Origin of the sequence: Streptomyces sp. H27-D2 (genome assembly GCF_035828615.1) — a bacterium.
Classification (GTDB): Bacteria; Actinomycetota; Actinomycetes; order Streptomycetales; family Streptomycetaceae; genus Streptomyces.
Genome location: NZ_JAYMZR010000028.1, coordinates 1 through 57671, shown reverse-complemented (window position 1 = coordinate 57671; position 57671 = coordinate 1). Strand labels below are relative to the sequence as shown.

At 71.5% G+C, this 57671-nt stretch carries 44 protein-coding genes, 1 tRNA gene, 1 pseudogene and 1 riboswitch (1 of these 47 running past the window's edge); of the genes and pseudogenes, 21 read left to right on the top strand and 25 right to left on the bottom strand.

Features of this window, described 5'->3' with window-relative positions:
• On the bottom strand, positions 1-423 hold the beginning of the coding sequence (locus QMK28_RS13750; protein ID WP_443050719.1) for an acyl-CoA synthetase. It extends 1122 nt beyond the left edge of the window; the window shows 423 of its 1545 coding nt (coding positions 1-423); it begins with the start codon at positions 421-423; the stop codon falls past the left edge of the window.
• Between the two features lie 157 nt (positions 424-580).
• On the opposite strand from QMK28_RS13750, the gene QMK28_RS13745 reads away from it, so the two are divergent.
• The gene (locus QMK28_RS13745) at positions 581-1006 is read left to right on the top strand and encodes a hypothetical protein (protein ID WP_326437563.1); all 426 of its coding nucleotides are present in this window, start codon (positions 581-583) and stop codon (positions 1004-1006) included.
• Between the two features lie 576 nt (positions 1007-1582).
• Here the strand turns inward: QMK28_RS13745 and QMK28_RS13740 are convergent.
• On the bottom strand, positions 1583-2986 hold the full coding sequence (locus tag QMK28_RS13740; RefSeq protein WP_326437561.1) for a cystathionine beta-synthase: 1404 nt from the start codon (positions 2984-2986) through the stop codon (positions 1583-1585).
• A 406-nt stretch (positions 2987-3392) separates the two neighbouring features.
• Here QMK28_RS13740 and QMK28_RS13735 point away from each other — a divergent pair, with 406 nt between their 5' ends.
• Positions 3393-4436 (top strand): SGNH/GDSL hydrolase family protein, encoded by a 1044-nt coding sequence (locus QMK28_RS13735; RefSeq protein WP_326437583.1) that lies wholly within the window; start codon positions 3393-3395, stop codon positions 4434-4436.
• Between the two features lie 60 nt (positions 4437-4496).
• Here QMK28_RS13735 and QMK28_RS13730 read toward each other — a convergent pair whose 3' ends face one another.
• The gene (locus tag QMK28_RS13730) at positions 4497-5561 is read right to left on the bottom strand and encodes a glucose-1-phosphate thymidylyltransferase (RefSeq protein ID WP_326437559.1); all 1065 of its coding nucleotides are present in this window, start codon (positions 5559-5561) and stop codon (positions 4497-4499) included.
• A gap of 308 nt (positions 5562-5869) precedes the next feature.
• On the opposite strand from QMK28_RS13730, the gene QMK28_RS13725 reads away from it, so the two are divergent.
• From QMK28_RS13725 to rfbH, 7 genes are all read left to right on the top strand, one after another.
• Positions 5870-7411 carry an MFS transporter gene (locus QMK28_RS13725; RefSeq protein WP_326437557.1) on the top strand — a complete coding sequence of 514 codons (1542 nt, stop codon included), beginning with the start codon at positions 5870-5872 and terminating at the stop codon, positions 7409-7411.
• Between the two features lie 286 nt (positions 7412-7697).
• Entirely contained in the window at positions 7698-8930 is a 1233-nt protein-coding gene (locus QMK28_RS13720; protein ID WP_326437555.1) for an acyltransferase family protein, read from the top strand.
• A 139-nt stretch (positions 8931-9069) separates the two neighbouring features.
• On the top strand, positions 9070-9609 hold the full coding sequence (locus QMK28_RS13715; RefSeq protein ID WP_326437553.1) for a nuclear transport factor 2 family protein: 540 nt from the start codon (positions 9070-9072) through the stop codon (positions 9607-9609).
• Between the two features lie 302 nt (positions 9610-9911).
• Positions 9912-10532, top strand: coding sequence for a dTDP-4-dehydrorhamnose 3,5-epimerase family protein (locus QMK28_RS13710; protein WP_326437551.1), 621 nt, complete (start codon positions 9912-9914; stop codon positions 10530-10532).
• 4 nt (positions 10533-10536) lie between these two features.
• Positions 10537-11517, top strand: coding sequence for a dTDP-glucose 4,6-dehydratase (rfbB, locus tag QMK28_RS13705; RefSeq protein WP_326437549.1), 981 nt, complete (start codon positions 10537-10539; stop codon positions 11515-11517).
• A complete protein-coding gene (locus tag QMK28_RS13700; RefSeq protein ID WP_326437547.1) occupies positions 11514-12449 on the top strand; it encodes an NAD-dependent epimerase/dehydratase family protein in 936 nt (311 codons plus the stop codon). The genes rfbB and QMK28_RS13700 overlap by 4 nt, the downstream gene beginning before the upstream one ends.
• Before the next feature lie 127 nt (positions 12450-12576).
• A complete protein-coding gene (rfbH, locus tag QMK28_RS13695; protein ID WP_326437545.1) occupies positions 12577-13881 on the top strand; it encodes a lipopolysaccharide biosynthesis protein RfbH in 1305 nt (434 codons plus the stop codon).
• A 193-nt stretch (positions 13882-14074) separates the two neighbouring features.
• Here the strand turns inward: rfbH and QMK28_RS13690 are convergent, their stop codons facing one another.
• Positions 14075-15352, bottom strand: coding sequence for an activator-dependent family glycosyltransferase (locus QMK28_RS13690; RefSeq protein WP_326437543.1), 1278 nt, complete (start codon positions 15350-15352; stop codon positions 14075-14077).
• A 270-nt stretch (positions 15353-15622) separates the two neighbouring features.
• Here QMK28_RS13690 and QMK28_RS13685 point away from each other — a divergent pair, with 270 nt between their 5' ends.
• The 5 genes from QMK28_RS13685 (at position 15623) to QMK28_RS13665 (ending at position 21187) form a co-directional block, all read left to right on the top strand.
• Entirely contained in the window at positions 15623-16657 is a 1035-nt protein-coding gene (locus tag QMK28_RS13685; RefSeq protein WP_326437541.1) for an NADP-dependent oxidoreductase, read from the top strand.
• 112 nt (positions 16658-16769) lie between these two features.
• Positions 16770-17852 carry a winged helix DNA-binding domain-containing protein gene (locus QMK28_RS13680; protein WP_326437539.1) on the top strand — a complete coding sequence of 361 codons (1083 nt, stop codon included), beginning with the start codon at positions 16770-16772 and terminating at the stop codon, positions 17850-17852.
• A gap of 148 nt (positions 17853-18000) precedes the next feature.
• Positions 18001-18474, top strand: a complete 474-nt coding sequence (locus QMK28_RS13675; protein ID WP_326437537.1) for a hypothetical protein — start codon at positions 18001-18003, stop codon at positions 18472-18474.
• Positions 18475-18805: 331 nt separating this feature from the next.
• Positions 18806-20032, top strand: a complete 1227-nt coding sequence (locus QMK28_RS13670) for an acetyl-CoA C-acetyltransferase (RefSeq protein WP_326437536.1) — start codon at positions 18806-18808, stop codon at positions 20030-20032.
• 225 nt (positions 20033-20257) lie between these two features.
• A complete protein-coding gene (locus QMK28_RS13665) occupies positions 20258-21187 on the top strand; it encodes a hypothetical protein (protein ID WP_326437534.1) in 930 nt (309 codons plus the stop codon).
• Positions 21188-21364: 177 nt separating this feature from the next.
• On the opposite strand, the gene QMK28_RS13660 is transcribed toward QMK28_RS13665, so the two are convergent.
• Positions 21365-21688 carry a hypothetical protein gene (locus QMK28_RS13660; RefSeq protein WP_326437532.1) on the bottom strand — a complete coding sequence of 108 codons (324 nt, stop codon included), beginning with the start codon at positions 21686-21688 and terminating at the stop codon, positions 21365-21367.
• Positions 21689-21777: 89 nt separating this feature from the next.
• Between QMK28_RS13660 and QMK28_RS13655 the strand changes: the two genes are divergently transcribed.
• Positions 21778-22005, top strand: coding sequence for a DUF4287 domain-containing protein (locus tag QMK28_RS13655; RefSeq protein WP_326437530.1), 228 nt, complete (start codon positions 21778-21780; stop codon positions 22003-22005).
• Positions 22006-22145: 140 nt separating this feature from the next.
• Here QMK28_RS13655 and QMK28_RS13650 read toward each other — a convergent pair whose 3' ends face one another.
• Positions 22146-23057 carry a Bax inhibitor-1/YccA family protein gene (locus tag QMK28_RS13650; RefSeq protein WP_326437528.1) on the bottom strand — a complete coding sequence of 304 codons (912 nt, stop codon included), beginning with the start codon at positions 23055-23057 and terminating at the stop codon, positions 22146-22148.
• A gap of 154 nt (positions 23058-23211) precedes the next feature.
• A tRNA-Leu gene (locus QMK28_RS13645) sits at positions 23212-23293 on the bottom strand.
• A 454-nt stretch (positions 23294-23747) separates the two neighbouring features.
• Here QMK28_RS13645 and QMK28_RS13640 point away from each other — a divergent pair.
• Positions 23748-24530 (top strand): ABC transporter ATP-binding protein, encoded by a 783-nt coding sequence (locus QMK28_RS13640; protein WP_326437526.1) that lies wholly within the window; start codon positions 23748-23750, stop codon positions 24528-24530.
• Between the two features lie 57 nt (positions 24531-24587).
• Entirely contained in the window at positions 24588-27131 is a 2544-nt protein-coding gene (locus QMK28_RS13635; RefSeq protein WP_326437524.1) for an ABC transporter permease, read from the top strand.
• Positions 27132-27264: 133 nt separating this feature from the next.
• Here QMK28_RS13635 and QMK28_RS13630 read toward each other — a convergent pair whose 3' ends face one another.
• The 12 genes from QMK28_RS13630 to QMK28_RS13575 all read right to left on the bottom strand — a co-directional run bounded on the left by QMK28_RS13630 (position 27265) and on the right by QMK28_RS13575 (position 41218).
• Positions 27265-28557 carry a cyclopropane-fatty-acyl-phospholipid synthase family protein gene (locus QMK28_RS13630; protein WP_326437522.1) on the bottom strand — a complete coding sequence of 431 codons (1293 nt, stop codon included), beginning with the start codon at positions 28555-28557 and terminating at the stop codon, positions 27265-27267.
• A 331-nt stretch (positions 28558-28888) separates the two neighbouring features.
• Positions 28889-30265: an NAD(P)/FAD-dependent oxidoreductase gene (locus QMK28_RS13625; RefSeq protein ID WP_326437520.1), complete on the bottom strand. Its 1377-nt coding sequence runs from the start codon at positions 30263-30265 to the stop codon at positions 28889-28891.
• Between the two features lie 503 nt (positions 30266-30768).
• Positions 30769-31710, bottom strand: coding sequence for a Ppx/GppA phosphatase family protein (locus QMK28_RS13620; RefSeq protein WP_326437518.1), 942 nt, complete (start codon positions 31708-31710; stop codon positions 30769-30771).
• Positions 31707-32291, bottom strand: a complete 585-nt coding sequence (locus QMK28_RS13615; protein ID WP_326437516.1) for a DUF501 domain-containing protein — start codon at positions 32289-32291, stop codon at positions 31707-31709. The genes QMK28_RS13620 and QMK28_RS13615 overlap by 4 nt, the downstream gene beginning before the upstream one ends.
• A gap of 123 nt (positions 32292-32414) precedes the next feature.
• Positions 32415-32873, bottom strand: a complete 459-nt coding sequence (locus QMK28_RS13610; RefSeq protein WP_326437514.1) for an FtsB family cell division protein — start codon at positions 32871-32873, stop codon at positions 32415-32417.
• A gap of 242 nt (positions 32874-33115) precedes the next feature.
• Complete coding sequence (eno, locus tag QMK28_RS13605; RefSeq protein WP_326437512.1) at positions 33116-34396, bottom strand: phosphopyruvate hydratase; 1281 nt, start codon at positions 34394-34396, stop codon at positions 33116-33118.
• A 245-nt stretch (positions 34397-34641) separates the two neighbouring features.
• Positions 34642-35334, bottom strand: a complete 693-nt coding sequence (locus QMK28_RS13600; RefSeq protein ID WP_326437510.1) for a transglycosylase family protein — start codon at positions 35332-35334, stop codon at positions 34642-34644.
• Between the two features lie 3 nt (positions 35335-35337).
• Positions 35338-35507: riboswitch (cyclic di-AMP (ydaO/yuaA leader) on the bottom strand.
• Positions 35508-35762: 255 nt separating this feature from the next.
• Positions 35763-36764, bottom strand: a complete 1002-nt coding sequence (locus QMK28_RS13595) for a LysM peptidoglycan-binding domain-containing protein (RefSeq protein ID WP_326437508.1) — start codon at positions 36762-36764, stop codon at positions 35763-35765.
• A gap of 114 nt (positions 36765-36878) precedes the next feature.
• Positions 36879-38159 (bottom strand): cytochrome P450 family protein, encoded by a 1281-nt coding sequence (locus QMK28_RS13590; protein WP_326437506.1) that lies wholly within the window; start codon positions 38157-38159, stop codon positions 36879-36881.
• 228 nt (positions 38160-38387) lie between these two features.
• Complete coding sequence (locus QMK28_RS13585; protein WP_326437504.1) at positions 38388-39452, bottom strand: nucleoside triphosphate pyrophosphohydrolase; 1065 nt, start codon at positions 39450-39452, stop codon at positions 38388-38390.
• Between the two features lie 182 nt (positions 39453-39634).
• Entirely contained in the window at positions 39635-40276 is a 642-nt protein-coding gene (locus QMK28_RS13580) for a SurA N-terminal domain-containing protein (protein ID WP_326437502.1), read from the bottom strand.
• Between the two features lie 165 nt (positions 40277-40441).
• Positions 40442-41218 carry an HNH endonuclease family protein gene (locus QMK28_RS13575; RefSeq protein ID WP_443050718.1) on the bottom strand — a complete coding sequence of 259 codons (777 nt, stop codon included), beginning with the start codon at positions 41216-41218 and terminating at the stop codon, positions 40442-40444.
• 422 nt (positions 41219-41640) lie between these two features.
• On the opposite strand from QMK28_RS13575, the gene QMK28_RS13570 reads away from it, so the two are divergent.
• Complete coding sequence (locus tag QMK28_RS13570; protein ID WP_326437498.1) at positions 41641-43161, top strand: DUF2079 domain-containing protein; 1521 nt, start codon at positions 41641-41643, stop codon at positions 43159-43161.
• 102 nt (positions 43162-43263) lie between these two features.
• Here QMK28_RS13570 and mfd read toward each other — a convergent pair whose 3' ends face one another.
• Both mfd and QMK28_RS13560 read right to left on the bottom strand, forming a co-directional pair.
• On the bottom strand, positions 43264-46851 hold the full coding sequence (mfd, locus tag QMK28_RS13565; RefSeq protein WP_326437496.1) for a transcription-repair coupling factor: 3588 nt from the start codon (positions 46849-46851) through the stop codon (positions 43264-43266).
• Positions 46852-47078: 227 nt separating this feature from the next.
• Positions 47079-47456: a hypothetical protein gene (locus tag QMK28_RS13560; protein ID WP_326437494.1), complete on the bottom strand. Its 378-nt coding sequence runs from the start codon at positions 47454-47456 to the stop codon at positions 47079-47081.
• A gap of 184 nt (positions 47457-47640) precedes the next feature.
• Here QMK28_RS13560 and QMK28_RS13555 point away from each other — a divergent pair, with 184 nt between their 5' ends.
• The gene (locus QMK28_RS13555) at positions 47641-48495 is read left to right on the top strand and encodes a helix-turn-helix domain-containing protein (RefSeq protein WP_326437492.1); all 855 of its coding nucleotides are present in this window, start codon (positions 47641-47643) and stop codon (positions 48493-48495) included.
• A 12-nt stretch (positions 48496-48507) separates the two neighbouring features.
• Complete coding sequence (locus tag QMK28_RS13550) at positions 48508-48711, top strand: DUF397 domain-containing protein (protein ID WP_326437490.1); 204 nt, start codon at positions 48508-48510, stop codon at positions 48709-48711.
• Between the two features lie 194 nt (positions 48712-48905).
• On the opposite strand, the gene QMK28_RS13545 is transcribed toward QMK28_RS13550, so the two are convergent.
• Entirely contained in the window at positions 48906-51518 is a 2613-nt protein-coding gene (locus QMK28_RS13545) for an ABC transporter permease (RefSeq protein ID WP_326437489.1), read from the bottom strand.
• Entirely contained in the window at positions 51518-52423 is a 906-nt protein-coding gene (locus QMK28_RS13540) for an ABC transporter ATP-binding protein (RefSeq protein WP_326437487.1), read from the bottom strand. Before QMK28_RS13540 ends, QMK28_RS13545 begins: the two co-directional genes overlap by 1 nt.
• A gap of 350 nt (positions 52424-52773) precedes the next feature.
• Between QMK28_RS13540 and QMK28_RS13535 the strand changes: the two genes are divergently transcribed.
• Positions 52774-54333 (top strand): MDR family MFS transporter, encoded by a 1560-nt coding sequence (locus tag QMK28_RS13535; RefSeq protein ID WP_443050717.1) that lies wholly within the window; start codon positions 52774-52776, stop codon positions 54331-54333.
• Positions 54334-54443: 110 nt separating this feature from the next.
• Here the strand turns inward: QMK28_RS13535 and QMK28_RS13530 are convergent, their stop codons facing one another.
• Positions 54444-55643 (bottom strand): cellulose-binding protein, encoded by a 1200-nt coding sequence (locus tag QMK28_RS13530; protein WP_326437485.1) that lies wholly within the window; start codon positions 55641-55643, stop codon positions 54444-54446.
• A gap of 426 nt (positions 55644-56069) precedes the next feature.
• Positions 56070-57647: pseudogene (locus QMK28_RS13525) on the bottom strand (SUKH-4 family immunity protein); the annotation flags it as partial.
• Positions 57648-57671: the final 24 nt, after the last annotated feature.

The window sequence follows — 57671 nt, the reverse complement described above, 5'->3', positions numbered from 1 at the left end:
GGGAATGCCGGGACTGGCGGGGACGACCTGGATCGCCGCGCCGCCGGATTGCCCTCCCGTAGCGGCACCGGCGGCATTCCCGGTCCCGGCTGACGTCCCCGCAGACGTACCCGCCGCCTCGCCCGCCGCCACCCCGCTCATCAGCAGCAGCTCCGCCCCCGAGTCGCGCAGGATGTGGTCCCGCTCGGCGGGCCCCGAGTCGGGTGGCATCGGCACCACCGGGACGCCCGCGAGCAGCCCTGCCACCACGGCCACGACCGTCTCCAGCGAGGCGTCCGCCCGTACGGCCACCGCCTTGGCCCCGCCGATACGGGCCGCGACGGCGCCCGCCGCGCCCAGCAGCCGTTCGCGTGAGCACTGCCGTCCCGCGACGGTCAGCGCGTCGGCGCGGTCGCCTGCCGACTCCGCGAGCGACGCCAGCAGCGGCGCGGCCGGGGACGGGATCGCGGAAGGGGAGGTCGGGGACTGGTCCACACGCGGGGCCACGGGCTGCTCCTTGTCCGCCGGGGGGACAGCCCCGGTCCGAATCCGGGGGCTAACCCTACCGACGCGATCGGCGCGCGACCGTAGCGTTGACGCCATGGAAGCCCGCGACCCTGAGCTGAAGAAGGAACTCGACGCGACCCTCAACGCTCGTAAAGAGCTGGGGTCGGAGTACGAGAGCGCGTTGGTCGACTCGTTCCTGGAAAAGGTCGAGAAGCAGCTTGACGGGACGGTCGAGCGCCGCGTGCGCCGACAGCTCGCCGAGCAACAGATGGCGGTCGCCCGCGGCGCCCGCCCCAAGCAGAGCGGCGACGGCGGCTTCGGCGGCCGGTTCGCGTTCGCCGTGGTCACGCTGGTGCTGGCCATCCCGCTGTCGGCGATCAGCGTGGTCAACGCCGGGCTGCCCGGTCTGCTGGTCACCTGGGCGGGGATCGTCGGCGTCAACGCGGCGGTCTACGCCTCGGAACTGCTGCCCTGGACGCACCGCCGCGAGCGCAAGTCCGAGGACCGTTGGGAGGATTGAGCACGGGCGGCGGCTGTGCACCCCGCGCAGGCACGGCTGTACGCCCGCCCAGGCGGCGACCGTGCGCCCCGCGCAGGCGGCGGACGTGCACCCCGCGACCTTCCCGCGGACCATCGATCCACCTGGCCGCACCGGCCACATCGCCGCAGCGGCCGTCCGTACAACCCAACCCACAAGTCAACGCGAGAGGGCTCCGAGACTTCCCGTAAGGAAGCCCGGAGCCCTCCGCCGTAGTGGCGCAAGCGCGCCGCCGCTGCCTCGCGGGGAAGTGTGCGCGGGGGCCGCCTCACCCCGGTGTCGACACCGGGGCCGGGACGAGGACGGTCCCCGCGAGGGACGCGGGCCGGGTCAGGGCCGGGCTGCCGCGTCCGAGCGGCCAATGGAGGTCCGGGAGCCGCTCCGGAGATCCGTGGGGCCACATGTGGGGTGTCGGCATCGCTGCCGACGAACTCCAATGTGCCCGACCCGTGTTAAGCCGGTGCTGCGGGCGCGTGACGCGCACGTACCGGTTGTGCGAAGCCCGCCCCGCCCCGCTCGCCCGCCTCCCGCACCCCGCCGCGGCCCCGAGGGGCCGGCCTACTTCGCGCTCTTCGCCAGGTACGCCAGCAGATCCTGCCGGCTCACCACGCCCGTCGGCTTGCCCTCCACCAGTACCACGGCCGCGTCGGCCGCTTCCAGTACGGACATCAGGTCGGCGACCTGCTCGCCGGAGCCGACCTGCGGCAGCGGCGCGCTCATGTGCTTCTCCAGCGGGTCCGTCAGTGCCGCCCGCTGGGTGAACAGCGCTTCCAGCAGCTCGCGTTCGACGACCGAGCCGATGACCTCGGCGGCCATCACGTCGGGGTGGCCGGCGCCCGGCTTGACGATCGGCATCTGCGAGACGCCGTACTCGCGCAGCACCTCGATGGCCTCGCCGACCGTCTCCTCGGGGTGCATGTGGACGAGCGAGGGCAGGCCGTCCTTCGTCGAGCCGAACTCCGCCTTGTTGGCGAGCACATCGGCGACGCGCGCCGCCGTGCCGTGCTCGTCGAGGAAGCCGTAGTCGTTCATCCACTCGTCGTTGAAGATCTTGCTGAGGTAGCCGCGCCCGCTGTCCGGCAGCAGCACGACCACCACGTCGTCGGGACCGAGGCCCTCGGCGACCTTCAGCGCCGCGACGACCGCCATCCCGCAGGAGCCGCCGACCAGCAGCCCCTCCTCCTTGGCGAGGCGGCGGGTCATCTGGAAGGAGTCCTTGTCGGAGACCGCGATGATCTCGTCCGTGACCCGCTGGTCGTAGGCGCTAGGCCAGAAGTCCTCGCCCACGCCCTCCACCAGGTACGGGCGGCCGGAGCCGCCGGAGTAGACGGAGCCCTCGGGGTCCGCGCCGATGATCCGCACCCGGCCCTCGGATGCCTCCTTGAGGTACCGGCCGGTCCCGGAGATCGTGCCGCCGGTGCCGACGCCGGTCACGAAGTGGGTGATCCGCCCGTCCGTCTGCTGCCACAGCTCGGGTCCGGTGGACTCATAGTGCGAGAGCGGGTTGTTCGGGTTGCTGTACTGGTCGGGCTTCCAGGCGCCCGGTGTCTCCTGGACCAGCCGGTCCGAGACGTTGTAGTACGAGTCGGGGTGCCCGGGGTCCACCGCGGTCGGGCAGACCACGACCTCGGCGCCGTACGCCCGCAGCACATTGATCTTGTCGGTGGAAACCTTGTCAGGACAGACGAAGATGCACTTGTAGCCCTTGGTCTGCGCGACGATCGCCAGCCCCACGCCCGTGTTGCCGGACGTCGGCTCGACGATCGTGCCGCCCGGCTGGAGCTCGCCCGACCGTTCGGCGGCTTCGATCATGCGTACGGCGATGCGGTCCTTCACCGAGCCGCCCGGATTGAAGTACTCGACCTTCGCGAGAACGGTGGCCTGTAGGCCCTCCGTCACGTTGTTGAGCTTGAGCAGCGGGGTGTTGCCGACAAGCTCGATCATCGAATCGTGATACTGCACCGTGGTCTCCACTTTCAGGGGCAGCCGTCGGATCGTGCCCGTCCCGTCAGCCTATTGCGCTGAGCCCGCCTTCCGTCGGCCGGTGGCTGTTCGATGACCGACAGTGGCTGATCGGCGACTGATCCGTACCGTTCTGTGCCGGTCCGCGCCGCGGCGCGGACGGGTGGCGAGCGACAATCGGGAAGGGATCGGGCGGAGATCCGGCGGAGACCGGGAAGGGATACCGCAGCCATACCGCAGCCGGACGACAGTTGGACGGCAGCCGGATTCCACCCACGATCGAGAGTTCGGGTGTCGAATGGACGCCCTTCCCTGGTTCGGGGGCGTTGCGCGGAGACCCGCACCGGGCAATGAGCTGGTGTACGAATCGTTGAGTGGGAGCGGGAATGGGAAGTGGTCCATGCCGATGACGATGTCCAGGGCGAGAGTCGCCCGACGGATCGCGGCCGCGGCCGCCTACGGAGGCGGCGGCGTCGGTCTGCTCGGCGGCGCGGCCGTGGGCCTGCTGATCGCCGAGGTCCGGCTCGCGAAGCGCACGGTCGGCGGTTCCTCCGACATGCCGCCCGTCGCCGACGGCTGCTACGGGGCCACGTTCACCCGCCATACGGGCCTGCGGCCGCTGCGCCTCGGCTTCCTCGGCGACTCGACGGCGGCGGGGCAGGGCGTGCACCGCGCGCGGCAGACGCCCGGCGCGCTGCTGGCCGCCGGGCTCTCAGCGGTCGCGGAGCGTCCGGTGGACCTGCACAACGTCGCGCTCCCCGGCGCTCAGTCGGACGACCTGGAGCGTCAGGTGACGCTGCTGCTGGCCGACCACAACCTGTTCCCCGACGTGTGCGTGATCATGATCGGAGCCAATGACGTCACCCACCGGATGCCGCCCGCGCGATCGGTGCGGCTGCTGGCCGACGCGGTCCGCAGGCTGCGCGCGGCCAACTGCCAGGTGGTCGTCGCCACCTGCCCCGACCTCGGCTCGATCGAGCCGGTGTACCAGCCGCTGCGCTGGGTGGCCCGCCGGCTGAGCCGCCAGCTGGCCGCCGCGCAGACGATCGGCGTGGTGGAGCAGGGCGGCCGGACGGTCTCGCTGGGCGCGCTGCTCGCGCCCGAGTTCGAGGCGAACCCGCGCGAGCTGTTCGGCCCGGACAACTACCACCCCTCGGCGGAGGGCTACGCGACGGCCGCGATGGCGATGCTGCCGACGCTGTGCGCCTCTCTCGGCCTGTGGCCGGAGGAGGAGCGGCCCGGCCGTGTAGGCGTGCTGCCGGTGGCCAAGGCTGCCGCACGGGCGGTGTCCGAGGGCGGTACGGAGGTGGCCGCGGCCGGCGCCTTCGGGCTGCGCGGCCCCTGGGCGCTGATCAAGCACCGCCGGCGCCGGCGGCTGCCCGCGCCGGTGGACCCGGCTGGCCACGGGGTCGGTGCGGCGTCCGCGCGTCCGCACCTGCACCTCTGGTGATGACGCCGGCGCGATGGGGCCCGCGGCATGCCGCGGGCCCCATCGCCGTTCGGGAGCCCGTCAGGCGGCGACCTCCACGCTGGAGTGGTCGCCGACCACCAGCCGGATGCGGCTGGCGAGGGCTCCCGAGGTGACCGTGGCGTCCCGTCCGATGACCGAGCCGTGGAGTCCGCCCACCCGTTCGACCGCCGCGCCGTCCAGCATGATCGAGTAGCCCAGCCCGGCCGCGCTGAGCACGCAGTCCCGGCCGATCGCGGTGTGCGGGCCGACGTAACTGTCCTTGATCACCGTCCCGGCGCCGATGATCACCGGGCCGACGATGCGCGACCGTACGACGCGCGCGCCCTCCTCGATCACCACCGGGCCGTCCAGCTCGCTCGCGCCGTCCACCTCGCCCAGCACGGACGGCGCGAGGTGGTCCAGGAGTTCGCGGTTGCAGTCGAGTACGTCCTCGACCCGGCCGGTGTCCTTCCAGAAGCCGGAGTAGATCCGCGCCTGCACGTCGTCGCCCCGGGACACCAGCCACTGGATGGCGTCGGTGATCTCCAGCTCGCCGCGGGCGCTCGGCCCGATCGCGGCGACCGCTTCGTGGATGGCCGGGGTGAAGAAGTACACGCCGATCACCGCGAGATCGCTCCGCGGCTCCTGCGGCTTCTCGACGAGCCGCACCACCCGGCCGTTCCCGTCGACCTCCGCGACCCCGAACGCCCGTGGGTCCGGCACCTTGTGCACCACGATCTGCGCCGTCGGGCGGCGGGTGCGGAACTCCTCCGCGATGTCCTGGACGCCCTCGGTGAGCATGTTGTCGCCGAGGTACATCACGAAGTCCTCGTCGCCCAGGAAGTCCCGGGCGATGCCGATGCAGTGGGCGAGCCCCCGGGGCTCGTCCTGCTGGATGTACGTGATCCGCACGCCCAGCGCGGAACCGTCGCCGAGCGCCGCCGAGATCTCCTGGCCACGGTCGCCGACCACCAGCCCGACCTCGGTGACGCGCATGGCGCGCAGGTCCTCCAGGACATGGACCAGGACGGGTTTGTTGGCGATCGGGATCAACTGCTTCGGCATGGAATGACTGAATGGACGCAGTCGGCTTCCCAGCCCTCCGGCCAGCACGAGCGCCTTCATCGGGATCCTCCTCGGAGCGTCGCCGGCACGTTCGTGCGGTGACCGCAGTGTTGACCGGATCCGGCCGGTGGACGGGTGTCCTCAATCGCCGGACAGGCTGAAAATTCAGGACAGCGCGGTCGCAGCATGTGGCGGCAAAGTCGCGGCTCGCTCGACCCCGGGTGGTCTGCCCCCGGAGCGACGCCGTCGCCCCGCGCCAAGCCGCCGGCAGGGCGCCCCGTTCCACGGGGAGTCGAGTCCGCCGCGAGCGCGGATCGGCACACTTCTGTCCCGCGCGTCCGTGCGTGCCGTTCCTTAGGAGAATCCGCATGAGTTCCGCTTCAGGCACGGCGGCCGGTCCGGTCTCCGACCGACGGCGCTGGCTGGCGCTGGCCGTGGTGATGACCGCCACCTTCCTCGACCTGGTCGACGTCACCATCGTCAACATCGCCATTCCGAGCATCCAGCAGGACATCGGCGCGTCGTTCAGCGCGATCCAGTGGGTCACCGCCGGCTACGCACTCGCGTTCGCCATCGGTCTGATCACCGGCGGCCGGCTCGGCGACATCTACGGCCGCAAGCGGCTGTTCCTGATCGGTATGGCCGGCTTCACGCTCACCTCCGCGCTGTGCGGCCTGGCCTCGGGCCCCGGCATGCTGGTCGCCGCCCGCGTGCTCCAGGGCGGCATGGCCGCGCTGATGGTGCCACAGGTGCTGTCGATCATCCATGTCACCTTCCCCGCCAAGGAGCGCGGCAAGGTCTTCGGGATGTTCGGCGCGATGATCGGCCTGGGCTCGGTGATGGGGCCGATGATCGGCGCTCTGCTGACCGAGTGGAATCTGTTCGGGCTGGAGTGGCGTCCCATCTTCCTCGTCAACCTGCCGGTGGGGATCGCCGGGCTGATCCTGGGCTACCGCTTCATCTCCGAGTCCAAGGCGCCGAAGGTGCTGCGCCTGGACCTCATCGGGGTGGGCCTGGCCAGCGTCGGGCTGCTGATGCTGCTCTACCCGCTCACCCAGGGCCGCGAGGCCGGCTGGCCCGCCTGGGGCTTCGTGTCCATGGCCGCGAGCCTGCCGCTGTTCGTCGTGTTCGTGCGGTTCGAGCGGGCCAAGACCCGCAGGGACGGCTCTCCGCTCGTCGAACTGTCCCTGTTCAGGATCAAGAGTTTCGCGGCGGGCATCGGCGTGCAGCTGACCTACGGCGTCGTCTCCGGCATCTTCTTCCTCGTCTGGACGCTGTACATGCAGCTGGGCCTCGGCTGGTCGGCGCTGCACGCGGGCCTGACCGGGCTGCCCTTCTCGGTGGCCGCCGCCGTGTCGGCGGGCATGTCCGTACAGGTGCTGGTGCCGCTGTACGGGCGGAAGGTGCTCCAGGCCGGGGCGCTGGTGAAGCTCGCCGGTGTGCTGCTCTACATCTGGGAGGCCGAGCAGTACGGGGCGGACATCCGGAGCTGGCAGATGGCGCTGCCGCTGGCCGTGATGGGCGTCGGCATGGGCCTGATCGTCGCGCCGATCACCGACTCCGTGCTGTCCGAGGTGCCGCGCGAACACGCCGGTTCCGCTTCCGGCCTGATCAACACGACCAATCAACTCGGCCTGGCCTTCGGGCTGGGCCTGGTCTCCATCGCCTTCTTCGGGATCGTGGACGACGCCGACCCGCGGCGCGAGCCCATGGGCGAGGTCTTCACCGGCGCTTTCACGCATGCGCTGTGGTGGGTGGCCGGCGGCCTCGCGATCGTCTTCGCCCTGATGTTCGCGCTGCCGAGGAAGGCTCCCGACACCGCTCCGGACGAGGATGAGGCGGCGGGGCCCGCCGGGGACGAGGAGGCCGGCGAGTCCCCCAGGCAGCCGGCGCCCGAGCCCGCCCGCTGACACCTTCCGAGCGGTGGCTGACACCTTCCGAGCGGTGTACGCCGTACGGCCCATCGGTCCCGCGAGGGGCGGGTGGGCCGTACGCCGTTCGGCTCCCGGCTGCCGTTCGTTCCCCGGCTGCCCCGACTGCCCCGGCTGCCGCGGATTCGGCGGTACCGCCGGTACCGCCGGTACCGCGGGTCCACGGGGAATCGAGCCGTGTTCCACACCTTCGCGGGACGTTGTGGCTCCGCGCTCGGCCGACGGGGCCGAGGCCCGGACCGCCCGACAACTTACGGAGCGCGCCATGCCAGCGCCAGACAACCGCCCGCTGCCCGACAGCGGGACCTCCCGACTGCCCTCGCTCACCGGCCTTCGATTCATCGCCGCGTTCCTGGTCCTGCTCTCCCACGCGGGCGGATTCCTGCTCACCCGCGGCGCCGGATCGGAGAAGGACTACGCGTCCTACCTGTTCGACGCGGGCAACAAGGGCGTCTCGTTCTTCTTCATCCTGAGCGGTTTCGTCCTCACCTGGGTGGCACGGCCCGGCGACACCCGGCTGCGCTTCTGGCGTCGCCGCCTCGTGAAGGTCTTTCCGAACCACCTCGTGACGCTGGCCGCCACCGTGGCACTGATGATCTACACCGGGGTGGCGGTGACGGCCGCCAACACCGTCCCGACGCTGTTCCTCGTGCAGAGCTGGATACCGGACTTCGATGTCATCCAAGGGCCCGGCGTCAACACCCCCAGTTGGTCGCTGGCCTGCGAGTTGCTGTTCTACCTGGCCTTCCCCTGGCTGCTGCTCGCGGTGCGGCGCATCCGCGAGGAACACCTGTGGCGGTGGGTGGGCGGCGCGACGCTCGCCATCTTCGCGGTGCCGCTCATCGCCCAGCTGACGCTGCCCGGCGCGCCGCTGATGCAGTTCGACCCGATCCCCTGGTGGGACTACTGGTTCGTCTACTACTTCCCGGTGCCCCGGCTGCTGGAGTTCGTGCTGGGAATCCTGGTGGCGCGCATCGTGCTCGACAAGCGCTGGATCGGCCTGCGGCTCGGCCCGGCCATGCTGATCGCCGCCGCCGCCTTCGTCGCCGCCGCGTATCTGCCCGGCGAGTACGGCCGGGTGGCCCCGACCGCGCTCCCGCTCGCCCTGGTGATCGCCGCCGCCGCGACCGCCGACGCGCAGGGCCGGCGCACGCCGTTCAGCGGCCGGGTCATGGTGTGGCTGGGCGAGATCTCCTACGCCTTCTACATCGTGCACTTCCTCGTCGTCAGCTACGGACCCATCGGCATCGCCCGGCGGGACTTCTGGATGAAGGTGTGGACCCCGTCCGGCATCCTCCGCGACACGGTCCTCACCTTCGCGATCACGCTGGTCCTCGCGTGGCTGCTGCACACGCTCGTGGAACGTCCGGCCATGCGGCGCTGGAGCCGCGCCCGTCCGCCGGTGGCCCCGACCCCGACCCCGTCTCCGACCCTGGCCACAGCCACGCAGACGGAGCAGGACGCACCGGAGGCCACCGCTCCGGCGGCGACCGTATAGCGGCGATTCGCCGACGGCCGTTCATCGACGGCCGAACAGGACTGGACCGGTTCTCCAGAGCCGGTCCAGTGGATCGCATCAACCTCGGCGGGTGCGCACCGCCGGCCGAGGCGGGGCGCCGTGATCGGAAGGAGCGGGAATGCCTCAAGCAACGCAAGTACCGCGGGGCTCCGGACAGCGGGTCAGCGCCGAACTGTATGTGGAAGTACAGCAGTTCTACGCACGGCAGATGCCGCTGCTGGAGGACCGGCGGCTGGAGGAGTTCCTGGAGACCTTCACCGAGGACTGCACGATGGAGCACCAGCCCTTCGGCTGGAAGTTCGAGGGGCGGGTGCAGCTGCTCAAGGAGATGTCGGCCCGCCGGGGCGACGCGCAGCGGCCTCGGGTCGAGGAGACCTCCGCGCGCCGGGCCAGGGACGAGAACATCCCGTACTACGACGGGCTGGTCTACCGGTACTGGTTCGACAGGATGCGGATCGAGCCGCAGGACGACGACTCGCTGTGGGTCCGCTACCAGGCGATGGTGACCTTGACCGACGGCGACGGCAAGGTGAGCTTCGAGCCCACCACGATCGTCGAGGACCTGCTGATCCGCCGCGACGGGGAGCTGTACACCCGCTCCCGCATGGTGACGCACGACTCCGCCAGATGGGCCGACAAGACCCACAACCCGGCCTGAGACCCCTGCGGTCGCGGCTCCGAGGAGGGGCGTCCGGGCAACGGTCCGGACGCCCCTCCCGCGCGTTCGCGGCGCCCTCCGACCCACCTGTCCCGACGCCCCCGCCCACCCTCCGAGGCCCGCCCGGCACCCGAGGATCAGGCGACCCGCCCTCCAGCGCGGCGACCTACGTTGCCGTACGACCGTGCCCGGCGGCGCGCGGCGGGGACGACCGGCTCAGCGAGGAGCCGGCCGCGATGTACGGCTCACCCTCGACCGGGGACGCCGGCCGGGCACCGAGGCCGAGGAAGGTGGCAGGACCCATGCGTGTTGCCGAGACGGCGGTTCCCGGGGCGTACCTCATCACTCCGGACCGCATCGCGGACGAACGCGGCAACTTCTACGAGGGCATGCGCGCCGACGAACTGGAGCGCGTGCTCGGACATCCCTTCACGCCCCGGCAGATCAACTACTCGGTGTCCAGGCGCAACACCCTGCGCGGCGTCCACGGTGTGTCCGTACCGCCGGGCCAGGCCAAATACGTGACCTGTGTGCGCGGCGCGCTGCGCGACATCATCGTGGACCTGCGGGTCGGCTCGCCCGCCTTCGGCCGCCACCAGGCCGTCGAGCTGGACGCCGGGTCGGGACGCTCCGTCTATGTCCCGGAAGGCGTCGGACACGGCTTCCTCGCGCTCACCGACGACACCTGCATCTGCTACGTCGTGTCCAGCCTCCACCAGCCGGGCACACAGATCGAGATCAACCCGCTGGACCCCGAACTGGCGCTGCCCTGGGGGTTCTCGGAGCCGCCGCTGATCTCCGCGCGGGACGCCGCCGCGCCCACCGCCGCCGAGGCCGCGGCGGCCGGGACCCTCGCCACCTGGGCTCCCGCTCCCGCCCGCGCTCCCGTTCCCGCCCGCGCTCCCGTTCCCGAGTCGAGGTAGCAGCATGAAGCTCCTGGTCACCGGCGCCGCCGGTTTCATCGGTTCGCACTACGTCCGCACCCTGCTGGCGGGCGGATACCCGCGGTGCGCCGACGCCCGGGTCACCGTCCTCGACAAGCTCACCGAGGTCGGCAACCGGGACAACCTCCCCGCCGCCCACCCGCGCCTCGACTTCGTCCGGGGCGACATCTGCGACCTGCCGCTGCTGCTGGATCTGCTGCCCGGCCACGACGCGATCGTGCACTTCGCCGCGGAGTCGCACGTCGACCGATCGCTGGAATCCGCCGCGGAGTTCGTCCGTACGAACGTCGTCGGCACCCAGAATCTGCTGGAGGCCGCGCTGCGCACCGGCGTCGAGCGGGTGGTGCACGTCTCCACCGACGAGGTGTACGGCTCCATCCCCGAGGGCTCCTGGACCGAGGACCGGCCGCTGCTGCCCAACAGCCCCTACGCCGCCTCCAAAGCAGCCTCCGACCTGATCGCCCGCGCCTACCAGCGCACCCACGGCCTGGATCTGTCGATCACCCGCTGCTCCAACAACTACGGCCCGTACCAGCACCCCGAGAAGCTCATCCCGCTGTTCATCACCAACCTGCTGGAGGGCGTCCCGCTCCCGCTGTACGGGGACGGCGGCAACATCCGCGAGTGGCTGCACGTCGACGACCACTGCCGGGCCGTCCAACTGGTGCTCACCGGGGGCCGGGCCGGGGAGACGTACAACATCGGCGGCGGCGACGAACGGACCAACGTCGCGATCACCCACCGGCTGCTGGACTTGCTGCACGCGGACCGCTCGATGATCCGGTGGGTCGCCGACCGCAAGGGACACGACCTGCGGTACGCGCTGGACGAGACCAAGATCCGCGAGGAGCTCGGCTACGCGCCGCGGGTCCCCTTCGAGCGGGGGCTGGCCGACACCGTCGACTGGTACCGCGATCACCCCGACTGGTGGAAGCCTGCCAAGCACGGGCAGGACCAGCGATGAGGGCCGTCGTGCTGGGCGGCTCCGGCTTCCTCGGCCGGCACATCTGCGCCGCCCTGGAGCACGCGGGCATCCCGGCCCTGCCGGTCTCCCGGAGCAGCGCCGTGGCGATCGATCTGGAGGACGCCGCGGGGCCCGCCCGGCTCACCGCCCTGCTGGCCGCGGAGCGCGCGGAGCTCGTGGTGAACGCGGCCGGCCGGGCCTGGCGGGCCTCCGAGGAGCAGATGACGCGGGGCAACGCGGAGTTGGTCGACCGGCTGCTCGGCGCGCTGACGGCGCTGCCCGGCCGCGCCCCGCGCCTCGTCCATCTGGGCAGCGTGCACGAGTACGGGCCGGGCGCCGCCGGCGTAGGCACCGCGGAGGACGACCCGGCCCGCCCGGTGACCCCCTACGGGCGGTCGAAGCTGCTCGGCACCGAGTCGGTGCTGCGGGCGGCCAGGAACGGCGGCCCTGCCGGGGTGGTGCTCCGGGTCGCGAACGTGTCCGGCCCCGGCACTCCGGCCGGCAGCCTGCTCCGCCTCGTCGCCGACCACCTCGCCGAAGCCGCGCGGACCCGGGACGCGGGCGGTACGCCGGCCGCGCTGCGGTTCGGATCGCTGGGTGTGCGGCGGGACTTCGTGGACGCGCGGGATGTGGCCGACGCGGTGCTGGCCGCCGCGCTCGCTCCCGCTTCGGCCGTCGCCGGACAGATCGTCAACATCGGGCGCGGGGAAGCCGTGCCGGCGCGCCGGCTCGTCGCCCGCATGGTCGCGCTCAGCGGCCTGCCGGTGCCCGTCGTGGAGGACGAGGGGCAGGACGAGGGCCAGGGCGGGGGCGGCTCCCGGTCCGCCGTCGGCTGGCAACAGCTGGACATCTCCAAGGCGCGGCGGCTGCTGGGCTGGCGGCCGATCCGGGACCTGGACACCTCGATGCGGGACCTGCTCGAAGCGGCATGAGCCCGGCCACACGACAGGCCTATGACCCCAGCCACATGCCCCAGTCACTTCACCCCAGTCACATCACCTCAGCCACATCACCCCAGCCATGCGACGTGGCCGGCATACGAACGGGAGGGACGAGGACGTGAACGATCACAAGGCGTTGGTCCTGGACGAGGTCCGCAAGTACCACCAGGAGGTCCAGCCCGACGGGGGCTTCGTGCCCGGGGTCACCGAGATCTGGCCGTCCGGCGCCGTGCTGGACGAGGAGGACCGGGTCGCGCTGGTGGAAGCCGCCCTGGAGATGCGCATCGCGGCCGGGGTCAGCTCCCGCAAGTTCGAGGCGGCCTTCGCCCGGAAGATGAAGCGGCGCAAGGCGCACCTGGTGAACTCGGGCTCCTCGGCGAACCTGCTGGCGGTCTCCGCGCTGACCTCGCACCTGCTGGAGGACCGCCGGCTGCGGCCGGGCGACGAGGTGATCACCGTCGCGGCGGGCTTCCCCACCACGGTCAACCCCATCCTGCAGAACGGCCTGGTCCCGGTGTTCGTGGACATCGAGCTCGGCACGTACAACACGACCGCCGCGCGGGTGGCCGAGGCCATCGGGCCGCGTACCAAGGCCGTCATCATCGCGCACACGCTCGGCAACCCGTTCGCGGTCGCGGAGATCGCCCAGCTCGCCGCCGAGCACGACCTGTTCCTCATCGAGGACAACTGCGACGCGGTGGGCGCCACCTACGACGGCCGGCCCACCGGCACCTTCGGCGACCTGACCACGGTCAGCTTCTACCCGGCGCACCATCTGGCCATGGGCGAGGGCGGCTGCGTGCTCACCTCCAACCTGGTGCTGGCCCGCATCGTGGAGTCGCTGCGCGACTGGGGCCGGGACTGCTGGTGCGAGCCGGGCGTCAGCGACACCTGCCTCAAGCGCTTCAAGTACCAGCTGGGCACGCTGCCCGAGGGCTACGACCACAAGTACATCTACTCGCACGTCGGTTACAACCTCAAGGCGACCGACCTCCAGGCGGCTCTGGGCCTCAGTCAACTCGACAAACTCGACTCCTTCGTCGAGGCGCGGCGGCACAACTGGAGCCGGCTGCGGGCCGGGCTCGACGGCGTGCCGCATCTGCTGCTCCCGGAGGCGACGCCGCGCAGCGACCCGAGCTGGTTCGGCTTCGTGCTCACGGTGGACCCGGACGCGCCGTTCTCCGCGTCGGCGATGGTGTCCTTCCTGGAGGACCGGAAGATCGGCACCCGGCGGCTGTTCGCCGGCAATCTGACCCGGCACCCCGCCTACGCCGAGCAACCCCACCGCGTCGTCGGCGAGTTGACCAACAGCGACATCGTCACCGAGGGGACCTTCTGGGTCGGCGTCTACCCCGGGCTGACCGACGAGATGATCGATTACGTCATCGCGTCGGTCAAGGAGTTCGTACGGGCGAACAGCTGACCGGTCATGTCATGCCGAACGGCTCCCGCACCGGGGATCGTCCACCCCGGTGCGGGAGCCGTTCGGCTGTGAATTCGGCGGTGAATTCGGCGGTGAAGCGGTTGGCTCGGGGCGGCTTGTGGTTCGGGGGGCTTGGGAGGCGCGCGGCCGTGCGGCTCGGCCGCGCTCCCGGTGCCGCGCGCCGCCGCGCCGCTCAGCCGCGCCGCTGGTGCCGCGCCGTCAGCCGCTCCAGGACCGGCACGACGTCGTTCGGGCTGGGCATCGCCAGCCAGTCCGCGTGCAGCGCCTCGGTGCCCCGCCGGAACGCGGGCTCCTCCAGGACCCGTACCAGCCGCTCGCGCATCTGCGGCACCGACTGCTCCCGGGGGTTCAGGGTCAGGCCCGCGCCGTGCCCGGTGAGATACGAGGCGTACGCGGCGGCCTCCACCCCTTCCTCCTCCAGGATGAGCTGCGGCACCCGCTGGGCCACGGCGGCGGCGAGCGTGCCGCCGCCCCCGTGGTGGACGATCGCCGAGCAGGTGGGCAGCAGTTGGTTGAGCGGCAGGTAGTCGATCGTGCGCACATTGGCGGGGACCCGCTGCCCCGCGAGCTGTACGTCGTTCAAGGTGGCGACCACCTCGACGTCCAGCTCCGCCACCATCTCCAGCATGTCGGAGATCAGCGCCGCGTCGTTCTGGAACATCCGGCCCGACACCCCCAGCGACAGCGCCACCCGGGGCCGCTCCGGGCGCGGGTACAGCCAGTCGGGGACGACGGCCGCGCCGGTGTACGGCACCCGCCGGACCGGCACGACCCGGGTACGGGTGGGCAGCCGCAGCGGCGCCGGCGTCGGGTCGACGGTCCACTGGCCGAGCAGCAGCTCGTCGTCGACCTCCACGCCGTACCGCTCGGCCACCGGCCGTACGACCTCCACCAGCGGGTCCTCGATGCCGGTGCCGTCCCGGCCGCCGCGCTCCAGGAACCGGTTGCGGGCCCAGCCGCAGTAGTCGGGCCCCCACAGCAGCCGGGCGTGCGCCGCCCCGCTCACCCGCGCCGCGACCGCCGCCGCGGGCCACAGGTCCCACAGCACCAGATCCGGCCGCCAGTCCTTCGCGAATTCGACCAGCCGGTCCGCTCCGGGGGCGGGCGCTCCCGCGGGTACGCCCTCGGTGTGGAAGATCCGCAGGGAGGCCAGCGTGTAGTAGCTGAACATGTGCCAGGCGTGCTTGTCGGCGGGATCGATGTCCAGCGCCTTCGCGAGCAGATCCCGCTCCTGCTGGTCGAGCATGAAGTCGCCCACCGAGGACAGCGCCGGCATGGAGTCCTCGCCGCCGAGCGGCACCGCCGTCAGCCCCGCCGCCGTGATGGCCCCGCTCAGCGCGGGATGCGAGGCGACGCACACCTCGTGGCCCGCCCCCTGCAAGGCCCAGGCGAGCGGAATGGTCGGGTACAGGTGGGCGGTCATGGGCCATACGGTGAACAGGACCCGCATCGAATCTCCTCTGGGACGTATGTCGGGCCAGGCTGCGCCCGCCGCCTCGGGAGTCCCTGGAGCTTCTCCGGAACAGCCGTACCGGCGGGGGCGCGAGGGGGCGTACGGCCACGGCGTACGGGCAGGGGGCGCGAGGACGTGCGACCCCGGCGTGCGGCCACCGCCCACGGCGCGCGGGTCCAGCGCCGCGCGAGCGCGGCTCCAGCGGACTGCGGGGTACTACTGAGAACTGTTCCCGCCACGGCGAACGCGAACGTACGAAGGAGACTTATGAGCAGCGGAGTGGTTCCGGAGATTCCGAGGACGGCCCGGGAAGTCCGGCTGACCGAGCACCTGACGGGCGAGCTCGCCCGGGGACACTTCGACATCGCCGAGGTGGAGCTCTCGGAGCCGGGCCAGGGCGAGGTCCTCGTCCGCACGGACCTGCTGCCGCTGGCGGCTGCCTACCAGGACCTCATGCGGACCGACTCCCAGCTGCCGGTACCGCCGTTCCAGGTCGGCGAGCGGCTCGGCGGCGGCGCGCTCGGCACCGTCGTCCGCTCCAGCAGCCCCGACCTCGCGGTCGGCGACGTGGTCCAGTCGATGACGGGGTGGAGCGAGTACTCCTCCGGCCCCGCCCAGTCGTACTTCAAGGTCGACCCCGACCTGTTCCCGAGCCCCGCGTACTACCTGAGCCAGGGCCCCACCGCGTACTACGGCATGGCCGACATCGCCAAGGCCGGCAAGGACGACGTGGTGTTCGTCTCCGGCGCGGCGGGCGGCGTGGGCTCCTTGGCCGGCCAGATCGCGAAGTGCCGCGGCGCGGCTCGGGTGATCGGCAGCGCGGGCAGCAAGGAGAAGGTCGACTACCTGGTCAATGAGCTCGGCTTCGACGCCGCGTTCGACTACCACGACGGTCCGGTGATCGACCGGCTCCGGGAGCTCGCGCCGGACGGCATCAACGTGTTCTTCGACAACGTCGGCGGCGAGCAGTTCGAGGCCGCGATCCAACTCGCCGCGCCGCACGCCAGGTTCGCCCTCTGCGGGGCGCTGTCCGCGCAGGTCGGCGACCAGGCGCACCCCCGGCTCGACCTCATGACGGCGATCACCAAGCACCTCGAAATCCGGCCGTTCGCCTGCTATCACACCCCGGACCAGATCATGGCGTGGACCCAGCACTTCGCCACCTGGGTCGGCGAGGGCCGGTTCGTGTTCCCGCACACGACCGTGGAGGGCGGCATCGAGGCGGCCCCCGACGCGCTCATCTCGCTGCTCAAGGGCGCGTACAAGGGCAATGTCGCGGTCAGGATCTCGGCCGCCGGCTGACCTGGTCCCCTCCGGCCTCCGGGCGGCCTCGGCATGGCCTGGCCGCTGCCGGGGCTGCCGTGCGGGCCGCGATTCGAGTGGGCCTCGAGCGGTCCGGGCGATACTGGAGGGTATGCCCGCCCTCTCTGTGCGTACCCTCAACCGGACTCTGCTCGAACGGCAATGGCTGGTGAGCCGGTCCTCCCGCACCGCACTCGACGCCGTCGAACACCTCGTCGCGGTGCAGGGGCAGGACCCCGACGCGCCGTACGTGGGGCTGTGGACCCGGCTGGCGGACTTCCGGCACGACGACCTGGCCGCGCTGCTGCACGACCGGAGCGTGGTGCGCGGCGCCGTGGTCCGTACGACGCAGCATCTGCTCGCCGCGGACGACTTCCGCTGGCTGCGCCCGCTGGTCCAGCCCATGCTGGACCGCTCGCCCCGGCAGGGCTTCGGCAAGGAGATCGCCGGCCTGGACCTGGCCGAACTCGCGACGGTGGCGCGCGAGGAGATGGCGGGCCGCACGCTCACCCGCCCGGAGCTGGGCCGGCTGCTCGCCAAGCGCTTCCCCGGCCGTCATGCGAGCGCGCTCGCCGGCTCGGCGCACTTCCTGCTGGCGCTGCTGCATCCGCCGCCCAGCGGCCTCTGGGGGAACCGCGGTTCGGTGCCGTGTGTGCTCGCGGAGGACTGGCTCGGCGGGCCGCTGGAGGCGGCGCCGCGGGTCGAGACCATGATCAAGCGCTATCTGGTGGCATTCGGTCCGGCCGGCGTCATGGACATCCAGGCGTGGTCCGGGCTCACCCGGCTGCGCGAGGTGGTCGAGGGCCTGCGGGGCCAGTTGCGCGTCTACCGCGACGAGGCGGGCAAGGAGCTCTACGACCTGCCGGACGCGCGGCTCGCGGACCCGGGGCTGGCGGTGCCGGCGCGGTTCCTGCCCGCGTTCGACAACCTCGTGCTGGGCCACGCCGACCGGACCCGGGTGATCAGCGACGGGGACCGGAAGGCAGTGGCTCCCGGGCAGGCGATGGTGCGGCCCACCTTCCTCGTCGACGGCTTCGTGCGGGGCACGTGGGCGGTGGACGGCGATCGGCTGCGCGTCTCACCGTTCCGGCCGCTGTCCGCTGCGGACACCGCGGCGGTGCTGGCGGAGGCCGAGTCGCTGCGGGACTTCGTCGCGGCGGGCGGCGGCAGCGGCCGGGAGGTCGTGTTCGACTGAGGCCGCGGCCCCTCGCCCGCGGCGCTCCGCGCCGCTCGTCCCCACAGCCCCGCTGCAGCCATCCTCAAGTGTCCGTTGAGGCCGAGGTCGCACGGTGTTTTTCGTCAGACACCGCAGGAAACGCGCCAAGCGCGGGGGAAGGAACAGCATGAACCGATCGGGAGTCAAGCGGGCCAGGATACGGGCGACCTTGTTCGCGGCGGCCGCCGTGCTGGCCGTGGTGCCCATGGCCGGGGTGTCCGCGGCGGCTCAGGCCACAGAGCGGGCCGTACCGAGCAGCGCGACCCGGGCCGCGGGCACGCCGGTCGGCAAGTGGGCGTTGCAGGTCCAGTTCGAGGGCCAGACCTACACGAGCACCGTGCAGTTCACCCCGAAGGGAAAGGCGTTCCTCGTCTTCGGCGGAGCCGGCGCCTGGACCCCTACGGGGCCGAACCGCTTCACCTTCCGGATCAGCGAGCCGATGTTCGACCCGAACGGCAACTACCTCGGCTGGGTGGACGTCAGCCAGAGCGCCGTCCAGGACGGCGACACCTTCACCAGCTCCGGGACCTCGCGCCAGTACGACCAGAACGACCGCCTCGTCAGGACCGTCCAGGCCACGGACACCGGTACGCGCTCCTGACGGGAGCCCGGTCCGCGTACGAGGCCGGCCGCGCCCCACCTCCGCGGAGGGGCGGCGCGCGCGGGCCGCTGTCACGGGCAGCGGAGGCGCGCCCGGCCGGGCGGCGGGCGCGCTCGCAAGCCGGCGCGCGGGCCGTCGTGCGCGCCTCCCCACGAGCCGTCGCGCGACGCGCCGCGCCCGTCTCCCCACGGCCCGGTGCCCGAGCCGCCCCGCACGAACTGAGCGAGCGCTTAGAAAAGAGTCCCGCATCACACGGCCACAACCGTGACCAGGGCGGTACGTGCGGGTAACTTCCCACACAGTCCTGCCTTCTCGCCCTTACGGAGCCGTAATGCCCGAAGCCGTGATCGTCTCAGCCGCCCGTTCCCCGATCGGCCGCGCCTTCAAGGGCTCGCTCAAGGATCTGCGCCCCGACGATCTGACCGCCGAAATCATCAAGGCCGCGCTCGCCAAGGTGCCCGAGCTCGACCCCCGCGACATCGACGACCTGATGCTGGGCTGCGGCCTCCCCGGCGGTGAGCAGGGCCACAACCTGGGCCGGATCATCGCGGTGCAGATGGGCATGGACCACCTGCCCGGCTGCACCGTCACCCGCTACTGTTCCTCGTCGCTGCAGACCTCCCGGATGGCGCTGCACGCGATCAAGGCGGGCGAGGGCGACGTGTTCATCTCGGCCGGCGTCGAGATGGTGTCCCGCCAGATCAACGGCAGCTCGGACGGCATGCCCGGCACCCACAACCCGCTCTTCGCGGACGCCGAGGCCCGTACCGCCGAACGCGCCGCCCAGTCGGCCCCCGACTCCGACTGGCACGACCCCCGCGAGGACGGAATCGTCCCCGACGCCTACATCGCGATGGGGCAGACCGCCGAGAACCTGGCCCGGATCAAGGGCGTCACCCGTCAGGAGATGGACGAGTTCGGCGTCCGCTCGCAGAACCTCGCCGAGAAGGCCATCGCGGACGGCTTCTGGCAGCGCGAGATCACGCCGGTCACCACGCCCGACGGCACGGTCGTCTCGGCCGACGACGGCCCGCGCGCCGGCGTCACCCTCGAAGGCGTGCAGGGCCTCAAGCCGGTCTTCCGGCCCGACGGCGGCATCACCGCGGCCAACTGCTGCCCGCTCAACGACGGTGCGGCGGCCCTGGTGATCATGTCCGACACCAAGGCGCGCGAACTGGGCCTGACCCCGCTCGCCCGGATCGTCTCCACCGGCGTCTCCGGCCTCTCCCCCGAGATCATGGGCTACGGCCCGGTCGAGGCGTCGAAGCAGGCGCTCAAGCGGGCCGGGCTGACCATCGGCGACATCGACCTCGCGGAGATCAACGAGGCGTTCGCCGCGCAGGTCATCCCGTCCTACCGGGACCTGGGTCTCGACCTGGACCGGGTCAACGTCAACGGCGGCGCCATCGCCATCGGCCACCCCTTCGGGATGACCGGCGCCCGGATCACCGGCACCTTGATCAACTCTCTCCAGTGGCACGACAAGCAGTTCGGCCTGGAGACCATGTGCGTCGGCGGCGGCCAGGGCATGGCCATGGTCATCGAGCGGCTCAGCTGACCCGGCGCCGGCCCCCGGCCGACGCCTGATCGCGACAGAACGTCCCCCAGGATGTGACCAACGCCCTGGGGGATTTCTGTTTTCGCAGGTCAGGGGCGTTATCACCCGAACGCATGAGGACTAAAGGACCCCCTAATTCGGGACAAAGCACACTGGGAACGTTCAGCACGAGAGCGCAGGCTGATGTAGGAAGTCGGGGGATCATCTGCAATCGGGAGTACGACAGTGAGCGCCATCTCTCTTGCCCTGCCGCTGGCCGCCACCACCGCCGTGGTGCTGGGAGCCGCCGCGCTGTGCACCGCCCGCGGTGTGCGCCGTCAGCTCTGCGAGCTGCACGCCGAACTCGCCGCCGCCCGTCAGGCCGACAGCACCGCCCTCGACGGCGCCACGGTCCCCGCGGCCCGCGCCACCCCCGTCGCCGAGATACGGGCCGCCGTCGCCGACGCACTGGCCGAGGAGCGCGAGCGCGAACTCGCCGAGGCGCGCGCCTTCTGGGCCGCCCAGGAGGCGCGCGACGCCGCCGACGCGCCCTCGCTGCTCGGCGGATACGCCGGCATGGGCGACGACAGTCTGCTGGACGGCGCACCGGACGGCCCGGCCTACGTGCCCCGGCAGGCCGACTTCGCCGGTCTGGAGCCGCTGCTCGGCACCGGCCAGCTGGACGAGTACGACGAGATCGTGGAGTCCTTCGAGAGCGTCGAGGCGCTGGAGCCCGCCGAGGTCGCGGAGACCGAGGAGTCCCCCGAACGCGCCGCGGCCCGCCGCAGGCACCCCTCACACCCGTCAAAGGCCAACCCCGGCGGCGGCCCGAACCCCAACGCCGGCCATCCGGGCGGCATCCCCTCGCCGACCGTCGCGGACCACGACCGCACCATCGCCCGGCTCGCCGAGCTGGCGGAGGACCGCGTCCCGCTCGCCGACGTGCGCCCCGGCCCGCTGGGCACCCTCGACGTGTACGTCTTCAGCGACGGCACCACGATCTGCATGACCCCGGGCCACCGCGAGACCGCCGAACAGCTCGCCGAGGCGCTGCGGACCGGACCGGCCCCCGTCCTGCTGGGCGGCTCCGGCATCGCCGGCGCGTACGCGCTGACCTTCGGCTACGGCCGCGAGAACGTCTATGTGCTCGCGGACCGGGTCATCGCCTCCATGTGAGCCGCCTCCATGTGAGCCGCGGCCATGTGGGTCGCCCCCGGGGCAGTCCGCGCCAGGGGCAGTCCGCGCCCGGGTGAGTCCGGGTGAATCGCGCCCCGCGTGCCCGCGCCGGTTGGCACGCCCTTCGCGCCCGGCGCGCGCCCGCAAGCCCGCGCCCCCGCTCCGGCAGGCCCGGGCTCAGAGGCCGCAGCGCTTGGCGGAGGCCGCGACGAGCGCGACCGCGCCGGCCAGCTCCGCTTCCCCGCCGGGAGCGCTCCGCAGCGCCCTGCCCAGGTCGTGGCCGGTGACGGCCACCTGGTCCGCCACCGCGAACGCCCCCGCGTCCGGCAGCTCCCGCGGCTCGCTCCGCGGGCTCTCCAGCCGCTGCGCGCGGGCCGCCAGTTCCCGCGCCAGCGCCAGCCCCTCCACCGCCGCTCCACGGTTCAGCGCGCTCTGGGGGAGCGCGCGCAGACGGTCGGCGAGCCGGTCTACGGCGATCAGCAGTGGTGTCGTATCAAGCACGGCCCGAGCCTATGCGCCGCTTCCGCACTGTTGCCAACAACCCAAGGCTCAGGCACGGTGACATGAAGGATTTCTTATCGGAGGCGCCGATGTCCCAAGTCTTCTCCCCCGAGACCCACCGGAACCTGCTCTCCCGCATCCCCCAATGCACCGGCCGCGAAGTCTCCGAGTGGCTTCGCACCGTAGAGGAAGGCCCCACCCTCGTCCGCTTCGAAGAGAAGGTCAGCTGGTTGCGCGGCGAGCACGATCTCGCCTACGGACACGCCAAAGCGATCATTCACGAATACGACTTGAGGCGAGCGGCCCGCAGGCTCTGAGCGCGGGTACGCGGCCCACTCCCCCGACATCACGACACAGACCTCACGACTCTCCCCCCGTACAGCGAGTCACCCGCACGACGAAGGGCCTCACCGGGACGCCGTCCCGGTGAGGCCCTTCACTGGCTACCGACCGTAGGTCAGTCGCCGCGCAGGATCGCGATGAGCCGCAGCAGCTCCAGGTAGATCCACACCAGGGTGAGGGTCAGCCCGAAGGCCGCGAGCCAGGACTCCTCGCGCGGAGCGCCGTAGGCGATGCCGTCCTCGACCTGCTTGAAGTCCATCAGCAGGAAGCAGGCGCCGAGCACGACGCCGACGACGCCGAAGACGATGCCGAGCGGACCGCTGCGGAAGCCGAGGCCGTCGCCGCCGCCGAACACGGCGAACAGCAGGTTCACCGCCGTGAGCAGCACGAAGCCGATCGCGGCGGTCATCACGATGTTGTAGAACCGCCGGTTTACCCGGACCAGTCCCGTCTTGTAGACGATGAGCGCCGCGGCGAAGACCGCCATGGTGCCCAGCACCGCCTGCATGGGGATGCCGTTCCAGCGCTCATTGAAAATCTCGCTGAGCGCGCCGAGGAAGACACCTTCGAAGGCCGCGTAGGCCAGGATCAGCGCGGGTACCGGCTTGCGCTTGAAGGCCTGGATCAGGCCCAGCACCATGGCGATCAGCGCCGCGCCGATGGCGATGCCGTAGCTGGTCGGGGAGACCGGCAGGACCGCCCAGGCCAGGATCGCGCCGACGATGACGGTGCCGAGCGTCATGCCGGTGCGCATGACGACGTCGTCCATCGTCATACGGGCGGCCTGCGGCGGGGCTCCCGGCGTCTGCCGGAGCTGCTCGGGGGTCAGGTTCTGACCGCCCTGGGCGTAGGGGTTGTTGGCGCCCTGCGCGTACGGGTTGCCACCTTGGGCCTGCGGGCCCGCGCCGGCGTACGGGTTACCACCCTGAACTGCGGCGGGGCCCCCGGCCTGCTGCGCGTTGAATCCCGCGTAGCCGTTGTCGCGGCTGAACCCCCGTCGCGAGAAGACCGGGTTGCTGCTCCTCATCTCACTCCTCCATGGCCACCGTGCGCGACCTTGCGTCAAGAGTAATGGGTGAGCAAAAAAAGCACCCTGATGCCTGAGGAGGATCTTCGGGGGAAACCACTGAGAACTTTGCGCGACAGATTCGGCACACAGAGTGCGCGGCGCGTCCATGGCGTGCCCGGAGCCGGACTTGAACCGGCACGGCCCGAAGGCCAGCGAGGTTTAAGCTCGCCGTGTCTGCATTCCACCATCCGGGCAGGGGCTCCCGGACCGCACGAACTGCGCACGGCCCTCCCCATGGAGAGCGGTACGAGCCTATCCGGGGCGGCACCCGAACAGCGGAGCAGCCGCTTGAGGTTGTCTTATTTTATTGGCAACTGAGGGTGCATCAGCAAGCGGTACGGGCCAACGGCACATGCCTGGGGCCGGTCCACCCAGTTCGCACCCCGGTCACGCGCGCAAAACGGGAATGACGGAAATTCGACGCCCGAACGCCCCCCGGGCGGCTCCTCCGGACGCTTTGCGGGCACTCCCTGCCGCCCGGGACCTCAGGGTCGCCGTCATACCAGAGGAGGAGCCGGGGGCCTCCGGCTACGTCGTGAGTCTCCCCCCGGAACGAACGCAGGGGCTGACCCCGGCGGCGTTTCCCGCCCCCACGATAGGAGAGTCCCAGAACGCACCCGCCGCACCGCCCGACAGGAGCCCTTCCTCGTGACCACCTCCACCACCGGCGTTCCGACCGCCGCTCGCCCCACCACGGTGGCCGCCCGCGCCACGGATCTTTCCAAGGTCTACGGCCAGGGCGAGACCCAGGTGGTCGCGCTGGACAACGTCTCCGTCGACTTCCGGCAGGCCGAATTCACCGCGATCATGGGCCCCTCGGGTTCCGGCAAGTCGACCCTGATGCACTGCATCGCGGGCCTCGACTCCATCTCCTCGGGCTCCGCGCGGATCGGCGACACCGAGCTGACCTCGCTCAAGGACAAGGCGCTCACCCAGCTGCGCCGCGACAAGATCGGCTTCATCTTCCAGGCGTTCAACCTGCTCCCCACCCTCAACGGGCTGGAGAACATCACGCTGCCGATGGACATAGCCGGCCGCAAGCCCGACAAGGAGTGGCTGGACAAGGTGGTGCGCACGGTCGGCCTCGCGGACCGGCTCAAGCACCGTCCCACCGAGCTGTCGGGCGGCCAGCAGCAGCGGGTGGCCGTGGCGCGGGCGCTGGCGAGCAAGCCGGAGATCATCTTCGCGGACGAGCCGACCGGCAACCTGGACTCGCGCTCCGGCGCCGAGGTGCTGGGCTTCCTGCGCAACTCGGTGCGGGAGCTGGGGCAGACCGTGGTCATGGTCACGCACGACCCGGTGGCCGCGTCCTACGCGGACCGGGTGATCTTCCTGGCGGACGGGCGGATCGTGGACGAGGTGTACGGGCCGACCGCCGACTCGGTGCTCGACCGGATGAAGCAGTTCGAGGCCAAGGGCCGCACCAGCTGAGCCCGACCCGTAACCCGCCCGTCCCGCCGGCCCCTTTCTGTCAGGACTGACTCCTCCATGTTCCGTACCGCCTTGCGCAATGTGCTCGCGCACAAGGCCAGGTTGCTGATGACCGTGCTCGCCGTCATGCTCGGCGTCGCCTTCGTCTCCGGCACCCTGGTCTTCACCGACACCATCGGCCAAGCCTTCAAGAACAAATCCGCGAAGAGCTTCGAGAACGTCTCCGTCGCCGTCCAGAAGAACGGCGGCTACAGCGACCCCGCCGACCAGGACGGCAAGCAGCAGAAGCAGACGCTGACCGACGGCCTGCTGAAGAAGATCGAGGCGCTGCCCGGCGCCGACTCGGCGGCCGGCACCGTCACCGGCTTCACCGCGCTCGCCGACAAGAAGGGCAAGCTGGTCGGCGGCGAGTGGGGCAGCAGCGGCGCCAACTACTTCCCGGACAAGAACGGGAAGGACACCCGCTACACCTTCACCGAAGGCCGCGCCCCCAAGGCCGCCACCGAGGTCGCGCTCGACAGCAGGACCGCCGAGCGCACCGGCTACAAGGCCGGCGACACCGTACGGGTCTCCACCGACGGCCCGGTGATGAAGCAGAAGGTCACCGGCGTCTTCGACACCGACGACGGCAGCGTCGCGGCCGGCGGCAGCCTGGTGCTGTTCGACAACGCCACCGCGCGCAAGGTGCTCGCCGCAAGCTCCGACTACGACGAGATCACGGTCAAGGCCGCGGCCGGCACCTCCGACGCCGCCCTCAAGAGCTCGGTCGAGAAGATCCTGCCCGAGGACGCCGACGTCGTCACCGGCAAGGCGCTCGCCGACGAGCAGGCCACCCAGATCGCCGACGAGACCGGCGCCCTCGGCCAGGTCCTGCTCTACTTCGCGGGCATCGCGCTCTTCGTCGGCATCTTCATCATCGCCAACACGTTCACCATGCTGGTCGCCCAGCGCACCAAGGAACTGGCGCTGATGCGCGCCATCGGCGCGTCCCGCCGCCAGGTGACCCGCTCGGTGCTGCTCGAAGCGCTCATCGTCGGCCTGGTGGCCTCGGTGACCGGCTTCATCACCGGCATCGGCGTCGCCGTCGCCATGCGGGCCGGGCTCAACGCGGCCGGCGCCTCGATGCCCGACGGCCCGCTCGTCATCGCCCCGAGCACCGGCCTGTACGCGCTGCTCATCGGCGTCGTGGTCACCATGCTCGCCGCCTGGCTGCCCGGCCGCCGCGCCGGGAAGATCCCGCCGGTCGCCGCGATGAACAGCGTGCACGCCTCGCCCACCACCCGCGGCCTGGTCGTACGCAACACCATCGGCTCGATCATCACCGCCCTCGGCGCGGCCCTGGTCTTCATGGGCGTCGCGATCGGCAAGGACGGCAAGGGGTTCCTCGCGGGCGGCGCGGTGTTCTGCCTCATCGGCGTCATCGTGCTCACCCCGCTGCTCTCCCGCCCGGTCATCGCCGCGGCGGGGCTCGTGCTCAACCGCTTCGGCGTCGCCGGCAAGCTGGCCCGGCTGAACGCGCTGCGCAACCCGCGCCGCACCGCCTCCACCGCCGCGGCCCTGATGATCGGCCTGACCCTCATCACCTCGATGACGGTGCTCGCCACCTCCATGCAGGGCGCCATCGACAAGATGGCCGTGGGCTCGCTCAAGGCCGACTACCAGATCAGCATGGCCAACTTCTCGCCGCTCTCCCCCAAGGTCCGCGAGACGCTCGACAAGCTGCCCGACGTCGAGGCGTCGAGCCCGCTGCGCACCGCGTACGGCGAGATCGACGGCGAGTACAGCACCCTCACCGGGGTCGACGCCAAGTCCGTCGACAAGCTGCTCAACCTCGACTTCTCCAGCGGCTCCTTCGCCGGGATGACCGGCGCCGGCGCACTCATCGACCAGAAGACCGCCGACAAGCAGCACCTCAAGCCCGGCGACAGCTTCCCGGTGAAGTTCGACGACGACAAGACCGAGCAGCTCAAGGTCGCCGGTGTCTACAAGGGCAACGAGATGATCCAGGGCGTCTTCCTGGACACCCCGATCGTCGACAAGCACCGGGACGAGGCCGCCGACGCGCAGGTCATGCTGAAGATGAAGGACGGCCCGAGCGCGGCGGCCGAGGACAGCATCGTCAAGGCGCTCGGTGAGAACCCGGCCGTCCAGGTGCACGACAAGGAAGCGATCAGCGCGCAGATCGGCCAGATGATCAATCTGATGCTGAACATGCTCTACGGGCTGCTCGCGATGGCCATCCTGATCGCGGTGCTCGGCGTCATCAACACGCTGGCCATGTCGGTCTTCGAGCGCAAGCACGAGATCGGGATGCTGCGGGCGATCGGCCTCGACCGCTCGAAGGTCAAGCGGATGGTCCGGCTGGAGTCGATCGTCATCTCGCTGTTCGGCGCGGTGCTCGGCATCGGCCTGGGACTCTTCCTCGGCTGGGCCGCGGGAACCTCCATCGCCGACTCGCTGGCGACGTACACGATGCAGGTCCCGTACACCCGGATCCTCGTGTTCCTGCTGCTCGCCGGTCTGGTCGGCGTGCTGGCCGCGCTCTGGCCGGCCCGCCGCGCGGCGAAGCTGAACGCGCTGGAGGCGATCAAGGCCGAGTAGCCGGGCGGGCGCGCGGCGGCTCGCCCGCGCCCCCTGCGCACTCCCCCTTCTCGCGTGCCCCCCGCGAAGCCGTACGGCCCGGAGCGTCCATCGCTCCGGGCCGTACGGCTTTCCCGCGCTCCCAGCTATGTCCTCAGCCGCGCCACTCCCGCGCGACAGGGGGCATCCCGGCGGCTCCGCCCTCCGACGCGCGGACGGCGAGCACCTGGTTGACCCCTATCCGGTTGCGCTCGAAGGCGAGCGCCGAGGCCGCCATGTACAGCTTCCAGACGCGGGCCCGGCCCGGCGAGGTGAGCCGTACCGCCCGCTTCCAGTCGGCTTCCAGATTGGTCACCCACTGGCGGAGCGTCAGCGCGTAGTGCTCGCGCAGCGCTTCCACGTCGCGCACCTCGAAGCCGGCCTCCTCCAGTTGCAGGACGGTCCGCCCCACCGGTGCCAGCTCGCCGTCCGGGAAGACGTAGCGGTCGATGAACTCGTCGATCTCGTACGTCTCCTCGTTCCGCTCGGGGCGGCGCGCGATCTGGTGGTTGAGCAGCCGCCCGCCGGGCTTCAGCAGGTCGTACAGGGCGGTGGCGTACTCCGCGTACTGGGCGGAGCCGACGTGCTCGGCCATCCCGATCGAGGAGACGGCGTCGTAGGCCCCCTCCACCCCGGGCCGCAGTTCCCGGTAGTCCTGCACCCGGATCTCTATACGGTCCGTCAGTCCCTCGTCCGCGACGCGCTTGCGGGCGTACGCGGCCTGCTCCTCGGAGAGGGTGATGCCCAGGGCGCGCACGCCGTACTCGCGCGCCGCGTGCAGCACCAGCGCGCCCCAGCCGCAGCCGACGTCGAGCAGCCGTTGGCCGGGGCGGAGCGCCAGCTTGCGGCAGATCAGGTCGAGCTTGGCGGCCTGTGCGTCCTCCAGGGTGGCTTCGGGGCCGTCCCAGTAGGCGCACGAGTAGACCATCGAGGGCCCCAGCACCAGCTGGTAGAACTCGTTGCCCACGTCGTAGTGATGGCTGATGGCGTGCCGGTCACGGCGCAGCGAGTGCAGCGGTCCGAGGTGCCGGCGGGCCTCCTCGCGCGGCGGGGCCGGGGGCGGCCAGGGGCCGCCGAGGGAGAGGAGTTCGCGCCCGGCGTCCAGCAGGACGGCGGGCTTGGGCCGGGGCGCGTCGTCGTCGCGCTCCCAGATCAGTCCGGCGAGCAGGTCCAGAGCCTCGTAGAGATCGCCCTCGATCTCGATCTCCCCGGCCACCCAGGCGCGGGCGAGGCCGAGTTCGCTCGGCTTCCAGAGCAGCCGGCGCAGGGCGCGCCGGTGCCGTACGACCAACGTCGGGGCGCCCGGGGGGCCCGCTTCGCTGTTGTCCCACGCGCGGATGCGGACAGGCGTCCGCACCCCCAGTACTTGCTCGACGAGAGCGGTCAGCCGCGGCGCGGCGTCGGCCATGTCGCACACCTCCGTGATGGCAGATCCAGACAGGTCCTTCATCACTTAAACAGCAGAGGGGGGCCCGCGCAGTCCCATCGGCGCGTATGGGAAAGGTAAAAAGATGTAGCCACCAAGGATATTGGCGCGAAGCGGCGCCTGCCGGCGCGCTCCCCGTAGGCGTGGACGTCCCGCCGGCGGCTCGCGAGCGCCCTCCCTGGGCCGGTCGCGCCGTCTCGCGCCCGGGAACGACTGAAGGCGCCCACACCACGGAATTCGGCGGGCGCCTTCAGGCGGTACATGTCGTACGGGCGGTACGGGCGGCGGTCGAGCCGCCCCTACCGCGGCGGCGCTAGGAGGCCTTGGCCTTCTCGTCGGCCGGGGCCGCCTTGGCGGCGGGAGCCTCGACCGGGCGGGCCGCCTCGTAGAACTCCTCGCGGGGGTTCTCCATGGCGCCGAGCGAGACGACCTCGCGCTTGAGGAACATCCCCAGCGTCCAGTCGGCCAGCACCCGGATCTTGCGGTTCCAGGTGGGGACCGCCATGCCGTGGTAGCCGCGGTGGAAGTACCACGCGAGCCGGCCCTTGATCTTGATCTTGGTCTTGCCGATGACGACCATCGCGACGCCCTTGTGCAGGCCCAGGCCCGCGACGGCGCCCTTGTTCGCGTGCTTGTAGGTCTGCTGCGGGAAGCCGCGCATCCCGGAGATCACGTTGTCGCCGAGGACCTTGGCCTGACGCAGCGCGTGCTGGGCGTTCGGCGGGCACCACTTGCCCTCGCCGGCGGCGAGGTCGGGCACCTGGGCGTTGTCGCCCGCGGCCCAGACGTAGTCCGTGCCCTGCACCTGCAGCGTCGCGGCGGTGTCCACGTGGCCACGCGGGCCGAGCGGGAGGCCGTAGCGGGCGAGCACCGGGTTGGGCTTCACACCGGCGGTCCACACGAGCGTGTTGGAGTCGACCTCAAGGCCGTTCTTCAGCACGACGTGGCCGCCGACGCAGGACTCCATCGACGTGGAGAGGTAGACCTCGATGCCGCGCTTCTGGAGGTGTTCGAGCCCCCACTTGCCGAGCTCGGGGCCGACCTCGGGAAGAATCTTGTCCGCGGCGTCGACGAGCACGAAGCGCATGTCCTCGCGCTTGACGTTCGTGTAGTACTTGGCGGCGTCCCGCGCCATGTCCTCGACCTCGCCGATGGTCTCCGCACCCGCGAAGCCACCGCCGACGAAGACGAAGGTCAGCGCCTTGCGGCGGACATCCTCGTCGGCCGTCGAGTCGGCCTTGTCCAGCTGCTCCAGGACGTGGTTGCGAAGACCGATGGCCTCCTCCACACCCTTCATACCGATGCCGTTCTCGGCCAGGCCGGGGATCGGGAAGGTGCGGGAGACCGCGCCGAGCGCGACGACCAGGTAGTCGAAGGGCAGCTCGTAGGCCTCGCCCACGATCGGCGTGATCGAGGCGACCTTGCGGTCCTGGTCGATCGTGGTGACACGACCGGTGAGGACCTCCGCCTTCGGGAGCACGCGCCGCAGCGGCACCACGACGTGGCGGGGGGAGATGCTGCCGGCGGCAGCTTCGGGCAGGAAGGGCTGGTACGTCATGTACGAACGCGGATCGACGACCGTCACGGTCGCCTCTGCGTAACGCATCTTCTTCAGGATGCGCCGCGCCGCGTACAGGCCGACGTACCCACCGCCTACTACGAGGATTCGGGGACGCTCCGTGGTGCTCATGCAATCGAGTATCCAGCACCCCCAGGGGCATCGCTCGTGAGCCCCTTCACAAGCTGCTTCCCACCCTCTGCTACACTCCGCCGCCGCAGTGATCCAAAGCACAGCGCGGACCAGGAACCACAAGGCTTCCCGGGCCGTTGGACACCCTCACTGAGCAGTGCTTATCACCCCTCACAACACTGGACCAACGCCGCCGCGAGCCCTCTGTTCACACGCCCGAAACGGTCCCGCACCGGGCCCGGAGGGGCGCTTGGAACGTCATTCCAGCCATGAAGGCGGCAAAGTGCGGCCGACGGGCGTCTTTTTCATGTGAAGGAATTCACGAAGTTGCTCCGGCGGCCGGGTGAGCCGGCCCCCGCGAGGACCTTTCGCGGCCCCTGGAAGGGGTCGGTCCGGGGGGCCTGCGGGGGCTGGATCAGGTCGGCATCAGGTCCGCATCAGGTCCGCATCAGGTCCGCATCAGGTCGGCCGAGCGTCCGGCGAGCGGGCCGGACCGGCCTCCCTCAGGCGATGCTCCAGGCGATCCCGTCCAGAATGTCGTGCTCACTGACCACGACCTCCCGCGCGCCGCTGCGCTCCATCACCGAGAGCAGGATGAGCGCGCCGGCCGCGATCACGTCCACCCGGCCCGGGTGCATCACCTCGATCGCCGCGCGCTGCGCGTGCGTGGAGCTGAGCAGTTCGCCGGTGATCTCACGGACCCGGTCCAGCGGGATCCGGGAGTGGTGGTTCGCGGCGGAGTCGTACTCCTTGAGGCCGAGGGCGATCGCGGCCACGGTGGTGACGGACCCGGCCAGGCCGACCAGCGTGCCGGCCCGCGCGAGCGGGACGCTCTGCTCCACGAGGTCGAGCGCCGCCGTGATGTCGGCCTTGATCGCGGTGATCCGGCCGAGCGTCGGCGGGTCGACCCGGGTGCCGTCGGCCGCGGTCAGGTGCCGCTCGGTCAGCCGGACGCAGCCGATGTCCACCGAACGGGCGGCGTCCACCGCGCCGTCCCCGATCACGAACTCGGTCGAGCCACCGCCGATGTCCACGACCAGGTACGGCGGGGTGAGGTGGCCGGCCTTCAGCTCCTTGGTGGCGCCGGTGAAGGAGAACTCCGCCTCCTGGTCGCCGCTGATCACCTCAGGCTCGACGCCGAGGATGTCCACGACGCCCCGCACGAAGTCCTCGCGGTTCTCGGCGTCGCGGGAGGCCGAGGTCGCCACGAAGCGCACCCGCTCGGCGCCCAGCTCCTCGATGACGCCGGCGAACTCGCGGCAGGCGGCGAAGGTCCGCTCCAGCGCCTCGGGGGCGAGCCGGCCCGTACGGTCCACGTCCTGGCCGAGCCGGACGATGGTCATCCGGCGGTCCAGGTCCTTGATCTCGCCGGTCCGCGGGTCCGCGTCGGCGACGAGCAGCCGGATCGAGTTCGTACCGCAGTCGACGGCGGCCACACGGGTCACGGGGTGTCTCCTTCCATGGCGGCGGTCGGCGCGGTCACATCGGCGGCACCGTCACAGGCAGCGCCCTCGCCCCGGCCGACGCACGGGCCCTTGCGCCACCACTCGGGCAGCATCGCGATGGCCTCGTCGCCCAGTGGGTTCACGCCGGGGCCGGCCGCCAGCGAGTGGCCGACCAGGACGTGCAGGCACTTGACCCGGTCCGGCATGCCGCCGGCGCTCGGGAAGCCCACCAGCACCTCGATGGCGTCGCGGCGGGTGAGGTAGTCCTCGTGCGCGGCGCGGTAGGCCGCGGCCAGCTCGGGGTCGGTCGCGAGGCGGGCCGTCATCTCCTTCATGACGCCGTCCGCCTCCAGCGTGCCGATCGCGGACGCGGCCCGCGGGCAGGTCAGGTAGTAGAGGGTCGGGAAGGGCGTGCCGTCCGGCAGCCGGGGGGCCGTCTCGACGACGTCCGGATGGCCGCAGGGGCAGCGGTGCGCGATCGCGCGCAGACCACGCGGCGGGCGGCCCAGCTGCTCCTTGAACGCGAGGATGTCCGCGTCGCTGGGCGGGGTGGGATCGGTCTTCGGCGGGGGCGTGTCCATGAAGTCTTCCTGGTGCGAGTGATCGGGGTGATCAACCGGGTGCGCGGGGCGGCGAGCGGCGGCGGGGGTCAGCGAGCTGCGGGGGTCGGCGAGCTGCGGCGGGGGCGGCGAGCGGCGTAGCGGTCAGCGCCGCGCGTCGTCGGCGGAGTCGACGCCGTCCCAGAGGTCGGAGTACCAGGGGCGGTCGGCGGTGCCGTCGCCGGTGAGCCGCCTGCCGCGGCCGCTGCCGTCCACCACGGTGTAGCCCGTCTCACCGGGCCGTACGTAGTGCAGGTGCTCGCGCGCCTGCCGCTCCACGTACTCCGGGTCCTGCCAGCGGGCCTTCTGCTCGCGCAGCCGTTTGACCTGCTCGCGGGCCTGCTCGGCGAGCTGCCGCTGATCGGCGACCGCCGAGCGCTGCGAGATGTACTGGCGCATCGGGTAGGCGAGCGCGACCACCAGCGAGCAGACCACCAGCGCGAGCATCGCCGCCCGGCCGGTCAGCCGGCTGCGGCGCGGCGGGCGGGCGCGGTAGACCCGCGCCGCGGCCTGCTCACCGAGCGCCTTGAGCCTGGTCGCGGTGGAGAACCGGTCCGCGGCCACGTCGCCTCCCCTGGGGTCACATACGGACGCTGCGCTGCGTCCCGCTCTGCTCTGCACGGGTCTCACAAGTCTGTCGAGTCGGCCGAGCCCCGAACGCCGGCCGGAGTCCCGGCCGAGTCTACGGAAGCAAAGCGCCCGACCACGGTACGAAACCGTGGCCGGGGAGATGCGCTGAACCGCTGAACCCGCTGAGCCCATCCGGGCCCGCGGGTTCAGCGTCAACGCTCAGCGCCGCGGGCCGGTCAGCCCTTGAAGCGCGGGAAGGCGCTGCGGCCCGCGTACACCGCGGCGTCGTCGAGGATCTCCTCGATGCGCAGCAGTTGGTTGTACTTGGCGACACGGTCCGAGCGGGCCGGGGCGCCGGTCTTGATCTGGCCGCAGTTGGTGGCGACGGCGAGGTCGGCGATGGTGACGTCCTCGGTCTCACCGGAGCGGTGCGACATCATGCACTTGTAGCCGCTGCGCTGGGCGAGCTCGACCGCGTCGAGGGTCTCGGTCAGCGAGCCGATCTGGTTGACCTTGACCAGCAGCGAGTTGGCGATGCCGTTCTCGATGCCGCGGGCCAGCCGGACCGGGTTGGTGACGAAGAGGTCGTCGCCGACGATCTGGACCTTGTCACCGAGCTGCTCGGTGAGGGCCTGCCAGCCGTCCCAGTCCTCCTCGTTGAGCGGGTCCTCGATGGAGACCATCGGGTACGCCTCCACGAGCTCGGCGTAGTAGGCCGTCATCTCCTCGGCGGTGCAAGCCTTGCCCTCGAAGGTGTAGACGCCGTCGTCGAAGAACTCGGAGGCGGCGACGTCGAGCGCGAGACCGAAGTCCTGGCCCGGGGTGTAGCCGGCCTTCGTGATGGCTTCGAGGATGAGGTCGAGCGCCTCGCGGTTGGAGGCGAGGTTCGGCGCGAAGCCGCCCTCGTCGCCCAGACCGGTGGACAGGCCGCGCTCCTTGAGCACGCCCTTGAGCGTGTGGTAGACCTCGGCGCCCCAGCGCAGGGCCTCGGAGAAGGACTCCGCGCCGATCGGGGCGATCATGAACTCCTGGATGTCCACGTTCGAGTCGGCGTGCGACCCGCCGTTCAGGATGTTCATCATCGGGACCGGCAGGACGTGCGCGTTCGGACCGCCGAGGTAGCGGAAGAGCGGCAGGTCGGAGGCCTCGGAGGCGGCGTGCGCGACGGCCAGCGAGACGCCGAGGATGGCGTTCGCGCCGAGCGAGGACTTGTCCGGGGTGGCGTCCAGGTCGAACATCGCCTGGTCGATCAGGCGCTGCTCGGTGGCGTCGTACCCGACGAGCTCCGGGCCGATCTGCTCGATGACGGCGAGGACGGCCTTCTCCACACCCTTGCCGCCGTACCGGGCCTTGTCACCATCACGGAGTTCGAGGGCCTCGAAGGCGCCGGTGGAGGCGCCGGAGGGGACGGCAGCACGGCCGGTGCTGCCGTCGTCGAGGCCAACCTCGACCTCGACCGTGGGGTTGCCTCGCGAGTCGAGGATCTCGCGGGCTACGACGACGTCGATCGACGGCACGAGTGTCTCCTTCAGGCTGTGACATGTAGCTGTGAGATTCAGAAGAAAGTCTCTTGGCTCTTGCGGCATGAGCCTAGCCGCACCGGCGGGGTGACCGGTCGGTCGCCCGTTCAGCGAGACGGCGTCCCAGCGGAAAACCGAGCGGAAACCGAGCCGAATCCGCGCGAAAAAACCCTGACCGGATGCGCTCGGGGGAGGGCGCACCCGGTCAGGGGGTCTTTATGGGGTGATCAGTCCTGGACGGCTCAGACGGAGAGCTTCTGGCCCGGGAAGATCAGGTCGGCGTCGCCGCCTACGGTCGACTTGTTGTTCTCGTAGACGGACTTCCAGCTGGAACCGTGAGCGTCGGCGATCTTCGCGAGCGTGTCGCCCGACTTCACGGTGTAGTTGCCCGAGCCGGTGGACTTCTGCTGCGGCTGGACGGTCTGCGTCTCCGGCTTCGGCTGCGGCTTGGGAGCGGCCTTCGGCTGCGCCTGCTGCTGCGGGGCCTGCGGCTTCGGGGCGGCCTTCGGCTGCGCGGCCGGGGCGTCGCCCGAGCCACTGGTGTCGACGTCGGCAGCGGAGCCGCCGGCGGTCAGGTTGCCGGCGCCGGCGCAGGCCCAGGCACCCGGGCCCTGGAGGGCGAGAAGCTTCTCGGCTGCGGTGATCTGCTGGCCCTTGGAGGCCTGGTCGGCACGCGCGGCGTACTGGGTGCCGCCCGCTGCTGCCCAGCTGGAGTTCGAGAACTGGAGGCCGCCGTAGTAACCGTTGCCGGTGTTCGTCGACCAGTTGCCGCCGGACTCGCACTGGGCGACCTTGTCCCACGTGGAGACGTCGGCCGCGGAAGCCGAGGAGGCTCCCATCAGCGGCACGGCGATCGCGGCGCTGGCGACACCCGCGAGAGCGGCGACGCGGACAGCCTTGGAGGGACGGCGGTGCTTGCCCTTGGAAGTAAGCATTTTTCGTTTCCTCACCGACGCCTACGAGGTGAGCTGTCGGGTTCGGGCCATGTGAGTTGCCCGGCCGCGTGTGCTGACACACGTGGCTTCACCCCAAGCCTTCGGGCCCGTAACGCTGGGCCTTTCCGGCACTTACCTGGTTCCCCCGCTCCTGCCATCGGCGCTTGCGCGTCGACTACCCCTCGGACACCGGCAGGATTCGGCGTGGTGTTCGACGGTGCCCGCTGTGGCGAGCGGTCCGACCATAAACACGACCCCCGGGGTCATTTCAAACCCCGGCAGTTCGGGGGCATCGCCCCCTCTTGCCCCTCAGGAATGCACATCCGTGCAGGTGGGGGGCGGTCCGGATAGATCGGACAGTTGAGACTTGGCCAATTGTGGACGAGAGCCATGTCTCACTCGAACGAATCCGGACATACGGTCATCAACTACCCTGGTTTCTGGCTCAGATCGAGCTGCTGACCAGGGCGGATGAGGTCCGGATCGGAGCCGACCACCTTCGCGTTGGCGTCGTACAGCGAAGACCAGCCGCCGTGCACGTCCTGCCGCGCCGCGATGGCCGAGAGGCTGTCGCCGGAGCGCACCGTGTAGCCGCCGCCCTGGAGCCCGCCCGCGCGCTCCGCGCCGCCGTCCCGCGAGGCGTGCCGCCCGCCGGAGCGGTCGAAGTCCGCGACGTCGCCCGCCTCCTCGTCGGAGCCGCTCGCGTCCGTGTCGCCCCGGTGCTTGCCCGCGGCTGCGGACTCGCTCCGCTCGACCGGGCCCGGGATGGAGGTGGGGTCGTCCGCACCCTTCGACGCGCCCGGCGCGGGGGTCTTCTCGGCGTCGCCGCCGGCGCCCTGGGCGCCGGCCTGAGACTCGCCCTTGGCCTTGGCTTTCGCCTTGGCCTTCGCGGCGTCGCTCGCGTCACTGTCCGGGGTCGCCTTGCCGGTCGCCCCGTCCGAGGGCTTCGCCGACTTCGCGGCGTCCGGGGCGGCGGTCGCGTCGTCCGAGGCGCCGTCCGTGGGCTCCGTGGACGGGCGCGTGGTGCTTCCCGGGTCGACGTCGGGCGCGGCGCCGTCGGCCAGCAGTCCGCCGTTCACCGCGCAGCTGGGCCAGGCGTCCGGCCCCTTGTCGCCGAGGATCGCCTCGGCGACCGAGATCTGCTGGGAGCGGCTGGCCAGGTCGGGGCGCGGCGCGTACGACGTGCCCTCGTACTGCTTCCACGTCTCCAGCGTCAGCTGCAACCCGCCGTAATAGCCGTTGCCCCCGTTGGAGCTCCACATCCCGCCGCTCTCGCACTGCGCGACGCGGTCCCAGGTCGATGCGTCGGCCGCGTGCGCGCCGGTGGCGCCGAGCAGCGGCATGGCTATGCTCGCGCCGGTCACCCCCGCCGCGACGACGATGGCCGGAGCCTGACGGGGGCGGCGGTGCTTACCGTTCCCGGTGCGCATGCGGTTGCCTTTCGAGCGGCGAGTGTGAGTTGTCGGTAGAAGGTAGTCGGGGCGTCCGGCTGTCACAAGTCGATGTAGTGGAGATCACGCGAAGGTCACGCAGTTGACAATCTGTCACCTTTTCTCGGGGGTGAACTCAACCGGCAGTGACCGCAGTCCGCGCATGATGAGCCCGCCGCGCCAGCGCAAATCATCAGTTTCCGCCGCGAGCCGCAGGTCGGGGAGGCGGCGCAGCAGCGTCGAGATCGCGGCCCGCGCCTCCAGCCGGGCGAGCGGCGCACCGATGCAGTAATGGATGCCGTGGCCAAAACCGAGGTGTTGGTTGTCACGGCGGGAGAGGTCGAGGGTGTCGGGTCCGTCGAAGCGCTCCGGGTCACGGTCGGCGGCGGCCAGCACCACCAATACCGGCTCGCCGACGCCGATCAGCTGACCGCCGAGGGTGACCGGCTCGGTGGCGAACCGCCAGGTCGCCAGCTCCACGGGCCCGTCGTAACGCAGCAGTTCCTCGATGCCCGTCTCCAGCAGACCACTCTCCCCCGCCGCCAGCGAGGCCTGGAGCCGCTCGCGCTGCTCGGGGTTGCGCAGCAGCGCGTACATCCCGTTGCCGATGAGGTTGACCGTGGTCTCGAATCCGGCGAACAGCAGGATGAAGGCCATCGCGGCGGCCTCGTTCTCGGTGAGGTGCTCGCCGTCGTCCCCCGCCCTGATGAGGTCCGAGATGAGGTCGTCGCCTGGATCGGCACGCTTACGGTGGATCAGCTCGGCCAGATAGGCGCGCATCTTCTTGACCGACCGGGCCACTCCGCCGCGCGGGCCGCCGCCGTGCCGGATCATCATGCCCGCCCAGTCGCGGAAGTCGTCCTGATCCTCGGGCGGGACGCCCAGCAGGTCGCAGATCGCGTAAATGGGGAGCGGGAAGGCGAACTCGTGGATGAGGTCGGCTGTCCCCTGTTCTGTCCCCTTCGCGGCGATGGCGTCGATGAGCCGGTCGGTCAGCTCCTGCACGCGCGGCGCGAACGCGGCGACCCGGCGCGGGGTGAACGCCTTGGCGACGAGACGGCGCAGCCGGGTGTGGTCCGGCGGGTCGATGTTGAGCAGATGCGTCATCAGGTTGGCGCTGCGCTCGCCCGGAATGCCGATCTTGCCCTTGCCGTGCGCGGCCTCGCTGTGGTGCACCGGGTTCTTGGACAGCCGCCCGTCGGCGAGCGCGGTGCGCGCGTCCGCGTAGCGGGTCACGAGCCAGGCCTCGACCCCGCTCGGCAGTTCGGTCCTGTGCACGGGCGCGTGCTCGCGCAGCCAGGCGTACGCCGGGTAGGGGTCGGTCGCGAACTCCCAGCTGAAGAGGGCGGGAGCAGGGGAGGAGGTCGGGTCCGAGGGCGCGGTCTGTTGAGGCACCCCACGACGCTACCCGGCGCTGGTCACCGCCGGTGACGGGCGGCGGGGAGGCCGGGCGGGGGCCGGGGGCCCGTCGGGTCCGGCTGTGCGGCCGCCCTCAGCGCCGCCCCGGAGGATCGTCCGTCCGGCCCACGACCGCCGGCGGATGCCGACCAGCGGGTCATGGGTGGCGGCGAGATCCATGCTCATGAGCACGCACGCCGCGCGGGCGCCCGGAACGAAAGACGCCTAACCGGCACGTACCTCCGCCGCGAGGATCGCGTCGCGGTAGGTACGGGCTGCGGCGCGCAGCGCGGTCTCCGGGTCCGCACCGGCCGCTTCGGCGCGTACGGCGAGGGCGAGCAGCCGGGCGCCGAGATCGCTGTCGGCGGTTCGGGACGGCTCGGCGGACCCGGTGAGGCCGGCGGAATCAGCGGAGTCAGCCGCGTCGAAGCCGCCGGCCGGCTGGGGAAGGGCGACCTGGAGTCCCGCCGTGCGGACGCGCGAGGCGAGCTTGGCGGCGAGCGCCAGCGCCGGCTGGCCGAGCGGGATGCCCTCGGTCAGCGAGTCGCGCTGCTTCTCGACGGCCTTGGTGCGCAGCCAGTGCGCCTCGACCTCTGCCGGGGTCTCGGCGGTGTCGTCGCCGAAGACGTGCGGGTGGCGGTGGATGAGCTTGTCCACGATGGCGGCCGCGACGTCGTCGATGGAGAAGGGCTCGTCCGGGTCGTCCTGGGCGATGCGGGCGTGGAAGACGACCTGGAGAAGAACGTCGCCCAGTTCCTCGCGCAGTTCCTCCCGGTCCCCCTCCTCGATCGCCTCGACCAGCTCGTACGCCTCCTCGATGCCGTACTTCGCCAGCCCGGTGTGCGTCTGCTCGCGGGTCCACGGGCACTCGGCCCTGACCCGGTCCATCACCTGGACGAGGTCGAGCAGCCGCGCGCCGGGCAGGTCGTACGAGGCGGGCAGCAGCTCCAGGTCCGGCATCGACTCGCGTCCCGAACCGGCCAGCCGCGCCAGGCCGTCGGTCAGCGCCGACTCGCCCTCGCCGGAGGAGACGATCACGATCGTGCGCCCGCCCGCGCAGTCGTCCACCAGCTCACGCGCGGAGGCCGACACCTGCTCGACGCTGACGCCCGCTTCCCGGAAGTACGGCAACTGCGGGTGCGCGAGATCGGCGCACAGCACCCGGTCGGCCTCGCGCAAGGTCTGCCACGCGGGCCAGGAGAGCAGGCCGGGGGCGACCCGGTGGCTGGTGGTGAGCAGAACCAGGCGGCCGGTGGCGGGGCTGGGAGCGGGAGCGGGGGTGGCGTTCACGTGTCGAACGTAACCCACCGCGTGGGGTGGGCGGCCACCTGGTCGGCGGCGCCGGGACCGGCGGAGAGCGACGCGGACCGACGGAGAGCGACGCGGACCGACGGGGACAGCCAGAGGATGCCTGCCCGGCCGGCGGACAGCCCGCCCCGGCCGGGCGATACGACCTCCGCCCGCCCGGCCGGCTAGGCCTGCGCGCCCGCCGCCGCCGGATTCTTCCGCAACCACGGCTCCTTGACCTCGCTCAGCATCCGCTTGTCGTCCCAGGTCCCGAACCGCGGATTGACGTCGATGTCCATGCCCTTCGAGGCGGCCGAGACCGCCGCGACCAGCTTCTGCTGGCCCTCCGGCGAGCGGCGGTCCGCGCCGATGCTGCGCGCGACCCCCTCCAGCAGGAGTTCATTGCGGACCGTCGCGTTCACCTGGTCGGGGGCGATGCCCTGCTGGAGCCACATCTCGCGCAGTCGCGCCGCGCCGCCCGCGCCCTGCTCTGCCTGGGAGCGCGCCTGCTGGACGTCGCGCCGGGAGACGTCGATCTCGGCGTCCTTCGCGACCCGCAGGAGGATGCGTTCGAAGACCATCCCGTTGAGCGTGGACCGGCTCAGACCGCCGGTGTTCTGGATGAGCTCCGCGGCCTGCGGGGAGTCGCGCTGCGCGTCCCGTACGTGCTTCACCTTCGCCTGGACCTGCGACACGGTGATCCGGTTTCCGTCCACCACGGCCGCGGCGCCGGGGTGCGGGGCGCTGCCACACGCGGTGAGCAGCGGGCCGAGAGCGAGCAGGGTGGCGGCGGCGGAAACAGAGAGCGCGGTCCTACGGCGGTGCATTGAGCCTCCCGGCTGATCGTGCGGCATTGCATCGACCTTGCGTTGATCGATATTAGGGAGTCCTAGTGGTCCAGGCCACTAAATCGACCAACGATTCGGCCGCAGTCGGGGTGCGTGCCGGGGCGGCGCCCTCCGACGCCGCCGGCCCAGCCGCCGGCCTCGCGGTCAGCCGCCGCACTGCGTGAGCATCATCCGCTTGTCCGGAGCCGTGACCGGCAGGTCGTACTTGAGGGACACCTGCGCGAAGCGCACCGAGTAGGAGCAGCGGATCCGCTTGCTCGGCGGCAGCCAGGCCGCCGGGCCGGAGTCGCTCTTGGAGCCGTTGGTCGGGCCGTCGACCGGGATGAGGTTCAGCGGGTCGTTGGCGATCTGCTTGCGCTTGGCCTCGTTCCAGCGGGCGGCGCCCATCTGCCAGTCGTAGGAGAGCGGCATGACGTGGTCGATCTGGACCTTGATGGCCTGCTGCTTGCGCCACTCGATCGTCCGGCCGGTATAGGGGTCGTTCAGCTCCATGGAGGCGAGGACGCAGTCCGAACCGGAGCGGCGGCGCAGGTCCTCGCCGTCGCGGGCCAGCACGTCGTTCCTGGTGTCGCAGCCGTTGCGGGCGAGCGGCACGCCGTCCGCCGTGTCCATCCAGGCGTAGCCGAACTTGCCCCGCTCGAAGCCGGTCCTCGGGCCGCGGCCCGCCGTGCGGACCTTGTCGATGACCTTGCGCGCGGCTGCCTTGTCCCGCGGCGAACCGATCGGGGCGAGGCCGCGCTTGGTACCGTCCGGATTCTCCAGCGGGCTGACGCCGCTGCTGCCGCCGCCGTCGCTTCCGGCCGACGCGGAGGCCGTCCCCTTGCTGTCGACGCCCACGTCTTCGGGCGAACAGCCGGTGAGGGCGAACAGCGCGGCCGTGGCGAGGGCGGCGGCGGAGAGGGCGGTGCGGTGGGCGGGTATCAAGGCGTGGGTCCAGTCTCGCGTCGGGGCGGTCGGGGGCCTGGGTTGGGGCCTGGGTGGGCCCGGCTGATCCTAGAGAGCATGCCCCCGACGGAGCCCGGACAGGCCACCGTCCGCCGTGCCGCTCTCAGCCCAGGTGTAGCCGACGCTTCTCAGCCCAGCTGACTTGGCGCTTCTCAGTCCCGGTGCACCTGACGCCGCCGGTCGATGGTGCGCCGCAGCTCTTGTGACCGCCTCCCGGAACACGCTCCCGGAACCGGCCCCCGGCCGCACACGTCTGGGAGACCGAGGACCGTCGCTTACATTTTCGTGAGTGGGTCAACCGAACGAATCCGTCGGGCGCATCCCCGACGCATTCCCAAAGCATCCCCACCGCGCCGCCGACCGGGCGCCGACGAGACCTGACCGCAGCACCGGGAGCCATGTTGACCATCGAGAAGTCCGAAGCGGCGTACGCGCCCCCGCGCCCGCCCGGACCCGCGATCACGGCGGGGGCCGACGCGCCCCGTACCCGTCGGCTGCGCGCGCTCGGCCGGCCCCGCTGCGACCCGTACTGGCTGGCGGCCCTGTTCTTCGCCGCCTACACGACCCTCTCGATCGCCCGCTTCCAGCGGCTCGCCAACATCTCCTGGGACCTGGGCATCTTCGAACAGGCGGTGCGCGCCTACGCCCACCTCCAGGCGCCCGTCGCCGACCTCAAGGGCCCCGGCGCCAATATTCTCGGCGACCACTTCAGCCCGATCGTCGCCGTGCTCGCGCCCGTCTACCGGCTGTTCCCCGGGCCGCTCACGCTGCTCACGGCGCAGGCCGCGCTGTTCGCCGTCGCCGTCATCCCCGTCACCCGGGTCGCCGCGCGGCTCCTCGGCCGCCGGCGCGGGCTCGCGATCGGCGTCGCGTACGGGCTGTCCTGGGGTGTCCAGCGCGCGGTCGACTTCGACTTCCACGAGATCGCGTTCGCTGTGCCGCTCATCGCCTTCTCGCTGGAAGCGGTGCTGCGCCGGCGTCCGCTGGCCGCGCTGTGCTGGGCGCTGCCGCTGGTCCTGGTCAAGGAGGACCTGGGGGTGACGGCCGCCGCGATCGGGCTGGTCGTCCTGCTGCGCTTCCGCCGCGAGGACGGCGGCGGTCGCGGCGAGAAGGGCCGCGGCGAGGGCATGGCCGGCGCCGACCACCGCGTCATACCGTTCGCCATCGCGCTCATCGGCCTCGGGATCGCCGCCTCGGGCTTCGCGCTGGGCGTCGTCATACCGGGCTTCAACACCGGCGGCTCGTACGCCTACTGGGAGAAGCTCAACGGTTCAGGCCCCGCGCCGGTCATTGCGCCCGGCACCGCGCTGCGCACGCTGCTCTGGGTGCTGCTGCCGACCAGCGGGCTGCTGGCGCTGCGCTCGCCGCTGCTGATCGTGGCCCTGCCCACCCTCGGCTGGCGCTTCCTCTCGCACGACGACCACTACTGGGGCACCGACTGGCACTACAGCGCCGTCCTGATGCCCGTCGTGATGCTCGCCCTCGTCGACGCCCTGGACCGCTCCCGCGCCGGCGAGCGGCCCTGGCTCCGCTCGTACGCCCGGCAGCTCCCGCTGGCCCTCGCCGCCGTGAGCCTCGCGCTGACCACCTCGCTGCCGCTGGCCGGCCTCACCGAAACCGCGACCTACCGGCCGGAGCCACGGGTCGCGGCGGTCGAGGGGCTGCTGGACCGAATACCCGACGGCGCGAGCGTCGAGGCCAACATCGGCCCGATCAGCCGGCTCACCAGCCGCTGCCGGGTCTTCTGGATCGGCGACACCCGGGGCATCGCCCCCGAGTACATCGCGCTGAACGAGTCGACTCAGCGCAAGCCCGCCGACCTGCTCAACGACGCCCGGCACCGGCACCCGAAGGCGACGTACGCGCATGTCGCCTCGGCGGGCGGCACGGTGCTGCTGCGCCGGACGTCGATCGGCTGAGCGCGGGCCCCGATGACCGGCGGCCGGCACCCGGCGCACCGGAGGCCCCTCCCCCGGGCCCCGACGGCCGGCCCCATCCGCCGGTAAGCCCAGCCCCCTCCGCTACGACCCCAGGATCGTCGCCAGGAACTCCCCGGTCCACGCGAGCAGTTCGCGCCCCACGACCGGCTTGCCGCCGACCTTCCCGGTGCTCGGCCGGGGCACCAGGATCTGGTGGGCGGCGGGCTTGAGGACCGTGCGCGGGTAGAGCCGCTTGAGCCGCAGCTCCTGCGATTCGCGCAGCTCCACCGGGCCGAAGCGGACGTTGCCGCCCTGGAGCGTGATGTCGCTGACGCCGCAGGCGCGCGCGAGCATCCGCAGCCCGGCGACCAGCAGCAGGTTCTCGACCGGCTCCGGGAGCTTGCCGTAGCGGTCGGTCAGCTCCTCGCGGACGGCCGTGATGTCCTGCTCGGAGTTGGCGGCGGCGATGGCCCGGTACGCCTGGAGGCGCAGCCGCTCGCCCGGCGCGTACTCGTGCGGGACATGCGCGTCGACGGGCAGCTCGATCTTGACTTCGAGCGGCGACTCGTCCGTCACCCCGCTGCCGTCGAGCGAGGCCCGGTAGTCGGCGACGGCCTCGCCCACCATCCGCATATAGAGGTCGAAGCCGACGCCCGCGATGTGCCCGGACTGTTCGCCGCCCAGCAGGTTGCCCGCGCCGCGGATCTCCAGGTCCTTCATGGCCACGTACATGCCCGCGCCCATCTCGGTGTGCTGGGCGATGGTCGCCAGCCGTTCGTGCGCGGTCTCGGTGAGCGGCTTCTCCGGCGGGTAGAGGAAGTACGCGTAGCCGCGCTCGCGGCCCCGGCCGACCCGGCCGCGCAGCTGGTGCAGCTGGGAGAGGCCGAAGTTGTCGCCGCGCTCGACGATCAGGGTGTTGGCGTTGGAGATGTCGATGCCGGACTCGACGATGGTCGTCGAGACCAGGACGTCGAACTTCTTCTCCCAGAAGTCGACGACGACCTGCTCCAGCGCGGTTTCGCCCATCTGTCCGTGCGCGGTCCTGATCCGCGCCTCAGGGACGATCTCGCGCAGCTTCGCTGCTGCCCGGTCGATCGACTCGACGCGGTTGTGGATGTAGAAGACCTGGCCCTCGCGCAGCATCTCGCGGCGGACCGCGGCGCCGATCTGCCGGTGCTCGTACGGGCCGACGAAGGTCAGCACCGGGTGCCGCTCCTCCGGCGGGGTGGTGATCGTGGACATCTCGCGGATGCCGGTGACCGCCATTTCGAGCGTACGGGGGATGGGGGTCGCGGACATGGTGAGCACGTCGACGTTGGCGCGCAGCTTCTTGAGCTGCTCCTTGTGCTCGACCCCGAAGCGCTGCTCCTCGTCCACGATGACCAGCCCGAGGTCATTGAACTTGGTCTCGGCGGCGAACAGCCGGTGAGTGCCGATGACGAGGTCGACCGAGCCCTCACGGAGCCCTTCGAGGACCGCCTTCGCCTCACTGTCCGACTGGAACCGGGACAGCGCCTTGACCACGACCGGGAACTGCCCGTACCGCTCGCTGAAGGTGCCGAAGTGCTGCTGGACGAGCAGCGTGGTGGGGACCAGGACCGCGACCTGCTTACCGTCCTGGATCGCCTTGAAGGCCGCGCGGACCGCGATCTCCGTCTTGCCGTAGCCGACATCGCCGCAGATCAGCCGGTCCATCGGGACGGACTTCTCCATGTCCTCCTTGACCTCGGCGATGGTGGTCAGCTGGTCCGGGGTCTCGACGTACGGGAAGGCGTCCTCCAGCTCCCGCTGCCAGGGGGTGTCCGGGCCGAAGGTGTAGCCGGGGGCCGCCATCCGGGCCGAGTAGAGCTTGATCAGGTCGGCGGCGATCTCCTTGACCGCCTTCTTCGCGCGCGCCTTCGTCTTGGTCCAGTCGGCGCCGCCGAGCCGGTGCAGCGTCGGGGCCTCGCCGCCGACGTACTTGGTGATCTGCTCCAGTTGCTCGGTCGGCACGAAGAGCCGGTCGCCGGGCTGGCCGCGCTTGGCGGGGGCGTACTCGACGAGGAGGTACTCGCGGGTCGCGCCCTGGACCGTGCGCTGCACCATCTCGACGTAGCGGCCGACGCCGTGCTGCTCGTGCACGATGAAGTCGCCGGCCTGGAGGGTGAGCGGGTCGATCGTCTTGCGGCGGCGGACCGGCATCCGGCCCAGCTCCTTGCTCGCCGCCTTCTGCCCGGACAGGTCGGTCTCGGTGAGGACGGCGAGCTTGAGCGCCGGGTCCACGAAGCCGAGGTCGAGCGAGCCGCAGGCGACGTGCACGAGCGCCGGGGTGATCTCGTCCAGGTCGTTGTCGAGGCGGGCCGGGATGCCCTCGCCGCCGAGCACCTCGACGGTACGGACGGCGGGGCCGTGGCCCTCGGTGATGTAGGCGGTGCGCCAGCCGTCGGCCAGCCAGCCCTTGGTGTCGGCGAGGGCGCGGGCGGTGTCGCCCCGGTAGGTCTCGGTCGCGCGCATGCCGAGCTTGAGCGTGTCGGGACCCAGCACGGCGTCTTCGGAATCCGCGTCCGAATCCGCGACGACTTCCGAGCCGGTGGCGAACTGGCTGATCGTCCACCACATCATGCCCAGCTCGCGGGCCCGGTCCCGGACGTCCGCGATGGCCCACAGCGAGGCCGCGCCGACGTCGATCGGCGCCTCGCCGCCGCCCGCGCTCGCCGCCCAGGACGCCGCCAGGAACTCCTGCGAGGTCGCCACCAGGTCGGCGGCGCGGGTACGGACCCGCTCCGGGTCGCAGACGACCGTCATGCTGCCCTTCGGCATGACGTCCAGCAGCAGCTCCATGTCGTCCACCAGGACGGGGGCCAGCGACTCCATGCCCTCGACGGCGATGCCCTCGGCGATCTTGCCGAGCATCTCGATCAGCTCGGGATGCAGCACGGCGAGCGCCGCGGCCCGCTCCCTGACCTGCGGCGTCAGCAGCAGCTCACGGCACGGCGGCGCCCACAGCCCGTGCTCGGCGACCTCCAGCGACCGCTGGTCGGCGACCTTGAAGTAACGGATCTCCTCGACTTCGTCGCCCCAGAACTCCACCCGCAGCGGGTGCTCCTCGGTCGGCGGGAAAACGTCCAGAATGCCGCCGCGAACCGCGAACTCGCCACGCTTCTCGACCAGCTCCACCCGGGTGTACGCGGCCGCCGCCAGCCCGTCGACGATCTCGCCCAGATCAGCGCTGCCACCGCTGCGCAGCGCCACGGGCTCCAGCTCGCCCAACCCCTTGACCTGCGGCTGGAGCACGGACCGCACCGGCGCGACGACGACCTGCACCGGCCCCGCCGCCGGGTCGTCGGCGCGCGGGTGCGCGAGCCTGCGCAGCACCGCGAGCCGCCGGCCGACCGTGTCGGAGCGCGGCGAGAGGCGCTCGTGCGGCAGCGTCTCCCAGGCCTGGAATTCCACCACCCCGTCCGGCGGAAGCAGCGAGCGCAGCGCCGCCGCCAGATCCTCTGCCTCACGCCCGGTCGCGGTAACCGCCAGCAGCGGCCGCCCGCCCCCGCGCAGCGCGGCACTACGAGCCAGCGCGGCCACCGCGAAGGGGCGCGCGGCGGCTGGGCCGACGAGGTCGAGGTGCGGGCGATTGCCGTCGGCGGCGGCCTTCACCGCTTCGGCGAGCGCCGGATCGGTGACGACGACGTCGAGCAGACCGTGCAGGCTCATGGAGGATTTCCGTCCCGGGGTGAACAACGCGAACCACCCGACACGTGGTACGTGCCGGGGGCTCCCAGCGTACGACGCGGCGCTGACAGCCGCCGCCCGGACGCGGACGGCGCTGTCGTACGCCCGACTGGGTCAAGGTTTCACTCCCGACCGGGTCGGTCTCGCTCCCGACCGGGCAAGGGCCTTGCCCCCATCCGCCGTCCGCCGTCCGCCGTCCGCCGTCCGCGTCAAGCGACCCCGGCCCGGTCGAGCGCGGCCCCGCGCGAGGCGACAAGCCACACCAGCCGCGCGCGAACCCCCGCCCGCCGCCCGAACCACCACACCGCCCGCTCGGCCGACCCAAGACTCAACCGCCGCCCACCGCCGACGCTCACCACCTGCACGCGGCCGTCATCATGCGCCATGCCCCAAGCCGCGATGTGGGCGTCGCGCTCGCCCGGCTCCAGGTCGTACTCCTGGACCACGGCGAAGAGTCGCGGTGCGGTGTCGAGGACGAGGTCGCATAGTTCTTGGTCGAACGTCGTCGGTGGGCCGAGCGCACGATCGGGCCCGGCGGGCCCTTCGGAACTGGGCTCATACGGGTCATACGGGGATACGGTGACCATGGAAGTCTCCCGCCAGGAGGTGGAGTTGGGCAGGCCAGGCCGCCTGCGGAACAGCAGCCCAGCGGAGTGTTTCACGTCACACCCTAGCGCGACCGTTGGAATACTTGCCCTCGGTTCTGAGAAAATTGTCCAACCCATTTGGTGAAGCGGCGAGAGCACGCCGGGTACGAACGAGGAGAGAGCGATGCCCCCGAGTAAGCTCCCGCCGAGCGCGCGTCAGCGACGCTTGGGAGCCGAGCTGCGCAGGCTCCGCGAGCACGCCGGCCTGTCCGCCACAGGAGCCAGCGCACTGCTCGGGGCCACCCAGTCGCGCGTCAGCAACATCGAGGCCGGGCGCTATGCGGTGAGCGCGGACCGAGTGAGAAGCATCGCCCACTCCTACACCTGCACGGATCAGGCACTCATCGACGCCCTCGCAGGGATGAGCGGCGGGCGAACACGCGGCTGGTGGGAGGAGTACCGGGAGATCCTGCCGTCCGGCGCACTCGACCTCGCCGAGATCGAGCACCACGCCGCCTCGATGCACATCACATCCGTGATCCACATGCCAGGTCTGCTCCAGACCGGAGAGCACGCCCGCGCTGTCATCAGCGACGCCGTCCCGCCGCTCGCACCCCCTGACGTGGAGCACCGGGTCTCCCACCGGATCAAGCGGCAAGCCGTCCTCTACAGGGACGACCCGACCCCGCTGACGGCGATCGTCCATGAGGCCGCCCTACGCATGGGCTTCGGAGGCCGGACCGTCGCCCGCGCGCAACTGGAACACCTCATCGAAATGGGCGAGCGCAAGCACATCTCCGTCCTGGTGATTCCGTTCGGCGCGGGCACCTTCCCCGGCTCCGGACAGTCCACTGTCTACTTCTGCGGACCCGTGGCGCAGCTCGACACAGTCCAGCTCGACACGGATCACGGTTCCGAGTTCCTCGACGCACCAGCACAGTTGGTGAAGTACCGGACCGTTCTCGACCGGATGGAAAAGAGCGCGCTCAATCCGGCAAAGTCCCGCGCCTTGATCCGCCGTATCGCACAAGACAACTGAGAGGGAACGGACGTGTTCACCCCCGACTGGCAAAAGTCCTCGCACAGCGCCGAGGCCGCCAACTGCCTGTACGTCGCCGCAGCCGAGGACGGCACGATCAGGCTCCGCGAGAGCGACGCCCCCGGCGTCATACTCGCCGCCACCACCGCGAACCTGCGGACCCTCATACACGCTGTCAAAGACGGCCAGTTCGACCACCTCACACAAAGCTCGTGAGCTCGTCGCCCACGCTCCCGCAACCGTCAGGGGGGACGTAGACGTGTGGAGCATTCGACAACTTCAAGTTGCCGAATACTCCACACCCCGCCAAAGCACGAGCCCGGACCGACGCGCACCCCCGTAGCGCACCGATCCGGGCCGTCGTCCCCGCCGCCTGCCTGCCCGCCCGCCCGAAGGGCAGGCGCAGCCCGCTATTCCGTAGCGATCGCGTTCAGGACGTTCATCCGGCCCGCGCGCCAGGCCGGGACCAGGGCCGCTATGAGGCCCACGAAGGCCGAACCGATGAAGACCGTGGTGATCGTCGGCCAGGGGATTTCCAGGACGCCGAGGCCTTCCAGGGCCAGCAGTTTCTGGGCGGTGGTGCCCCAGGCCATGCCGAGGCCGAGGCCGAGCAGGGCGCCGAAGAGGGCGATGACGACCGACTCCAGGCGGATCATCCGGCGCAGTTGGCGGCGGGACAGGCCGATGGCTCGCATGAGGCCGATCTCGCGGGTGCGCTCGACGACCGACAGGGCGAGGGTGTTCACGACACCGAGGACGGCGACGATGATCGCGAGGGCCAGCAGGCCGTAGACCATGTTGAGCATCTGGCCGACCTGGTCCTTGAGGTCCTGCTTGAAGTCGGTCTGGTTCTGCACCTTGAGGTTGGGGTACGCGGCGAGGGAGTCCTTGAGCGCGCTGTAGGCCGCGTCCTCCTTGCCCTCCTTCGCCTTCGCGAACATGATCATGTTATTCGGCATCCGGTCGGCCGGCAGGTAGCGCTCGGCCGTCGTGATGTCGGTGTACATCGCGCCCTTGTCGACGGAGGTGTCGTCCGAGGTGATGGCCGCGATCGTGAGCTTGGCCTGCCGGCCGCCGTCGAAGGCGACCGTCATCGTGTCGCCGACCCTGATGCCGTGCTTCTTGGCGAACACGTCGCCGACCGACATCGCGTTCGCGCCGTACGCGGCGGACAGCTTGCCGGCGACGGTCTCGCGGCGCAGGTCCTGGGCGTACGTGGGGTCGGCGGCGGCCAGTTCCTCGTCGGTGGTCCTGCCGTCCGGTCCGGTCAGCTTGGCCTTGACGCTCTTGTAGTCGGTGACGTGGGCGATGTCCGGGGTGGCCTTGAGGGCCTTCGCCGCCTGGGGCATGATCAGTTGCTGGTTCTTGGACTGGACGATGAAGTCCGCGCCGACCGACTTGTCGAGCTGGTCCGTCGCCGAGGCCACCATCGAGGAGCCGACGACCGACAGGCAGGCGACCAGCGCGAGGCCGATCATCAGGGCCGCGGCGGTGGCGCCCGTACGACGGGGGTTGCGCAGCGCGTTGCGCTCCGCCAGCCGGCCGACCGAGCCGAACATCCGCAGCACGACCGCGCTGATCACCCGGACCACGAAGCCGGCCAGCAGCGGGCCGATGACGACGAATCCGATGAGGGTCAGCACGACGCCCGCACCGAGGAAGATCGAGCCCTCGGAGGCCTTGTCCGCGTTCGCGGCGGTGTAGAGGCCGAGGGCGCCGCCGCCGGTGAGGAGCAGGCCCAGCGCGGCCCGGATCCAGCCGGCCTTGCCGTCCGCCGGGGTGCCGGCGTCGCGCAGCGCGGCCATCGGGGAGACCTTGCCCGCGCGGCGGGCCGGGATGTAGGCGGCGAGGACGGTGACGATGATGCCCAGCGCCAGGCCGACGGCGGGGGTCGTCCACTTGACGGTCAGGTCCGCGGTGCTCAGCTCCATGCCCATCGAGCCCATGAGCTTCATCAGGCCGACGGCGAGACCGACGCCGGCTCCGACGCCGAGGATCGAGCCGAAGACGCCCAGCAGGGCGGCCTCGACGAGTACGGACCGGTTGACCTGCTTGCGGCTGGACCCGATGGCGCGCATCAGGCCGATTTCCCTGGTCCGCTGGGCGACCAGCATCGAGAAGGTGTTGACGATCAGGAAGATGCCGACGAGGAAGGCGATTCCGGCGAAGCCGAGCATCGCGTACTTCATGATGTCGAGGAACGAGCCCATCGACTCGCGGTTGGAGTCGACGGACTCCTGCTGCGTGCGCAGCGTGTAGTCGCCGCCGTCGAGCTTCGCCGCGACGCTCCGCTTCAACTGCTCGTCGCTGACGCCCTTGTCGGCGTTGACCGCGACCTGGGTGAACAGACCGGTCGCGCCCAGCAGCTTGCGCTGCGCGGTGGCGGTGTCGAAGTAGACGATCGTGGCGCCCGGGTTGGTCACCTTGAAGGACGCGATGCCGGTGATCCTCGACTTGATGTCGCCGGTCACCGCGACGGTGCGCAGCTCGTCGCCCAGCTTGAGGTGGTGCTTGTCGGCGGTGTCGGCGTCGACCATCACCTCGGTGGGGCCGCGCGGGGCGTGGCCGGAGGTGATCTCCATCGACCTGAGGTCATTACGGCTCCAGTTGCCCGCGATGGTCGGGGCGCCGGTGCTGGAGCCCATGTCCTTGTTATCGCCGTTATCGCCGTTATCGCCGTTGTCGCCGTTGTCGCCGTTGACGACGGTGACGCTCATGCTGCTGACGGCGCCTTCGGCGGACTCGACCCCGTCGGCCCGCTGCGCCTGCCGGACCGCGGCGGCCGGCAGCGTCTCGGGCTTGCCGGTCTCCGGGGCGTCGTCGGCGTCCTTGGCGTTCTTCGGGCTGATGGTGACGTCCGCCGAGGTGGCGGCGAACAGCTTGTCGAAGGTGGTGTTCATGGTGTCGGTGAAGACGAGCGTGCCGCACACGAAGGCCACCGACAGCAGGACCGCGACGGCGGAGAGCGCCATGCGTCCCTTGTGCGCGAAGAAGTTGCGCATCGAGGTCTTGAGGACGGTCATCACGCCCTCCCGCGGGCGGAGTAGGACTCGGCGGTACGGGGCGCGGCGGCGTGCGCAGGGGCGGCGGGGCGCGCGGCGCGGGTGTCACCGCCCGGCGTGCGGGTGTCACCGCCCGGCGTGCGGGTGTCACCGCCCGGCGTGAAGTGCCGCATGCGCTCCAGGACCAGGTCGGCCGTCGGGTTGATCATCTCGTCGACGATCCTGCCGTCCGCGAGGTAGAGCACCCGGTCCGCGTAGGAGGCGGCGACCGGGTCGTGGGTGACCATGACCATGGTCTGGCCCAGCTCGTCCACCGAGCGCCGCAGGAAGCCCAGCACCTCGGCCCCGGCCCGCGAGTCGAGGTTGCCGGTCGGCTCGTCGCCGAAGATGATCTCGGGGCGCGCGGCCAGCGCGCGGGCCACCGCGACGCGCTGCTGCTGGCCGCCGGACAGCTCGGTCGGCCGGTGCCGCAGCCGGTCCGCGAGACCGACCGTGCGCACCACCCGCTCCAGCCACTCCTTGTCGGGCTTGCGGCCCGCGATGTCCATCGGCAGCGTGATGTTCTCCAGCGCGTTCAGCGTCGGGAGCAGGTTGTACGCCTGGAAGATGAAGCCGATCCGGTCCCGGCGCAGCTGAGTGAGCTTCTTGTCCTTGAGGCCGGTGATCTGCGTGTCGTTGATGAAGATCTCGCCCGAGGTGACCGTGTCGAGCCCTGCGATGCAGTGCATCAGCGTCGACTTGCCGGAGCCGGACGGGCCCATGATCGCGGTGAACGCGCCACGGGCGATGTCCACGTCGACATGGTCGAGTGCTACGACGCGGGTCTCGCCGGATCCGTAGGCCTTGACGACCTGACGTGCTCGTGCGGCAACGGCAGAACGCCCTCCACTGCCCCCGGCCTTGGGAATCGTTACAGCCGTTGTCACGGTGTTCTCCTATGTCGATGAGCGTCTCGGATTGACTCGGAGTGAGTCGGGGTGACCCGGAGTGAGTCGGGTACGGCTTCAGCCTGCTGGAAGAGCCGTGCCGCGGCGATGGGGTGTGTATCCGTCTTGGAGCGGGTGCTAGCCCTACCTCGCCGGTCATGTCCACCCCCGTAAGGCTAGGAACTCCGCTGCTCCGGCTCCTCCTTCGGCAGGACGAACCGGCAGGAGGAGAAACGGGGCCGCTCCCCTAGGGGTCCTGCCCGGCCATGTCCTCCGCACGTCGGGGACACATAAGGTGGCCGCTGCACCTATAGAGGTAGTACCGGCCCGAGGAGCACGCGTTGACCAGCATCGGAGGCCAGCCGGGGCCGACCCCGACGTCCGAGTCCGCAGCCCCGCCCACGGCGGCCCGTAAGCGCGGACGCGTCGTCGCCGCGCTGATGCTGGGCATGGCGCTCGCCGCGCTGGACGGCACCATCGTCTCGACCGCGATCCCGCAGATCGTCGGCGACCTCGGCGGCTTCTCCGTCTTCTCCTGGCTCTTCGCCGGCTATCTGCTGGCCGTGACCGTCACGCTGCCGGTGTACGGAAAGCTCTCCGACACCTTCGGCCGCAAGCCCGTGCTGATATCGGGCATAGCGCTCTTCCTCATCGGCTCACTGCTCTGCGCGGGCGCCTGGGGCATGGCGAGCCTGATCGCGTTCCGGATCATCCAGGGGTTCGGCGGCGGCGCGATCCAGGGCACTGTGCAGACCATCGCGGCCGACCTGTACCCGCTCAAGGAACGCCCCAAGATCCAGGCCAAGTTGTCCACGGTGTGGGCGGTCTCGGCGGTCGCCGGACCTGGCATCGGCGGGCTGCTCGCGGGCTACGCGGACTGGCGCTGGATCTTCCTGATCAACCTGCCGGTCGGCGCCGTCGCGCTCTACCTGATCATCCGTCACTTCCACGAGCCGGTACGGGTCCGCACCGGCCCCGCCCGCGTCGACTGGCCCGGCGCGCTCGCGATCTTCGCGTGCGGCGGACTGCTGCTGACCGCGCTCGTCCAGGGCGGCGTCGCCTGGCCCTGGCTGTCCGCACCGTCCCTGGCCTGCTTCGCCGGCAGCGCCCTGCTGGCCGCCGCCACCGTCCTGATCGAACGCCGGGCGGCGGAGCCGATCATCCCCGGCTGGGTCTGGCAGCGCCGTACGATCGCGGCGGTCAACGTCGCCCTCGGCGCGCTCGGGCTGCTGATGATCGCGCCGACGGTCTTCTTGCCGACCTACGCCCAGTCGGTGCTGGGGCTCGGGCCGATCGCGGCCGGTTTCGTACTCTCCGTCATGACCCTGAGCTGGCCGCTCTCGGCGGCCCTCAGCAGCCACGTCTACAGCCGGATCGGCTTCCGGCAGAGCGCGATCATCGGCATCGGCTGCGCCGCGCTGATCCTGCTCGCCTTCCCCTTCCTGCCCTACCCCGGCTCCGCCTGGCAGCCGGCGCTGATCATGTTCCTGCTCGGCGGCGCGCTGGGGCTGTTCCAACTCCCGCTGATCGTCGGCGTCCAGTCCACCGTCGGCCGGCAGGAACGCGGCACCACCACCGCGTCCGTCCTCTTCTGCCGCCAGGTCGGCCAGAGCATCGGCGCGGCCCTGTTCGGCGCCGTCGCCAACGCGACCCTCGCCGACCGCCTCGCGGACGCCCCCGCCGACATCAGCGCCGGTCTCCCCCGCCACCTGGACGAGGTCTCCAACGCCCTCGACGGCGACGGCCTCAGCGCCCAGGCCGCCGCGTACCTGCGCCGGGCGGTCGACACGGCGGTCGACCACGTCTTCATCGGCGCGGCAGCGGCGGCGGTCCTGGCGCTGCTCGCCCTGCTGGTGCTGGCTCCGAAGCGGTTTCCGGTGCTGCCGGAGGAGAGCCCTGCGGAGCGTTGACGGGAGGAGGGGCGGGGACGGGCGACGGGGGGACGAGGGGTGGGTGGACGGCGGGCGGCGGACGCCCAGGTCAGCCGCCGGTCGCCGGTCGCCGGTCGCCGCAGTCGGCCCTAGCCCTCCGTCGAGGCTGAGGAGGAAGCCGGGGTCGAGGTCGAAGCTGGCGTCCTGGGGTCGACCGCCCGCCCGTGTCCACCCTGGCGCGGCGGCTCAACCTGGCGCGCGGTCTCCCCCTCCCGCACAGTCTCGCCCTGTTGCGACGGCTCGCCCTGCCCCTGCGGCTGGCCCCCATGCTGAGGCTCGCCCCCGCGCTGCGGCTCGGACTCGGCCACTGCCCGGGGCACGGGCGCGACTTCGGGTACGGCTTCGGGCGCGACTTCAGGTGCGAGTTCGGGCTCAGGCTCAACCTCCGGCTCCGGCTCCGGCTCCGGCAACGCTTTGCCGGTCAGCGCTGCCAAGGTGTTGCGCACATGCGTCATGTGGGACGTGAGCTCCTCGCGCCGCTCGTCGTGCTCGCGCAGCACCCGGTCCGTCTCGCGCTCCACGCGCTCGGCGCGCACCCGCGCCTCGGCGACGATCTGGTCGCCGCGCGCCTGGGCGTCCTCCTGACCGTGCCGGGCCGCTTCCTCCGCCTCCGCGTAGAAGCGCTGCGCCTCGCCGAGCGTCCGGGCCGCGAACTCGCCGAGCTCGGTGAGCCGGGCGTCCGTGGCGGTCTCCGCCGCCGCGAGCTCCAGGCCGAGCGCGTCCCAGCCCTCGGCGTGCTCCTTCTCCTGGTCGGCCAGCAGCTCCGAGGTGCGCGCCCGCATCTCCTTCAGCGCGGCGAGCGCCTCGCCGCGCCAGTCCTTGGCGTCCTGCCGGGACGCGGCCCGCTGCGCGTCGACCTCCAGCCGCGCCGCCTCGGCGGCGCGTTCGGCGTACGCCTCGGCGTCGGCGCGCAGCTCCGCGTCCAGCGCGCGCGCCGCGTCCGCCGTCGCCTGGGCGTGCGCCTGCGCCTCGCCGTACGCCTGCCGCGCCGCCGCCGTCGCGTCGGTCCGCAGTTGCTCGGACTCGTCCTCGGCGATCGACAGCAGCTGTTGGGCGCGCTCGCTCAGCGACTCGTACGTCTGCGGAGCCAGTTGGGAGACCTGACCGCGCAGTCGCGCGGCCTCGGCTTCCATCTCATTGGCGAGGACGGTGAGCCGCGCGGCGCGCTCCCACGCGGCGTCGCGTTCCCCGGACGCCTCGGATACCGACCGGTCGACCTGATCCGGCCGGTAGCCCCGATCGCCCCGCCCGGCGATGGCAAAGCCCTCGGGTGAAACCGATGCGCTCATCCTTGAAAGCCCCTCTCCGACATGCAACGCGACATGCAACGCGACTCGGCGCACATCTTTCTGGATCGGAACGAAGTGGCCTTAACGCGACACTCCGCCCGAACCATTGTCCAGGATGCGTCAATCGAAGTCGGAAGCTGGAATCGGAGTGTCCTGTTTCAACGCGCCGGAGAACCGACGCGTGCCCAGTCCGTTTCCGCTCCCCCGGAGGCGGGGCTCGACCCGCGAAGAAAGGACCATGGCGCTCGAACCGTTCCTCATGTCGAGCACCATGATCCTTCGGTGTTCCTCCGGCGATCCTTCAATAACCGTTCAGCGTGCCACCAGCCTGCCAGCGGTCAGGGCCGTTGTCAGGAGAGTGCCGGGACCGGCCCGTCGGGACCGGTCCCTCCGGGCCGTCGCCCGGACGGCTTCAGCGGGCCGCCGTCAGAGCAGGCCGTCCCACATCTGCTCCAGCAGCACCGACCACCAGGCCTCCGGCGAGGAGAGCGCGGCCGGGTCGATCGCCACCAGATTCGTCTGGAAGTCCACCGTCCAGCGCCCGGCCTGCTCCGGCGTCAGATCACGCCGCAGCCGCCACATCCCGCCCAGCATCGCCAGGCAGCGCACGAACTCCGGCAGCCCGGTGTTCACGAACTGCGGCGCCACCGGCTGTCCGCCCGGCCCCGCCTCCAGCGGGACCGCGACGATGCTCGCGGTGCCGTACTGCACGCACAGCTGCCGGCCGAAGTCACTGCCCATCACGAGGTACGAACCCGCGTCCGGCGCGGGCTGCACTCCGCGCTCCGTCGCCAGCTCGGCCAGCGTCGGCACCGGGCGGTCCGGCTGGGCCTGCGCCCAGAAGAACGGCCCGAAGTCCACCGGCAGCCCCGCCCAGACCAGCGTCTGCGCCACGACGTCCGGCACACCCTGGCGGGACACCGCCCGCTGGTCGTAACGGAAGACGCCCTGCGGTCCGAACCACTGCATCAGCTCGTGCGCGAGCCCCTCGGGGGGGATCGGCGGCGCGGGCTGCACCTGGCTGGGGTGCGGCAGCGGCACCCGCTGCGGGGCGGGCCTGGCCGGGCCGTCCGCGACCTGGTGCAGCTCGCCCTGGTGCTCGACGAGGTGCCGTACGCCCTGCTGACGCGAGACGTGGTCGCGGCCGTACGCGGCCGTGTTGGTGATCCGCACCTGCGGCCAGGTCTCGCGGACCATCCGGGCGCAGTAGCCGCCCGGCAGGTCGCAGGACTCCAGCTCGGTGTGCAGCTCCAGGACCTGCTGCGGCGGCACGTTGAGCGCGCGCAGCTCGTGCAGGATCTGCCACTCGGGGTGCGGGATGCCGGGCGCCGAGCGGCGGATGAGCTGCTGCTCGGAGCCGTCGGGCGCGCGGTAGCGCAGCACGGCCATATAGCCGGGGCCGACGGTGGGGACGCCGACCGGCGCCTGCGGATAGCCGTACGCGCCGGGGCCGCCGGGAGCGCCGGGCGGCGGAGCCATCGGCGGGCCGCCCATCGGCTGTCCGGGTCCGCCGGGGGGCGGGAAGCCGGGCGGCGGGAAGGCCGGCCCGCCGGGAGCCGGAGGCATCGGCGGGCCGCCCATGGGCTGCCCGGGTGCGCCGGGCGGCTGCGGGCCGGGGCCTACGGAGCCGGGACCGGACAGCATCGTCGCGGCGGCGTGCACTCCGCCACCGGGAGCGTTGGGCGCGCCGGGCGGGTTGGGGCCGCCGGACGAGGGCGGGCCGCCCGCGCCGGGGGCGCCGGGCCCGTTGGGGCCGAGCTGTGAGCCGAGTTGGGTCGGGACGTATCCGCCGGCCGGTGCGCCGGGCGCACTGGGGCCGGTGGGGGCGGGAGCGCTCGCGCCGGGGCGCGCGCCGGGCGTGCCCGGAGCGCCGGGCGGCGCAGGCGTGCCGGGGCTGCTCCGCGGAGCCTTGCTGGTCGCAGCGTCCGCGATGTCACCGGCTCCGCCACGCGGAGCACCGGGGGCAGCAGGCGCGCCGGGCGGCTGCGGACCGGACGCACGGGGCCCGGCCGAGTCCGACACGACCTA

What these genes read in the sequence shown, in the direction of transcription:
- QMK28_RS13745 (WP_326437563.1), top strand. Translation starts at nt 581, where the DNA reads ATGGAAGCCCGCGACCCTGAGCTGAAGAAGGAACTCGACGCGACCCTC.
- QMK28_RS13735 (WP_326437583.1), top strand. Translation starts at nt 3,393, where the DNA reads ATGACGATGTCCAGGGCGAGAGTCGCCCGACGGATCGCGGCCGCGGCC.
- QMK28_RS13730 (WP_326437559.1), bottom strand. Translation starts at nt 5,561, where the DNA reads ATGAAGGCGCTCGTGCTGGCCGGAGGGCTGGGAAGCCGACTGCGTCCA.
- QMK28_RS13725 (WP_326437557.1), top strand. Translation starts at nt 5,870, where the DNA reads ATGAGTTCCGCTTCAGGCACGGCGGCCGGTCCGGTCTCCGACCGACGG.
- QMK28_RS13720 (WP_326437555.1), top strand. Translation starts at nt 7,698, where the DNA reads ATGCCAGCGCCAGACAACCGCCCGCTGCCCGACAGCGGGACCTCCCGA.
- QMK28_RS13715 (WP_326437553.1), top strand. Translation starts at nt 9,070, where the DNA reads ATGCCTCAAGCAACGCAAGTACCGCGGGGCTCCGGACAGCGGGTCAGC.
- QMK28_RS13710 (WP_326437551.1), top strand. Translation starts at nt 9,912, where the DNA reads ATGCGTGTTGCCGAGACGGCGGTTCCCGGGGCGTACCTCATCACTCCG.
- rfbB (WP_326437549.1), top strand. Translation starts at nt 10,537, where the DNA reads ATGAAGCTCCTGGTCACCGGCGCCGCCGGTTTCATCGGTTCGCACTAC.
- QMK28_RS13700 (WP_326437547.1), top strand. Translation starts at nt 11,514, where the DNA reads ATGAGGGCCGTCGTGCTGGGCGGCTCCGGCTTCCTCGGCCGGCACATC.
- QMK28_RS13690 (WP_326437543.1), bottom strand. Translation starts at nt 15,352, where the DNA reads ATGCGGGTCCTGTTCACCGTATGGCCCATGACCGCCCACCTGTACCCG.
- QMK28_RS13685 (WP_326437541.1), top strand. Translation starts at nt 15,623, where the DNA reads ATGAGCAGCGGAGTGGTTCCGGAGATTCCGAGGACGGCCCGGGAAGTC.
- QMK28_RS13680 (WP_326437539.1), top strand. Translation starts at nt 16,770, where the DNA reads ATGCCCGCCCTCTCTGTGCGTACCCTCAACCGGACTCTGCTCGAACGG.
- QMK28_RS13675 (WP_326437537.1), top strand. Translation starts at nt 18,001, where the DNA reads ATGAACCGATCGGGAGTCAAGCGGGCCAGGATACGGGCGACCTTGTTC.
- QMK28_RS13670 (WP_326437536.1), top strand. Translation starts at nt 18,806, where the DNA reads ATGCCCGAAGCCGTGATCGTCTCAGCCGCCCGTTCCCCGATCGGCCGC.
- QMK28_RS13655 (WP_326437530.1), top strand. Translation starts at nt 21,778, where the DNA reads ATGTCCCAAGTCTTCTCCCCCGAGACCCACCGGAACCTGCTCTCCCGC.
- QMK28_RS13650 (WP_326437528.1), bottom strand. Translation starts at nt 23,057, where the DNA reads ATGAGGAGCAGCAACCCGGTCTTCTCGCGACGGGGGTTCAGCCGCGAC.
- QMK28_RS13635 (WP_326437524.1), top strand. Translation starts at nt 24,588, where the DNA reads ATGTTCCGTACCGCCTTGCGCAATGTGCTCGCGCACAAGGCCAGGTTG.
- QMK28_RS13630 (WP_326437522.1), bottom strand. Translation starts at nt 28,557, where the DNA reads ATGGCCGACGCCGCGCCGCGGCTGACCGCTCTCGTCGAGCAAGTACTG.
- QMK28_RS13625 (WP_326437520.1), bottom strand. Translation starts at nt 30,265, where the DNA reads ATGAGCACCACGGAGCGTCCCCGAATCCTCGTAGTAGGCGGTGGGTAC.
- QMK28_RS13615 (WP_326437516.1), bottom strand. Translation starts at nt 32,291, where the DNA reads ATGGACACGCCCCCGCCGAAGACCGATCCCACCCCGCCCAGCGACGCG.
- QMK28_RS13600 (WP_326437510.1), bottom strand. Translation starts at nt 35,334, where the DNA reads ATGCTTACTTCCAAGGGCAAGCACCGCCGTCCCTCCAAGGCTGTCCGC.
- QMK28_RS13595 (WP_326437508.1), bottom strand. Translation starts at nt 36,764, where the DNA reads ATGCGCACCGGGAACGGTAAGCACCGCCGCCCCCGTCAGGCTCCGGCC.
- QMK28_RS13580 (WP_326437502.1), bottom strand. Translation starts at nt 40,276, where the DNA reads ATGCACCGCCGTAGGACCGCGCTCTCTGTTTCCGCCGCCGCCACCCTG.
- QMK28_RS13570 (WP_326437498.1), top strand. Translation starts at nt 41,641, where the DNA reads ATGTTGACCATCGAGAAGTCCGAAGCGGCGTACGCGCCCCCGCGCCCG.
- mfd (WP_326437496.1), bottom strand. Translation starts at nt 46,851, where the DNA reads ATGAGCCTGCACGGTCTGCTCGACGTCGTCGTCACCGATCCGGCGCTC.
- QMK28_RS13560 (WP_326437494.1), bottom strand. Translation starts at nt 47,456, where the DNA reads ATGGTCACCGTATCCCCGTATGACCCGTATGAGCCCAGTTCCGAAGGG.
- QMK28_RS13555 (WP_326437492.1), top strand. Translation starts at nt 47,641, where the DNA reads ATGCCCCCGAGTAAGCTCCCGCCGAGCGCGCGTCAGCGACGCTTGGGA.
- QMK28_RS13545 (WP_326437489.1), bottom strand. Translation starts at nt 51,518, where the DNA reads ATGACCGTCCTCAAGACCTCGATGCGCAACTTCTTCGCGCACAAGGGA.
- QMK28_RS13530 (WP_326437485.1), bottom strand. Translation starts at nt 55,643, where the DNA reads ATGAGCGCATCGGTTTCACCCGAGGGCTTTGCCATCGCCGGGCGGGGC.